This window comes from Phocaeicola faecicola (assembly GCF_013618865.1).
Classification (GTDB): Bacteria; Bacteroidota; Bacteroidia; order Bacteroidales; family Bacteroidaceae; genus Phocaeicola; species Phocaeicola faecicola.
Window position 1 is genome coordinate 1 of sequence record NZ_JABSOE010000016.1, and the last position, 57671, is coordinate 57671.

Consider the following 57671-nt stretch of genomic DNA (forward strand, 5'->3'; position numbering starts at 1 on the left):
ACTCGAGCATGCCTACTGGAAGGAAAAGGCTCAACAACTCTAAAGGACTAACGGGGATTTTCTCTTTTTGCTTCATGACGCAAAATTAAGGTTTTTAACCTAACCCCCCAAATTTTCAAACTGAGCCAAAGGAAGCGTATTATCTTTCCATGAGATTAGGATTGATTTATCATCAGTGCAGACATAAGGATATAGCCTTGACAAGGCTTGTCAGGTGGTATGACGAGGTGGATAAATCAGGATTCCTTGTATTTGGAAGAGTAGCAAGGTCAATACAGACGTATTATATTGAAATAATAAATATTTTGAGCGACGTTTTACGAACGCAGCTTCTGGGTTCTTTAATGCTAAAATAAAGAACTTTCGCTCACAGTTCAGGGGGAGTGAAGGATAGAGCTTTCTTTCTGTTTAGGCTCTCGAAAATTTATGCGTAATATGAGAATCCCTCAGTTTTTTACGTTGATCCAATAATTTGGGTAACACCTAACTACATTATTGATATGTTAAAAGAAAAAGTGTAAATCTCGCAAATGCTTGATTTACACCTTTTCAGCGGAGAGACAGGTTCCAGAACCTACGCTTTCAGAAAACATCATAAAATTGCAAATCACTGATAATCACATATTATCTACAATGCAGAGTAAATCTAAATCTTTCTAAATGCCTTTTGCTATTTCAATTTTTGGGTGTATATTGGGGTGTAGAATTTCAAACGCACCCAATTATGAATATCAAACGCAACATCATTTTTGCATTGGAGAGCCGGAAAAAGAACGGTGTGCCAATCGTAGAGAACGTACCCATCCGTATGCGTGTCATATACGCAAGCCAACGCATCGAGTTTACAACGGGCTACCGGATTGACGTAGCCAAATGGGATGCCGACAAACAACGGGTAAAGAACGGATGCACCAACAAGCTAAAGCAAAGCGCATCCGAAATCAATGCGGACTTGCTGAAATACTATGCAGAAATGCAAAACGTGTTCAAGGAATTTGAGGTACAGGAAACCATGCCTACCACGCAACAGTTAAAAGATGCGTTCAACTTACGGATGAAAAATACAAGTGAAGAACAGACGGAAGAAGCCCCTATCAGCTTTTGGGAAGTGTTCGATGAGTTTGTAAAGGAGTGTGGCAATCAGAATAATTGGACGGCATCCACATACGAAAAATTTGCAGCAGTGAAAAATCACCTCAAAGAGTTCAAAGAAGATGTAACCTTTGAATACTTCAATGAGTTCGGATTGAACGAATATGTCAATTTCTTGCGTGACAAGAAAGACATGAGAAACAGCACCATCGGCAAACAAATGGGATTCCTCAAATGGTTTCTGCGCTGGAGTTTCAAGAAAGGACACCATCAGAACATTGCATACGATACATTCAAACCCAAATTGAAAACCACTTCTAAAAAGGTGATATTCCTGACGTGGGAAGAACTGAACAAACTGAAAGATTACCAGATACCGCATGACAAGCAGTATTTGGAACGTGTCAGGGATGTTTTCTTGTTCTGCTGTTTTACGAGTTTGCGATATTCGGATGTTCGCAATCTGAAAAGAAGCGATGTGAAACCCGACCACATTGAAGTTACCACGGTCAAGACAGCGGACAGCCTGATAATCGAACTGAACGACCACAGCAAAGCCATACTGGACAAATACAAGGACATCCATTTCGAGAATCACATGGCATTGCCCGTCATCAGCAATCAGAAGATGAATGATTATCTGAAAGAACTGGGTGAGCTGGCGGAAATCAACGAGCCTGTACGGGAAACCTACTACAAGGGGAATGAACGTATAGATGAAGTCACACCCAAGTACGCTTTGTTAAGCACCCATGCCGGAAGAAGGACATTCATCTGCAATGCGCTGGCTCTTGGAATCCCGGCACATGTGGTCATGAAATGGACGGGGCACAGCGACTACAAGGCTATGAAACCCTACATTGACATAGCGGATGATATTAAGGCGAACGCCATGAACAAGTTTAATCAACTATAAAAGTATCAAACAGTTTCATAGATAGTTACCAATGACTATATTTGTAGAAATTATCATCACAATATGAGCAACAAGGAATCCAACATAGAGAAAACGAATTTTGATGCATTCATACAAGCGGTCGGTTCGGAAATAGAACAGGCACAAGTAAGGCTGATTGTTGCAGCCAATGCACAAATGCTGTTCCATTACTGGAAGGTAGGCAATTACATCCTTTATCACCAGCAGCTGCACGGATGGGGAAGCAAAATCATCAAGCAGTTGGCAAAGACTATCCGACTGCATTACCCTGAAAAGAAAGGCTATTCGGAACGTAACCTCACCTATATGTGTCAGTTTGCAAAGGCATATCCTTTAAGAGCGTTGCAAAGTTTCATAGAAACGGATGCAAGACTGATAGCACCAAACGTGAAGAAAATTGAGGATGAAGTACACTTCTTAAACGATTTTCAATTTACGCAAGAGCCTCTTGCGCAAATTCAATCTGCTGATAACAAAGAAATGATAATCACGCAAGAACCTCTTGCACAAATCCACAATGTTACCAAAACTGTATCTGATATTTACCAAATGGAAATTAAGGATATAGAAAGCGTATTCATGACATCACCTGTTGCAAGAACTAATTGGGCAAGCCATGTGATTATGCTTAACAGTTCACTTCCATTGGGTCTAAGCTACTGGTACATGAAGCAGTCTGTAGAAATGGGATGGAGTAGCAATGTATTGAAAATGCAAATTGACAGTGATTTGTATAGCCGACAAATCAGCAACAACAAGGTTAACAATTTCACAACCACACTTCCGGCTCCACAAAGCGACCTTGCCAATTACCTACTCAAAGACCCGTACATCTTTGATTTGGCAGGAGCCAAAGAAAAAGCAGACGAAAGGGATATTGAAGAACAACTGGTGAAACATGTTACCCGCTACCTGTTGGAAATGGGCAACGGTTTTGCCTTCGTTGCCCGGCAGAAGCACTTCCAAGTAGGAAACAGCGATTTCTTTGCCGACCTGATTCTATATTCTATTCCGTTGCACGCATATATTGTCATAGAATTGAAAGCCACTCCTTTCAAACCGGAATATGCCGGACAACTCAACTTTTACATCAATGTGGTGGATGATAAACTGAGGGGAGAGAATGACAACAAGACTATCGGGTTGTTGCTGTGCAAGGGAAAAGACGAAGTTGTAGCGCAATACGCATTGACAGGCTACGACCAGCCGATAGGCATCAGCGATTACCAGTTGAGCAAGGCTATACCTGAAAACTTAAAATCAGCTCTGCCAAGTATAGAAGAAGTAGAGGAAGAACTGACTTCCTTTCTTGATAAAGATAAGAATCCATAAACCAAGTGTATATGGCAGTAGAAATACAGATTATGATTCCCCAATATGGCGAACTTAACCGAATATACAGCGATTTTATAATCAGTCATACTTTCTCTTTTGACAGGCAGAAATTCATCACGGACTTCTATAAGCAATACAATGACACAACAGCTTTTGAAGCCGCTATCCTTGAACTGGTGCTTGACAAACATAAAGAACAATATACTCTGATTCTCAACAGCCTGAGAACCGAGATAGAGAAAAACATACTGATTTACGAAAAACATCCATTGTTTGATGATGAGATAATTTCTCGTGTATGCTACAACTTTGCTGGCAGATATAACACTGATATAGAAGCACATTTGAGGGTTACACAAAAATTAAGCAAGCCCTTGAATGAAGCATATAACAGATATGATTCCATTGGCTACAGGGAACATACGGCAGAAGAAGAGAAGCAAGCCGAGAAGGAGTATGAACGCTGCAAGGCTGAATATGAGAAGGAAAAAGAAGAACTGAACAGGCTTTATGAATTGCAAAGGCAAGCAAAAAAGGAGGCTTTCCAATATATTGAGAACTGTTGCGGAGATGTTTATAAACTGAGTTTTCATTTTATGGAAATATTGGCAAAATATATTCCCGTAGCAAAAGATAAGCCGGATGAACCGAGCAAGCAAGAGAAACAACAGGATATACCAAAGGAACAACCCGAATATTTCAATACAGAATTACTTTCGCTTATTCATAAAATCTGTGTGGGGGAACAGTTTGAATATATTGCAACGCAGGACTTCTATGCCAACATGAATCTGTACCCTGGTAAAAAGGAATTAAAAATCAAGGCAAGGGAAAAGATACGAGTGTGTTACCTGATATTCCTGATGAGTGAAAGACTGCCCAAACAAGACAGGGATAAATGGAAGAATACAATCCTGAAACAGCTGGATATTGATGAGAATTACTACAAGTCAAAATACAAAGAGCCTGTTTCCGATTTCCCCAGTGACAGCAACCGGAAGTTTGCCAAAGAAATGGACGGCATATTCCGATAATCCGTGATATTTCAAGACTTTTTACGAGATTGCCACTTTTACCACTCAAATTAATTTTTGAGTGGTATTTTTATTCTCTGATATTCAAATAAATAACAAGATATTCCATTTATACCAACCACATCCTTACCACTCATAACCCTACCTAATTTTGCATCGTTCGAGAACAGAAATAACAGCCAGTGCGCAGGGCTGATTGTTTAACGGCTAAATAGATTGGACGATGACAAATCTTCAAGAATTATTATTAAAACCCGTCTGGCAGATGACAGGCGAAGACTTCATATTCCTAAGCAAACACGCTTCCAACCAAACGGAAGCGCAACCGCAACCCGTCACGGACACAGAAAGAAAGTATGTGTACGGAATACTTGGCATTGCCAAATTATTCGGGTGCAGTCTGCCCACCGCCAACCGTATAAAGAAAAGCGGAAAGATAGACAAAGCCATTACGCAAATAGGGCGCAAGATTATCGTGGATGCAGAACTTGCTCTTGAACTGGCTGGAAAGAAAACCGGAGGACGAAAATAACGGGAGGGGTACTTATGGACTATATGAAAGATATAAAGGAAATATCAACCGAAGAAGCGGTAATCCTTTGGCAAGCCTCACGTTTGAGCCTGTCGAAATGTTATGAAAAAGCACCTGAGATTCTCAAAGTACATGGTTCCGTCATAGGGACATTGGGGAATTTCAGCGCATCCATCGGTAAAGCCAAGAGCAAAAAGACTTTCAATGTGTCGGCTATCGTAGCCGCCGCATTGAAAAACGGTACGGCATTGCGATATGTGGCGGAACTTCCGGAAGACAAACGGAAAATCCTTTATGTGGACACGGAACAAAGCCCTTATCATTGTCTGAAAGTAATGAAACGTATTTTGCGGATGGCTGACTTGCCTGATGATAGGGACAATGAGAGCCTCGAATTTCTCGCTTTGAGGAAATACACGCCCGGACAACGTATCAGGATTGTAGAGCAGGCTATCTATAATACACCCGACATTGGTCTTGTAATCATAGACGGCATCCGTGATATGGTATATGACATTAACAGTCCGAGCGAATCCACACATATCATTTCAAAACTGATGCAATGGACAGATGAAAGGCAGATACACATCCATACGATACTTCATCAGAACAAAGGCGATGAGAATGCAAGGGGGCATATCGGCACGGAACTGAACAACAAGGCTGAGACTATCTTACTTGTGGAAAAGGACAAGAACAACGGGGATATAAGCAATGTTTCAGCCATGCACATACGGGCAATGGACTTCGAGCCTTTTGCATTCCGTATCAACGACAATGCCCTGCCCGAACTAATGGAGGGTTACAAGCCCGAAGCCAAGAAGCCGGGAAGACCGGAAGAAGAAAAGTTTGACCCTTACAGGCACATCACAGAGCAGCAGCACCGCATCGCATTGGAAGCTGTTTTCGGACTGAAAGAGGAATACGGTTACAAGGAACTGGAAGATGCCTTAATCAAAACCTATGCGTCAGTAGGTGTAAAACTGAACCATCAAAAGGCGGTACCGCTCATCACCATGCTTCGGAATAAACGGATGATAGTGCAGCAGAAAGGCAGAAAATACACATTCATGCCCGACTTCCACTATTAGCCTGACACCTGCAATCGCTTCACTTTATTCGGTGTGTCTATATATTAAGGATTAAGCGAAGTGATTGCAAGGAATGGATAAATCGCTTCACTTTATTACCGTACTCTATATATACGAAAATAAAGTGAAGTGATTATAAAGACCGTACTTCATAAAGAGGTACGGGCGAAAAGAGAAATAAACCAATTCAATTATCATTAAACCTATCATTTTATGGATATACAAACAGCAAAACAAATCAAGATAGCGGATTATCTGCACAGTTTGGGTTATTCACCAGTAAAACAACAGGGAATAAACCTTTGGTACAAATCTCCGTTTCGGGAAGAGACTGAAGCATCGTTCAAAGTGAATACCGAACGTGAACAATGGTATGACTTCGGTTTGGGTAAAGGTGGCGGCATCATTGAACTGGCTGCACACTTATATGCTACCTACCATATACCTTATATATTGGAACGCATAGCGGAACAGGCACCACATATCCGTCCTGTTTCTTTCTCTTTTGGCAAGCAGTCATCTTCCGAGCCACGTTTTCAACAACTGGAGATTGTACCGCTTTCTTCTCCTGCCCTGCTCTCATATTTGCAGGAAAGGAGAATAAACACGGAACTGGCGAAAAGAGAATGTAGTGAAGCACGTTTCACCCACAACGGCAAGCGGTACTTTGCCATCGCCTTTCCTAATAGTTCGGGTGGATTTGAGGTTCGCAATCGCTATTTCAAGGGTTGCATCGCCCCAAAGGAAATCTCCCACATCAGACAGTCGGGTAAAACAAGAAATACCTGTTATGTGCTCGAGGGATTTATGGACTACCTCTCCTTTCTGACATTGAGACAGGAAAGCTGCCCGAATTATCCGGAGCTGGACGGACAGGACTACATCGTATTGAATTCCGTATCGAATGTGAACAAGGCTCTCTATCCGTTGGGCAACTACGAGCGCATCCATTGTTTCTTTGACAATGACCGTGCAGGGATGGAAGCACTCCAACAAATCCGTATGGAATACGGCAGGGACTTATACATCCGTGACGCTTCGCAGACCTACAGCGGATGCAAGGACTTGAACGAATACTTACAGGAACAGACTGAAAGAAAAAGGCAAGTCCAATCTGTAAAAGGGACGCGCAGCCAACCACCGAAAAAGAAAAACGGCTTTCGGTTATAGCCCACTATAACTACACGCTCCGCTTTCGTAGTTGTGGGCTCTCCCGAGGGGATTAGGGCTTTGCCCTAATAACCCACTCAAGGCGTTTCACCCCTGAGACCCTCGAGCAAAGAGTGACCCTCTCTTTGCAATCTCCGCTTATGGGTTACCCCTAAGAACCCCTCTGCGAAAGCGAGCAAAATAATCAATTACAAACAAAGGAAGAAGCTATGGCAACAAAATCAAGCATACATATCAAGCCTTGCAACATCGCATCGAGCGAGGCGCACAACCGAAGGACTGCCGAGTATATGCGTAATATCGGGGAATCCAGAATCTATATCGTTCCCGAACTTTCCACCGACAACGAGCAGTGGATAAATCCCGACTTCGGCACTCCCGAACTGCGAACTCATTATGACAACATCAAGCAAATGGTCAAGGAAAAGACCGGACGTGCCATGCAGGAAAAGGAAAGGGAACGCAAGGGAAAGAATGGAAAAATTATCAAGGTGGCGGGATGTTCACCCATCCGTGAAGGAGTGCTGCTTGTCAGGTCGGACACCACACTGGCAGACGTGCGTAAATTCGGTGAAGAGTGTCAAAGACGCTGGGGAATCACACCGCTGCAAATCTTCCTGCACAAGGACGAAGGGCATTGGCTGAACGGCCAGCCGGAAGCGGAAGACAGGGAAAGTTTTCAGGTCGGGGACAGATGGTTCAAGCCGAACTATCATGCCCATATCGTTTTCGACTGGATGAACCATGATACAGGCAAGAGCCGCAAGCTCAATGACGAGGATATGACGGAAATGCAGAATCTGGCATCCAATATTCTCCTGATGGAGCGTGGGCAGTCAAAGGCTGTTACTGGCAAGGTGCATCTGGAGCGTAACGATTTCATTATTGAGAAGCAGAAAGCCGAACTGCAACGCATGGATGCTGCAAAACGTCACAAAGAAGAACAAATAGATCTTGCTGAACAAGAACTCAGACAAGTAAAATCGGAAATACGCACCGACAAACTCAAAAGCGCAGCCACTGATGCAGCTACTGCCATAGCAAGCGGTGTCGGTTCTCTTTTCGGCAGTGGGAAATTGAAAGATTTGGAACAAGCCAATGAAAAATTGCGTCAGGAAGTTGCCAAGCGTGATAAAGGCATTGATGAATTAAAAGTCAGGATGCAACAAATGCAGGAACAGCACGGAAAACAGATACGCAATCTTCAAGGAATACACAATCAAGAGCTTGAAGCCAAAGACAGGGAAATTTCCCGGCTTAACACCTTGCTTGAAAAGGCATTCAAGTGGTTCCCGATGCTTAAAGAGATGCTGAGAATGGAAAAATTGTGTGCTACCATCGGATTTTCCAAAGAAATGATAGAGAGCCTCTTGACAAAGAAAGAAGCCATACAATGTAGTGGCAAAATTTATTCCGAAGAACACAGACGAAAGTTTGACATCAGAAGCGATATTTTCAAGGTTGAGAAACATCCGATGGATAGTAGTAAACTCGTATTGACCATAAACAGGCAACCGATTGGAGAATGGTTCAAGGAACAATGGGAAAAGTTAAGACGAGGTTTGCGACAGTCAGAAGAAGAGCCAAGAAAAAGTAGAGGGTTCAAAATATAACACTCATTTTAGGTACATAATAAATAGAGCAGCTTTTTATTTTAACTGCTCTATTTATTGTATAACAAAATTGGATTATAATTCAAAATAGGTTTTTAATGACTCTATATATTCTTCCAGTGCTCTTTTCCCTGTTTCTGTTAATCTGCACGAAGTTCGAGGTTTCCTTCCGACAAAATCCTTGGTAAGTCGAATATACCCAGCGTTGTTCAACTTGTCCAGTTGGACGCTCAGATTTCCGGAAGTAGCATTTGTCTTTTCCTTCAGATAAGTAAAATCCGCCTCCTCTACAGATAACAGTAGAGTCATTATTGCTAACCTTAACTGGGAATGTATGAGCGGATTCAGTTCCTTGAACATTGCTTTATGGATTTTCTATTTATAACATGCCCCGGAATGATCATCATTAATACAGATGCTATTCCAAAGTACAGATGCCAGTATGTTGTGTCTGCATTATGTATACTCAAAGCCAACAACATATATATGGCAATGAGGAAACTCAAAAGAGGCGTATAGACAAGTACCTTTTCATTCATGATAATTCCAGTAATCGATGTTCCGATGCCGGCATAGATTAAACTCAAAGGAAGCATAAGGGTAAAATTTATCAATCCCACGCAAAGTCCTAATACGATTATGGCAACAACGGTCAAAGAGAAAAGAGCACCAATGACAAGCCATGTGTTCGCTATTGCCTTATCCATATAAGTCACCACGTGTGGTTTGTCTTTTTTGTCCTTTACACAGATAATCACACTTGGGACAAACATCAGGAACCACAAAGCTGCCCATACATTATTTGCTGTAAAGTAGACGAATCCGAATACAATCAATGAAATGAAGAATGCGGAATAGCCGTAATAAAGGAATATATTGCCACTTCCTACTCCAAGATTATCTTTCGTCTGTTTCAGCATTTGAGAAATCAGTTCCAAACTGTCTTTCTCAGAAAAATTGTTTTCTTTCATGATTTAAATGATGTTTAAACTTCATTAAATTGGTTTATAAAATAAACTATGCTATCAAAATTAAAGAGAGACATTTTTCTCTCCATCTTGAATTTATTGCAAATATAAATAAGATTATATTATAAACCAAATATTCTATCAACAATTTGAAGATTATCCTAAAAAAGAAAACACCCGACTTTACATTATTGGGTGTAAAATCGGGTGTTAATCTTATAAATCATTGAAAAACAATGTTTATTGCGGAGAGGGAGGGATTCGAACCCCCGGTACCTCGCAGTACAACGGTTTTCAAGACCGCCGCAATCGACCACTCTGCCACCTCTCCAAAACTCTTTTGGAGTTGCTTTGTTTCTCAAAAGCGATGCAAAGGTACGCATTATTTTTGAATATGCAAATGTTTTTCGAAAAAAATAGAAAAAAAATTAGCAGAACGCAGTTTTTACAATAAATGAGTATCTTTGCGGAAGTGATTCCGGATGCCGGTTGGGAAAGGATAAATTCCTGTTTGACAGCCTCTGCCCTTGATTAAAGCTCATCGGAAGAGGGGATACAGGGACAAATTCCTGAATTTTGCTGCCGATTGAAAAAAATGTGCGGTAAACCGGAATCTGGAGAGATACAATTGTTAAACAGATAGTCTTAACTCCTTATATAAATAAATTGATGGTTGATTTTTTGGACGAATTGAATGAAAGTCAGCGTGCCGCCGTGTTGTACAACGAAGGACCTTCGCTGGTGATAGCGGGAGCCGGTTCGGGAAAGACCCGTGTGCTGACCTATAAGATTGCCTATTTGCTGGAACAGGGGTACGAGCCTTGGAACATTCTGGCTCTTACGTTTACTAATAAGGCTGCTCGGGAAATGAAAGCCCGTATTGCCCGTCAGGTAGGGGAGAAACGTGCCCGATACCTGTGGATGGGTACTTTTCATTCTATCTTTTCACGGATTTTGCGTACCGAGGCTGAGGCTATCGGTTTCCCGGCTCATTTTACCATTTACGATTCGGATGATTCGAAAAGTCTGATAAAGGCAATCATCAAGGAAATGAAGCTGGATGACAAGACGTATAAGCCGGGGACTGTATTGGGTAGAATCAGCAATGCGAAGAACCATCTGATACTGCCGGAGGCCTATGCGGCCAATGCGGAAATTTTTGAGAGTGACCGTGCTGCCAAGATGCCGGCCATACGGGATATTTATCTGCGTTACTGGGAACGCTGCCGGCAAGGGGGAGTAATGGACTTCGATGACTTGCTGGTGAATACTTATCTGCTGTTCGAGAAGCATCCGGAGGTTTGTGAACGCTATGCCTCGCAATTCCACTATGTGCTGGTTGATGAGTATCAGGATACCAACTTTGTACAGCACCGTATCGTGTGGCAGCTGACGGAGAAGTACCAGCGTGTCTGTGTGGTGGGAGATGATGCGCAGAGCATTTACTCCTTCCGCGGAGCGAATATTGACAATATATTGAACTTTACGAAGTCGTATAAGGATGCGCGCCTGTTCAAGCTGGAACAGAATTACCGTTCTACGCAGGCCATCGTGAAGGCTGCCAACAGTCTGATTGCCAAGAACCGTGAGCAGATCCGAAAAGAGGTATTCTCGGAAAAGGATCCGGGTGAACCGATTACGGTGCTCTCTGCCTATAGTGACGTGGAAGAAGGGGAAATCGTGGCCAACAGAATCGTACAGATGCATCTGCGTCAGGGATATACCTACGATGACTTCGCTATTCTATACCGTACGAATGCGCAGAGCCGTATCTTTGAGGAGGCCTTGCGTAAGCGTGCGCTGCCTTACCGTATTTACGGGGGACTGTCGTTCTATCAGCGTAAGGAGATAAAGGATGTGCTTGCCTATTTCCGTCTGGCGGTGAATCCTCATGATGAGGAGGCGCTGAAACGGGTCATCAATTATCCGGCCCGTGGGATCGGGGCTACGACGTTGGGCAAGATTACGGAGGCGGCAACCCGTTGCCGGGTGAGTCTGTGGACGGTGCTGGAAGAGCCGCTTACATACGGAGTGGAACTGAACAAGGGAACTTCGGCGAAGTTGCAGGGATTCCGTTCGTTGGTGGCTTCCTTTATTGAGATGGCCGTTACGGAAGATGCTTATGAAATCGGAGGAGCCATCGTGCGCCAGTCTGGAATAATGAGGGACATTTGTCAGGACCGCTCTCCTGAGAATCTGAGCCGGCAGGAAAATATAGAGGAGTTGGTGAATGGTATGCATGATTTCTGTGCGACTTGCCGGGAGGAAGGTAACTCGCATGTGTTGTTGAGCGACTATCTTTCGGAAATTGCCCTGCTGACTGATCAGGACGAAAGCGTGGAAGAGGAAGCTCCGAAGATTACCCTGATGACGGTTCATTCTGCCAAAGGACTGGAATTCAAGAATGTGTTCGTAGTGGGTATGGAAGAAAATCTTTTCCCCAGTGCGATGAGCATGGATTCGTACCGTCAGCTGGAGGAGGAGCGCCGGTTGTTTTATGTGGCCATTACCCGTGCCGAAGAACATTGTTTCCTGTCGTATGCCAAATCCCGCTATAAATATGGAACCATGGAGCTGGGACGGCCGAGCCGTTTCCTGAAAGACATTGAAGAGCGTTACCTGAACTGGCCGCAGGAAGCTACCGTAGCCCGTAAGGTGGATGAAAGGGCAGCTCGCTTCCGCAGGGAATGGAGAGAGGAAAGAGAGGAGCGTTCGTATCGCGAGGAAGGTCCTTCCATGTTTGATGGAGGTCCGATGCCGGAAGAGCCTGTGAAGTTTGTCAAACCGGCTCCGCCGCGTAAGCTTCGGAAAATTGTACCGGCTGAGGAGTCGGGACTGGCTGCGTCTCCGTCTGCTGCAGGAGGGCAGGATGGTTTGTCGGTCGGTGCCCAGATTGAGCATGAGCGCTTTGGAGTGGGAGAGATTCTCCGTCTGGAGGGAACGGGTGACAACCGGAAAGCTACGGTCCGTTTCCGTAATGCCGGAGAGAAACAACTGCTCCTGAAGTTTGCCCGTTTTAAAGTGATTGGTTAAATGGATTTACGGAGTGGAATGTCACGTTTGGATGAATAATGTGGCAGCCGGAGTGCCTGAATCATTCCGGAAGCTTCGCTCTGTACTGATAATGAGTAAAATAAAGTAAATAATTGAATATGTTGGATTTGTCTAAAATCCCTTCTCCCTGTTATGTGATGGAGGAGGAACTGCTCAGAAAGAATCTGAGCCTGATCAAGCACGTGGCAGATACAGCCGGTGTGGAGATTATTCTGGCGTTTAAAGCCTTTGCCATGTGGAAGTCGTTCCCGATTTTCCGTGAATACATTTGTCACACTACAGCCAGCTCGGAGTATGAGGCCCGTCTGGCTTTCGAGGAGTTCGGCAGCAAGGCGCATGCGTATTCGCCGGCGTACACTGCGCAGAATTTTCCGGCGTTTCTGAAATATTGCAGTCACATTACCTTTAACTCGCTTTCTCAGTTCGAGCGTTTTTATCCGCAGGCAAAGGCCTGGAACGAGCCGGTGTCGTGTGGATTGCGCATCAATCCGGAGTATTCGGAAGTGGAAGTGGAACTGTACAATCCGTGTGCACCGGGAACGCGTTTCGGGGTAACGGCCGATTTGCTCCCGGAGGTACTTCCCGAAGGAATCGAAGGATTCCACTGTCATTGTCATTGTGAGTCCAGCTCTTACGAACTGGAGCGTACGTTGCAGAATATCGAGAACAAGTTCTCACGCTGGTTCTCTCAGATTAAATGGCTGAATCTGGGAGGAGGTCATCTGATGACCCGCAAGGATTATGACGTGGAGCATCTGATCGGCTTGCTGAAGGGACTTAGAGCGCGTTATCCTCACTTGCAGATTATTCTGGAGCCGGGATCGGCATTTACCTGGCAGACCGGTCCGCTGGTGGCTTCTGTGGTGGACATCGTGGAAAGCCGCGGCATCCGTACGGCGATTCTGGATGTAAGTTTTACTTGTCATATGCCCGATTGCCTGGAGATGCCTTACCAGCCTCGCGTGCGTAATGCGGAATCACTTCCGGCGGATGCGGTGAAGGAGGCTACTCCTGACATGCACGTATATCGCCTGGGTGGAAACAGTTGCCTGAGCGGAGACTATATGGGAAGCTGGCGCTTCGATCATGAACTGCAGGTGGGTGAGAGGATCATATTTGAGGATATGATACATTATACGATGGTTAAGACCAATATGTTTAATGGTATTCATCATCCGTCGGTGGCCTTGTCTCACATGAACGGGGAATTAGAAATCTATAAGAATTTCACCTACGAGGATTATCGAGACAGAATGTGCTAAGAGGAAAAATGAGATAATATATGCCGGTTGCAGGGGAATTGCAGCCGGCAGATTGAAAAAAACAGTGTTGTTGCGGAAAATTTTGAGGATTTGGCCATATTGCTCATGGTTTGCGGCTTATATGTTTGATAATAAATATTTTAATTGATGATTTCTTGTCGTTTTTAAGGTAAAAACGAGGACTGAAAGAGAGGGAAAAATCAATTTTTTGAAAAAAAATATTGCAAAAAGTGCTCTCAGATTTTGGGAGTTTCAGAAAATGTATTACCTTTGCACTCGCAATCGGGAAAACGGTTGTAAGATATGCGGAAATAGCTCAGTTGGTAGAGCATAACCTTGCCAAGGTTAGGGTCGCGAGTTCGAGTCTCGTTTTCCGCTCTCTTTTGAAATAAAACTTTGCCCAGGTGGCGGAATGGTAGACGCGTACGTTTCAGGTGCGTATGTCGAGAGGCGTGCAGGTTCGAGTCCTGTTCTGGGCACAAGTAGTAATTGGTTTTGGAGGGATGGCGGAATTGGTAGACGCGCCACTTTGAGGGGGTGGTGACAGTTATGTCGTGTGAGTTCGAGTCTCATTCCCTTCACTCCAAAGGCAAATGCGGAAATAGCTCAGTTGGTAGAGCATAACCTTGCCAAGGTTAGGGTCGCGAGTTCGAGTCTCGTTTTCCGCTCTCTTTTTGAAATAAACTTTGCCCAGGTGGCGGAATGGTAGACGCGTACGTTTCAGGTGCGTATGTCGAGAGGCGTGCAGGTTCGAGTCCTGTTCTGGGCACAGTAGTTGCGGAAATAGCTCAGTTGGTAGAGCATAACCTTGCCAAGGTTAGGGTCGCGAGTTCGAGTCTCGTTTTCCGCTCTTCAGGAGAAATCGGAATCATTCGGTTTCTCTTTTTTTATGTATTTCTTTATCCGTTATTCTGGACTTTGATATATATTTGCGCTTGCAAAACAGAAAGTATAGAATGGAAATGAAAACTTATGATATTTATTTTACAGACGGTGAATCTACTGATCATAAAGGTTTTTTTCTGAAAACAGAGGATAAGGCTATCCATATGGCGGAAGACATGTTGAAAAAGGGAAACAGCTATACGGAAGAGTATGCCGGAGGAACGATTTCGGTGGTCGACTCGGAAGGAAATGTGGTATGGAGTCATCCGATACCGGAAGCGAAATCATTGAATCATTAATTATATAAAATAATAAAATACAGTAATATGTTCTCGGGAATAGTAGAAGAATACGCGGAAGTAGTAAAGGTCGTAAAGGAACAGGAAAATCTGCATTTGACGCTGAAATGCTCGTTTGTGGATGAACTGAAGATTGACCAGAGTGTTTCACACAATGGGGTTTGCCTGACTGTGGTAAGCATTCAGGACGGTACGTACACGGTGACTGCCATGAAGGAGACAATCGAACGTTCGAATATCGGCTTGCTGAAAGTGGGCGATAAGGTGAACGTGGAACGCAGCATGATGATGAACGGACGGCTGGACGGACATATCGTACAGGGACATGTGGACCAGACGGCTACCTGTGTCGCAATAGAGGATGCACAGGGAAGCCATTATTTCACGTTCAAGTATGAGTTTAATCCGGAAATGGCCAAGAGAGGATATTTTACGGTCGACAAGGGTTCGGTAACTGTGAACGGCGTGAGTCTGACGGTATGCAATCCTACTCAGGACACGTTCCAGGTAGCTATTATTCCTTATACTTATGAGCATACTAATTTCCATACGTTTACCGTAGGTAGTGTGGTCAACCTGGAGTTTGATATTATCGGCAAGTATCTGAGCCGTATGATGCAGCTTTCTTGCTGACCGGCTTTTCATGAATAGAAGAACCGCCCTGTCATCGTGCCTGGAATGGCGTGGATGACAGGGCGGTTTGTTTTTACAGGTCCTTTAACAGGACTTCGCTGTTTTTGTAGATATATTCGTTGCGGCTCTTTACCAGGATATCCCATGATTGCATGTGCTGCTTGAAGTTGACCTTGAATTTTTCCGATCCGGCAGCATCCAGTCTGTTCAGAAGTACTCCTACACTCAACTGATTGATGTCCATTCCCGGGAGGTAGGCGGTATCTTCCTTGTCGTCGTTGATGGTCTCGTAAATCAGACTGATGTCCTGCAGCTCGTATAATATCTTTTTGGTCAACCGGATGGGTATCTGCAGTTCCCGGCTCAGTTCCTTGGAGGTATATGGTTTCTGGTCTTGCTGGAAACGCTTGCAGATGGCGGACAGTATGATGGTGCAGAAAAAGTCGTGGTAGCGCCGGCTGATGTGGGCGGTTTCCTTCCGGAAATCAAAAGAGTCCAGGTTCTGGCTGGCGTAGCTCATTTCGGCTCCAAAGAGGCAGATGGTCCAGGATATCTGTGTCCACAGCAGGAACATGGGGATGGCTGCAAAGCTTCCGTAGATGGCATTGTAGTTTGAAATCCATATCTGGCTGTTGACGTAGAAGTACTGGAATGCCTGGAAGGCCGTTCCTGCCAGGATGCCCGGGATGCAGGCGTGTCTCAGCTGGACTTTCGTATTGGGAATGAAAATGAAAAGTCCGATGAACATTCCCCATGTGAGTGCGTAGGGAATGAGGCTGACCAGGAACTGCATGATGGGAGCCAGCAACAGGAAGTTTTCCATGTCTTTTATATAGGTGGTCATGAATATCGTCAGTCCGCTGGAGATTACAATCAGCAGGGGAAGCAGAAGAATCATGGAAAAGTAGTCGGTGATTTTCCGGAATACGGAACGCGGGCGCTTGATCTGCCAGATGGCATTGAAGCTCCGTTCGATGTTGTCGGTCAGGATCAGGATACTCCACATCAACATGATCAGACCGATGCCGATGAAGATTCCGCTTTGGGCATGCTTGAGGTACGACTTAATCCAGGTGAGGATGAGTTCGCTCTGCTGGTCGGTCATTCCCTGGCGCAACTGTTCTTCGATGATGGTATCGAAGCCGAAGCCCCGGGCTATGGCGAAGAGGATGGCCAGTATCGGGATGATGGAAAGCAGGGTGCTGTAGGTGAGCGCCGATGCACGTACCTGGATACGGTCTTCTTCGTAGCGGCTGATGGACAGCATGATTACTTTCAGGTAAGAATATAACCGGAAGCGGAGAGGGGATACCTCATCGGGAGTGACTCTCCATATCTCGTCGGTGAGGAAATGAATGTAACGCTTGATGGTGTGGTTCATAGGTGTGAGTTTTGATGAAAAAAAGCAGTCGGTCTATAAGCCGGGTTCTGTACTCTGGGTTACAGAGTGTCTGTCATTTATCTACGCCTGCCGTCACCGACAGGCTCTAGCGGTCTACCCTCCGACGTGGGGCGAGCAACCCTCGTTGATGCCGGTTTACATGACCTTACAACTCCTAAGATGTACAGCCTGCCTGTCACCAGGCAGCTGGTAGGCTCTTACCCTACCTTCTCACCCTTGCCGCCGCTCCTTGCGGAGGGGGCGGTTATTTTCTTCTACATTACTCTACCCTCGCGGATAGCTTTCTGTTAGGAAGTAGGATGCTCTGCGTTGCCCGGACTTTCCTCTTGTATATACTACCAGCGACAGACCGACCAACTGCTTTTGCCGCAAAGGTACATAAATAAACTGAAAGTCGGATAAGGTTTTCGGAAATATATCTGACAGGTTTGGCAAAGTGACTGGTAATGAATGTAAAATTGTCAGTCTGTGCCGTTAATGGCGGTTAATGCTTCTTGTTCCATTGTTAAAAGAGGGAAAAAAGCATATGTGTGGAGTACAACCGTATGGAATTTGTTATACTTTAGCAAATGAAATGTTAAACAAAACGTGAAATTAACAAATTAAACCATATAGGCTTATGAAAAAGATAACTAAATTGGCAGTGGGTACCGCAGCGGTTATCGCTGTTAGCGCAGGAGTGGCAGGAGTTACTACATATGCTCTGATGCAGCCGGAACAAGATAAGGCTACTTCATTCTACGATGAATTTCAGGCGGCTTCACCGGCACGGTTCGCTGCACTGGATGCATCCAGCATGCAACCGGTCGATTTGACCAAGGCTGCAGAGAGTTCGTTGAATTCTGTGGTGCATATCATGGCAGTTCAGCGCAGCAAGGTGCAGACGATTCAGACGCAGCCGGATATATTTGACTTTTTCTTCGGAGATGGCCGTGGCCGCAGACAGCAGGTGCAGACTCCTGAGCAGAGAGGTTTTGGTTCGGGTGTGATTATTTCGAAAGACGGATATATTGTAACCAATAATCATGTGATTGACGGAGCGGATGAGATTTCCGTGAAATTGCATGACAGCCGTGAGATGAAGGGACGTGTGATTGGTACTGACCCTACTACCGACTTGGCACTGGTGAAGATTGAAGGAGATGATTTTCCGGCAATTCCGGTGGGCGACTCAGAGCGCCTGAAGGTAGGTGAATGGGTATTGGCGGTAGGTAATCCGTTTAACCTGGGATCTACTGTTACGGCAGGTATCGTCAGTGCGAAGTCTCGTGGACTGGGTGCTAACGGAGTAGAATCGTTCATTCAGACAGATGCGGCCATCAATCAGGGTAACAGTGGAGGTGCCTTGGTAAATGCAAGAGGTGAACTGGTAGGTATCAACGCCATGCTGGTGTCTCCTACAGGAGCATATTCGGGATACGGATTTGCAATTCCGACCAATATCATGACGAAGGTGATTACCGACTTGAAACAATATGGTACGGTACAGCGTGCATTGCTGGGCATTGCCGGACGTGATATGGGTAATGAGACTTATCCGGATGAAATCCGTAAGGAACAGCGTGAACTGGGCGTGAATGAAGGTGTACAGGTAGTAGAAGTTACCGAAGGTGGTTCTGCTGACGGAACACTGAAAGAAAATGACGTCATCATGGAAATCAACGGCAAGAAGGTGAAGACGATGGCTGAATTGCAAGGATCGTTGGCTAAGTTCCGTCCGGGCGACAAGATTACGCTGAAGGTATGGCGTGACAAGAGTGAGAAGAAGTTTACTATCACACTGAAAAATGCTCAGGGAAATACCAAGATTGTAAAGAATGCCGACATGCAGTTGCTGGGTGCTGCTTTCCGTGAGGTGCCTAAGGAACTGAAAGAGCAGTTGAACCTGGGATACGGTGTACAGGTTACGGGAGTTACGGAAGGTCGTATGGCCGACAGCGGTATCCGTAAGGGATTCATCATTCTGAAAGCCAATAACAAACAGTTGAAATCCGTACAGGATCTGGAAGATGTGATGAAGGCTGCTTCTCAGTCACCTGATCAGGTACTGTTCATGACAGGTATCTATCCTTCTGGCAAACGTGCGAACTATGCTGTTGATTTGTCACAGAATTAATGGTAAGATAGAAATAGAAGGTAGTAGTTTTTTGTAAAAGATTGTTTATGGGCAGACGACATGCATAATGTCTGCCCACTGATATAAAAAACGGCTCTCCAAGTGGTATGGTACAAACATATGCTTGGAGAGTTTTTTTTATGTGGTAAGGTAGCTCTCATGCGCTGCATTCTGGTATAGTATCTGGCCTATCGGTATAGATGCGTTTTTTTGTAAAAACAGTCAATGCCCTGGAATAGCGAAGTTTTTCGCTATTCCAGGGCATTGATGTTGTTGAATGGACCAGCCATTCAGAGAAATTGCTCCGGTTATCGGGATCTTGAAATTATTTTCTCGTTACTGGAACGTATGTCGTTTTCTAATTGTTTGGCTATCAGGTTGAACTTGACTTTCCATTCGGTCTTTTCTTCAATCAGCTTCTCTATTTTCTCATCCTTCTCACGTAAATATTTTATAAGTTCAGTTAATTGTTGTAAATCATCCGGATTTGCGACGGATTCTGCCTTTTCCATCTCTCCTTTTCCGGTAATCAGCCATTCCGCGTTGAGCCAATCAAATGTTTGAAGTATCTTCACCAGCATATCAAAGCCCGGTTTGTTTCTTTTTTGTACTACAATACCTCTAACTGTTTGGTCTACAACTCCAATTTTTCTGGCGAAAGCAGGTATGCTAAGTTGTTCGTGTTCAATTATTTTTTGTAGTCTTTCAATTATATCCATATAAAAACTAGAAAAAAATCAATTAAATATTTTGTTATTTCAAATAAATGCTTGATATTTGCATCGTTTTTTAATCATTCATGTAGCTAAGTTATAAAAAAACAATGAAAGGGTATATTATGATTGAAGGATTCAGAAGTATTAGTAGTTGGTATCATTCTTTAAGATTTAAGGATTAATACCTGTCTTGAGGATGAAAGATCTCGGCTTGATTATATTGAAGGCCTTTCCTTTTCGCAATGAATATCCTGTCTTGTTTACAGAATACTATTAAACAATTGATTGATGTATAGTATGCTAAATGAGATATTATTTGCCCTGAAATGTAATCGGATAGGTTTGTAAAAACCTTAACAGCAAGTTTTCGGAGATGATGTAAGGTGGGGAGGGTACATTGCTCTATTGCACAATGATATCCGATGATGTGCCCTGCTTTTTACAGGAGAAAATTGAGGAAATAACAAATTAATTAGTGGAAATTATTTAACAAATGAATCACGATGAAGTCTGTTTATTGTTGGTTCGCATTATTTATAAATTTATAAATTAAATGTTTATGAACAAAAAGTTTACGAACTCACTCCTTTTTAGTGCAGCGCTGCTTTCTTCTGGAGTGATGTCATCATGTAAGGATTATGATGACGACATTAATTCTTTGAACGACCGGGTTGCAGCGGTTGAAGCATCTATTGCCGATTTGCAAAAGAAAATTGCAGAAGGCAAATGGATTGTCAGCTTCGACCAGAATCAGGCAAAGGACGGTTACATTCTGAAATTGTCAGACGGTAGCACTTTGGAAATCAAGAACGGTGCCAATGGTAAAGATGGTATCGACGGAACAAATGGTGCCGATGGTAAGAACGGAGCTACTTGGGTAATCGATGAAGAAACCAAAGAATGGGTGATGATTGATGCGGATGGTCAGAAACATCCTAGTGGTGTAATTGCTGAAGGCAAGCCGGGAGCAGACGGTAATGACGGTGCTCAAGGTCCTCAAGGTCCTCAAGGTCCTGTTGGTCCTGCCGGTGAACCGGGTAAATCTCCACAGATCAATGAAGAAGGTATCTGGGAAGTTTGGGACATCAACGAGAAAAAGTATGTGTCAACAGGTATTTCAGCTACAGGTACTGCTTCTTACGTAGTAGAATTCCAGGCTTACTGGGAATTGCATATGGTAGTTGCTGATGAAAACGGCAAACCGAAACCGGGCGAATTTGCTACAATCATCCTTCCTAAGACTGCACAGATTTCTTCTTTGGATGTGTATAGCCTCGATGGAAACAGACTGGATGCACCTGAAGTAACCATTTATTACGGTTCAGTTGAAGGTTCTCAACCAGTAGAATTCAACGGCGTAACTCATCAGCCGGGAGAAATTCTGATGTCTAAATCAGCCAGCCTGGTTGCACAGGTAAATCCGCTGAGTGCAGACGCCAGCTTGTATAAATTCAAACTTGCCAACTCTAAAGGTCAGGAAATCTTTACTGCTACCGCTACTGGCAAAAACAAAACGGATGGTGCGCTGACTCGTGCAGCAAGCGAAAACCAGGGATTCTGGGATTTGCAGTTGGATGTAAACGGTACACAGGTTCCTGTATACGATCCGAATACTGCTTTTGCTTTGCAGACTACAGTTTGTGGTCCTGAAAAAGACAATTCTCCATTGGTATCTTCTGCCTTCAATATCAAAGTGAAGATGACTGCAGAACGGACTAATGTTCCTGCTCATGAATCAACTGTAACTGTAAAAGTCGGAGAAAATATTTCTTGGGAAGCTTTGAAAGATTTGCTCTTCGGTGCACAGGCAGAAAATCTGAAAGTGGCAGATTTCAACTTCTTTGCTACAGGAGATGACCAGGCTCAGTTAAATAGAGACGGTGTAGTTATCGAAAAAGATTTTGTAAGATTTACAAAAGCCAGCGGAACTCAATATATTACTTCTGTATCATTTGGCTATCTGGGATTGGACGGAGCCATCGGTACTCCTATTCGGATGAATATCATAGCTGAGGCTTCTTCAGAAATCTCAATTCCGGCATTCAACCATAAGATGAACGACGGTGGCGTACATAGAGTTACTGTTGACTTCCCTGATCAGGCTGAATATCTTGATATTTTGAAGGACTTCCAGGTTACTTCTGTAGAATACAAGTTTAAGAACAGCAATGTAACTGTCGATGGTCAGCCAGTAGGTAATGTAAACCTGAACGCTATCTTGGGTACTCCATTGTTGAGCAAGACTACTGTACAGGGATATGAGAAGTATTCTCTGTCAATGGACTTCGATAACAGCAAGTTGTTTGCAGAACCGATTGAAGCTACCGTTAAGTGCATTAACATGACTGGAACTGCTGAAGTGAAGTATATCAAGTTTGATATCTTGATTACTGGACCGGATGCTTATACATTCAACCGTGTGGACGGTTACTTCGAAGGAGATGCAGTTAAAGCATATCCGACGGTAACAGGTGCTACTAAGACATATGATTTGAGCGAATTGCACACTATTGATCCGGCAGATCTGACATATGTTTCTTACGCTGCTGAAAATGCTAACTGGTTCCAGACTCCTGGCAACAAGAGCAAGGTTACCTTTACCAATGCAGATGTCAACAAGCCACGTAACGTTGAGGTTTCTTACAGACCGTTCAACAATACGAACCTGAACAAGACAACTGATAAGTTTACAGTTGAATTCCGTTCTCAGATTGAAGACGGTAACATTACTCTTGCTGAGGAAGGCTTCAGCCTGACTGTTGACAAAGACAATAAGGCTACTCTGAAAGCAACAGACCTTAAGTTTACTGACTACAACAATAAGGCATACGAATTGGATGATGCACGTATTGCAAGTCATAAACTGGAATTGGTAGGTGAGGATGTAAGTGAATACATCAAGTTTACTGGAGATGCAGATAGATTCATAAATGGAACTATCAGTATTGAGCGTGTAAATCAGACTGTAATTCCGGAAGCAAAGACATTCCAGGTTAAACTTACTGTTACAGATAAACTGAACCGTACTAAGGTTGCTACAGTTAACGTAACTGTGAAGTAATTTTGTCTTATACTTTTATACTCATTCAAGTGGGGGCTTGTCCCCCGCTTGAACTTTAACTTTATATTTCCCGTTTCCGTTACAGGATAATCAAGCATTGGCTTTTGAACTGAAACGGAAAATATAACCGTTTAAAGTCAATAGTTGAAACATAAGAAAGAAATTACTGCTGAAATATAATACTTTCATTTGAATAAGTTGAAGATTCCTTGAATGAGTAGCCTTAAGCGTAAGGCTCACTCTTTGTTTTAATAGTATTCTTTTTATTGTTGATCAATTAAAGAATAGCGATGGAGACACCTTTGTGAAAAGCCGGCTTTGTCGTATTATTTTATAGTATTTTTGTTATTGATCAAATTAAAACTCCTGTGAGGCTGTCTTAGTGATAAGGTGGCCTCATTTTTTATTCTTATCCTCCTTATTCTCCTTTTCTTCCTTATTCTCCTTGGCCTTTTTATGCAGTTGCATAGCGGTATAACGGTATAAACTGTATAGCCTATAGACAGCATAAACGTTCCTGGGCGGTATCAGAATATGTACTGTAATCCTAGAGACAAAGACTGTCAAATACAGCCATTGCTCCGGGGATAAAGCAGAAAGGCATGTGACTAAGCTTCTTTCGCTTATTTCACATGCCTTTCTTTATGTTTGATATTTTCCGGGATATTGTTTTGATATCTTCCGGGATGTCTTCTTTAAATTCTTTTTTTCTCAAACTTCCCGTAAGACGGATATTCCTTGTATATCCCTTCTTCCCTTCTTTGTCAACCTGTTACAGCTTGATTTTCTTCTTTACCGCCTTCGATTCATTATGCAGGCGGTCGAGCGCTGTAATTACGTAAGTATATTTGGTCTTTCCGTCCTCATACGGCAATTTGTAGAATGTATTGCGTGTGATTTCCACAATGTGCGACGGATCATCCAGATTCACCTTTTCTTTCCGGTCAAAACGGTATACTACATACTGAACCGCCTTATCCATTTCCTTGTTGGCCTTAGGAGCCGTCCAGAACAAGATATATCCATCTTCCGTCCATATCGGCTTCACCTTTTTCACCTTATCCGGTGCCTTGTCGTCGATAAACGGAGAAGTCGGAATCAGGGCCGGATACTTATGATAGACATTAGTCAGCACATCCCGGTAGTTACCCTTGTTTTCCACCACAGCAGCCGCATACCACTGGCAACTGCCCTGTACGGTAGGAAGCGAACGCTGCAGGTTCAGTTTGGCCGGAATCTGACTTTGTGCCGGATTCTGCAAATCGGCCTTTGTCACTGTCCGCACCACATCCTGTCCGATAAAGAGCGGGCGTGCAGCCGAATTCTTGGCCCACCAGCGGATCAGCTTCTCATAATCAGCTGCCGGATGTCCTATCTCCCAGTATATCTGCGGAATGTTATAGTCCACCCATCCGTTGTTTACCCATAACAGTACGTCGGCATATAAATCATCGTAATTCTGCAATCCGTTGGTATCACTGCCGTTCGGGTCCGATTTGCGGTTACGGTAAATACCGAAAGGAGAAACCCCGAACTTCACCCAAGGCTTGCATTCATGAATGGTTTCATGCAGCTCCTTGATCAGTACGTTCACATTATCCCGTCGCCAGTCGGCCTTCTGTCTGAATCCCCTGCCATATCCCGCAAAACTGAGCTGGTCCGGAAATTCCTCTCCCGGATTCGGATACGGATAGAAATAATCGTCCATATGTATGGCATCCACATCATAGCGCGATACGATGTCGCGTACTATCTTGCAGATATACTTGCGCGATTCCGGATATCCCGGATCGAAATACAACTGCCCGTTGTAGCGCACAAACAGTTCCGGATGCGCATTATACGGATGCTTGGGCGATAACGCCGTCGTACCCTTTGTCTGTGCCCGGTACGGATTGATCCAGGCATGCAGTTCCATATTCCGCTTATGACATTCCTCGATCATGAACTGCAGCGGGTCCCACATCGGACTCGGAGCCTTACCCTGAACCCCTGTGAGAAAACGGCTCCAGGGCTCATAGCTCGAAACATAAAGCGCATCACATTCGGCACGGACCTGGAAGATGATGGCATTGATTCCCGCTTTTTCCAATGCATCGAGCTGACTGATGAGCATGTTCTTCATCTGTTGTACCGGCATTCCCTGAAACTGTCCGTTTACACATTGGATCCACGCTCCCCGGAATTCACGTTTGGGTGAAGCCGCCTGCATTGCCGGAAGTACCAGCAACTGAAGCAGCATGAGCAATACAAGTAATTTTCTTGTTTTCATTGTTGTTCTGAATAATGATAAATCTTATGATTCATGGAAGGCCGCTTCCGTATTTGCCTGCGGTCTGCTCCCTTCCTCTGTTAACCAATCGTTCTCTTTGTTAAGTTGTTAACCAATCGTTCCGCCGTTAAAACTGATATCCGAATCCCAGGTTGAGATAGATAGGGTACATGGCAAATGTAACGGTATTGAAGTCCTTTCTGAAGATATCGTTCAGCCCCCATGTCAGGTCGGCATGCACCGTCAGATGCTTGTAAGCCCTCCATTCTCCTCCGGCCTGAATGCCCCACTGAAAACTGCGGAGTTCGTCCGAGAAGTCATAGGTTGCCTGATTGTCACCGGTGAAATCGATACGGCTTCCCGTTGCATCAGGAGTACGCAGATGTCCTTCGTATACACTTCCGGAGAACTCTCCCTCCAGCATATACGACATATAAGGTCCGGCCGAGAGCTGCCAGCGGTCATTGATCTTGTAATTAACCAGCACCGGTACGGTCAGATACGACATTTTCACCTGAGTCTTTACACTTCCGGTCCAAAGTCCTTCTACCTTTCCGCCCGTATCATTCAATATAGCCATTCCGTAATTCTTAACCCGGGCTTCCGTATTCATGTCTTTGCTGTCCAGACGCAGTCCTACGGATACACCCCATTTTTTCTGTACATCCACCCATTTGGTAATGTTTCCTTCCAGTGTAATGGCCAGTCCCGGCGAATAACTGTCGAGCGAACGTATTTCCTTCGGAAGCGGAAGGGGAGAGGTACCTCCGATGTTAAGACCTGCCTTGAACGAATAGTCCAGTCCGTGCAGGGCCGACCAGATCAATCCTTTGTGTGCTTCCTGTTGCTGTGCGTAGACACCTTCTCCGGCCAGAAGCAATCCTGCGAGTAAGGCGATAATATACTTTTTCATACAGAATCGTTTTTATTTGCAAATAATTTCCACTTCATCTATCCACAAGGTACTGCCGATGGCTCCTTTGAAATAAGCCCCTTCGGCACTCGATGAAAAGACCACTGCCAGCTTGTATTTTCCAGCCGCCAGGTCCTCCTGTACAATCGACTTCCCGTTTTGTGCCACAAACGGCAGGTCAAAAGCTGTCCATTCATCCGTTTCCACGATATCCTCCGGATTGATCTGGGCCTTCAATACAATGCTCTTGTCATTCAGCGAATTTCCTCCGTCCAGGAAGAAATCACTTTGAGATGCTTCATACAGTACGGCATAGATATCACACTTGTCTTTCCCACTGAGATTCACCGGTTGCGATCCGGCCTTGAACTTGTAGTAACCTGTCAGCCGTTCCGGCTCTCTGGTAAACGGAAATCCGAAATGAGTCGCTTCCAGCGGATGGTTGATGGCATTCTGCACGTCAAAAGAACCGATGAACAGGTTACCCGCAGCAATAGGCATATTGACCATTTCCCCGAAACTTCCCGTTGTTTTCGTTTCCAGTTTCACGCAGTTGCCCACTTTTCCGCTTCCGGCCTGTGCAGTAGGATAGTCCAGTCCGTTGCTTCCCATTCCAGTCAGTTTGAATCCGGGATTTCCACTGGCCCATTGCAGTCTTCCGTCGATGTCTGTCAGGTAGAAAATATGATAAGGATCTTTTTCTGCCAGATTCTCAAACGAATACTTCAGCGGTAACTTCATGACATACAGGTTGATGGAATAACTTACCTGCTGACTGCCATCCTCCGAAGTCACCGTAAATTTCCGCTGAGCCTGCTGACTGAAGTCATACAAGGGAGGCACATCGGTAGCCAACGGTTCGGCTGCCGCTATCGTAGCTCCGTCGGGCAACTGAAAAATCAGTTCCTGTGCAGCTGTATTGGCTCCGTCCAGTACATATACATCAATTTCTTTCCGGATATCATTGAAAGTAAGGAGTTGGATATTTGCACCGCTGCATCCATCAATGGCGGCTTCCACATTGAGTGCTTCGTCCTTTATGCAACTTGTAAAGCATAGGGCCATACATGCACCGATAAATAAATTGCTTAATTTCATTTTGTGTCAAAAAATTGAAAGTTAGATGGCGCAAAGGTAATGAAAATAATTGGCTTACGGTGGATTTTATCCGGCTCTTTACAAAATGTAGCCGCACTTTCGGAACAGCCCCGTTCTCATGGTTTCCCGAATAGAAAAATCCCCGGTGCAAGAAACCCTCAGCCTGCTTGCGGAGATAAGTTCAGTTATCCCTTCCCGGCAGTCAGTATGGCTTTTTGCATCGGGGAAAATCACTTCAGATTCTCAGTCCCAGATGAAGGAAAGACTCAGACAATCAGCATTGCAATCATCTGTATGAACAGAATCAGGAAGACCATTGCAATCGGATATACCGTCGCATAAGCCACTCCCGGAATATTGCTGTCCACCATCGAGTCGGCAGCAGCCAGACCCGGAGTACTCGTCATACCTCCGGTAATGGTTCCCAGCAGGTCAAGTATGCTGATTTTAAATACAAGTCGTCCGATAATTGTAGCCAGCAGCATCGGCACCAGCGTGATGGCTGCCCCTACGCCAAACAGCATGAATCCACTTTCCTGGAACGTAGCCACCAGCGTCTTTCCCGCCGACGTACCCACTTCGGCCAGGAAGAGCAGCAGTCCCAGCTGGCGCAGCAACTGGTTGGCATGTCCGGTCATCGACCACAGTATCGGTCCGGTCTTGCCTATTGCACTCAGTACCAGTGCCATCATCAGAATACCACCGGTCAGTCCGGGAGAGAAAGACAGTCCCCCGCCGAAGGAAATATTCAGTTTGCCGAACAGCACTCCCAGCACAATACCCATTGCGATAGGGAAGAAGTCCGTATCCGACAACTTTTTCGCATCGTTTCCAATCAGTGCGGCAACTCCCTGTAAGCCCTCTTTCTCACCGACCACCATCAGCTTGTCGCCCAATTTCAGTTCCAGGTTGGCCGAAGGCGAAAGGTCGATACCGCTTCGCCGTACACGCGTCACCGTACAGCCGAAGTTGCGCTGCAGGTTCAGGTCGCAGAGCTGTTTTCCGATCATATCCTTTTTGGTGAGCAGCAGCGACTCAATGCTCTGCGTATTGCTTAACGGCAACTCTCCCTCCTCGCGCGAACCGAGCATCAGCGCAAGGTTGTTCAGCGACTCCTCACTTCCCACCGCCTGTATACAGTCATCCTTTTCGATGACAGTATGCGCCTTCGGGATAATGATTTCCTGTCCCCGCTGCAGTCTGGAGATGATAGCCCCCGTCATCGACCGCACGTTCAGCTGCATGAGCGTCCGTCCGAACACCGTCGGGTTGCTCACCCTGAACAGACAAGTCTTGAGTTCCGGAAACTGGCTGCGCCGTTCCCTTTCCAGCCGCTTGGCCTCCTCCTCCAGGTCGATTCTCAACAACTTGGGCAACAGCTTCACGAACAGAATCACCCCGATGACCCCAAACGGGTAGGCGATACCATAAGCAATGGAAGCCAGCGGCGACTGCGTACTGTCGATGGCCACCGCCAATCCCGGCGTACTGGTCAGCGCTCCGGCAATCAGCCCCACCAGACTGGGCGTATCGATGTCAAAGAAATATTTCAGTCCCACTCCGGTCAGACAGGCCGAAGCCACAATCAGCAAAGTAATCAGAATCAGTGTCTTTCCCTTGCTCCGGAACGAACTGAAAAAACCCGGTCCCGCCTGGATACCGATGGTAAAGATAAACAATACCAGTCCGAAATTTCCCAGTTCCTTGGGAATCGACACTCCCCAATGGCCAAATGCCAGTGCGATGAAAATGACGGCCGACACATCGAGCGAAAGTCCCGCTATTTTGATACGTCCCAGCATAAAGCCTAAAGCCACAATCAGAAAAATAGAAAAATAAGAAGATTGCAGTAAATCGAGTAACATAACAATAATTTAAAGTAATAAAGGGTTATAAAAATCCGAAGACAAAGATAATGCTTTAGGTCTATATTTGCAAATCCTTGATTTACTGCACGCTGAAACGCAATATTTTTTAGTTGAAATGTAAGTGGAAAATACCGGAACGGAACTGAAGGACGGACTTCCGCACGGAACTGCGGATGCCGGTATCCGAAGACCGCTGTCAGTCGGGTACCGGCACCCGTGGTTCCGGTTTATTCATGCAACTGTCCGATGTACTGATACAACTTCCGGTAAAAGGCATGGCGGGTCAGGGTAGAAGCATCCCCCAGAATAATCAGTTTCATACGTGCCCGGGTAATGGCCACATTCATGCGCCGCAGGTCGTTCAGAAAACCGATCTGTCCCTCCTCGTTGGCACGCACCAGACTGATAATCACAATGTCTCGTTCCTGTCCCTGGAAACCGTCGACCGTATTGACCGTAATCGCACTCCGGAAAGGCTTGAAAAACGGATCCCGTTTCAGCAGCTGGCGCAGGTACTGCACCTGAGCCTTGTACGGCGAAATCAGTCCCACATCAATCCGTTCATCCAGAAACCGTTCTTTCCCTATCTTCCCGATATACGCCTTCAGCTGTTCCACCGACAGTTCCGCCTCCTCCTTGTTGATGCGTCCGTAACTGTCGCCTACAAACTCCTCGTTGCACTCCAGCTCTTCGGTATTGATCCATTCAATCGGCGTATCAAAATCGAGGATGCTCCGGTACTTCACCTCAGGCGCCGACTGCAGCATCCCCCCATAAAACCATTCGGAAGAGAAACGCATGATCTCATCGTTCATCCGGTACTGCATCCGCAGCAGCGACACACAGTCGGGCTTGTTCTTGACGATACACTGCATCAGCGTATGCCCCAGTCCCTCTCTTGCCGCCTCCGGATTCTTTACCGTAGGAGGAAGCTGGCAGTGGTCGCCCGCCAGTATCACGCGGTCGGCCTTCCGGATAGCTATCCAGCAGGCAGCCTCCAGTGCCTGAGCCGCTTCATCGATGAAGAGCGTTCCGAAGCGGTATCCTGCCAGCAGCCGGTTGGCACTTCCTGTCAGCGTACAGGCGATGACACGTGCCTCGCCGAACAGCGCTTCATTGATCCGTATCTCCAGCTCATTGGCCCGGTCCTTCAGCGAATTGATCTTCTGTCGCACCGCCTCCCGGTTCGCACTCTTTCTCACCTGCGTATACAGCTCCCTGATTGCCTTGCGGATGCTCCACAGTTGCGGATAATCAGGATGAGACTCAAAGCGGCGTTCGTACGTAAACGACAACATCTTGTCGTTCACCCGACTGGGATTCCCGATCCGCAAAACCTTCACCCCACGGTCCACCAGCTTCTCGCTGATCCAGTCGACCGCCATGTTGCTCTGCGCACACACCAGCACCTGATTCTCCCGGTGCAGCGTCTCGTAAATCGCCTCTACCAGCGTCGTTGTCTTTCCCGTTCCCGGAGGTCCGTGTACGATGGCTACGTCCTTGGCATGCAACACCTTGTTGACCGCCTCCTCCTGCGTCCGGTTCAGCCACGGGAAACGTACCGGAAGAAAAGCAAACGTAGCGAGCGGCAGCGTACCGTGGAAGATATCCCTCAGGTCCGCAAGCCGGTTGTTCTTGGCCGCAATCACCTGCTTCAGTGCCTCAAACATCAGCCGGTAGCTGGTCTCGTCGAAATAAAGCTGCACCCCTGCCACCTCCCTCGACAGCAGTTGCGCCAGTGCCTCTGCATGCGGCAGAATCACCACCATCCGGTCCTCCTCCACATAATTCACCGTAGCCGTGAAATTCAGATAAGTCAGTTTGCCGCTTGCATCCTGCGTAAAGAAACAGACCGGCCGTCCATATTCAAACTGATGTTCAATCTCCTTATCCTCACAGCGCTCAATCTCAATCACCAGCTGGTTCAGCGCATTATAATAACTTCTCCCCATGCGGATCGGATACCAGCACATCCCCCGCTTGATTTTCCGTCCTATCCCCATAGCCTCCGTCTGCTGCTCAAACTGCCTTTTCTCGTAGTCGTATTCCTCCTTCAGCAGTTCATATTGCTTTTGCAGATAAAGCACGGGCGACGGTATGACACGTGATTCCTGTTTCATGATTCCTTGGTTTTTTCAGCCTTTTCGGCCAGCATTTGTGCCCTTGATTTACTTTGCGTAACGAGGTAAACCCCTGCGAAAATCAGCAAGGTAGCAGCCGCCTTTCCCCATCCGAAAACACCCATTCCCAATATCACCGAAACCAGCGTGCTGACAATGGGCTGCACATAGTTGTACATGCTCACCACCGTAGGCCGCAGCGCCTTCTGTCCCACCAGCATCAGGATATACGCACAGTACGTACCGAACAGCACCACATATCCCACCTCCAGCCATACCTCTGTGGCAAAGTGAGTATTCATCATCTCCGATACATCGCGGTAAGAAAAAGGCAGGAAACAGATGGAAGCATACGTAAACATCCATTTCATCAGGGTAAACACACTGTACTTGGCAATCAGTTTCTTAAAGATAGTCAGGTAGCAGGCAAAACTGAACTGTGCCGTCAGGCAGAGCAGGTCTCCCCACAGGTTGCTGTCCTTAGCCGCACCGCCCTGGCTTCCCACCACCAGCATCAGTGCCCCTATCGAGCCCAGGAAGATACCTCCCACCTTCATCGGGGTAACCGGCTCTTTCAGGAAAAGCGCAGCCAGCACCATGGTGATGAGCGGCATCGTAGTCGTAATGATTGAAGCATCGATGGGCGAAGTCAGCGACAGCCCGAAAGTAAAGCACCCCTGATTGAATACGATGCTCAACAACGCCGCGAAAAACAACATCAGCAGGTCCCTGGGCGGCACCTTCTCATCGCGGACAAAAAAAGAAGTTATCCAGAAACACACCGCCCCTCCCGTCATGCGCAGGGTAGCCAGCGAGAGTCCGGATACTCCCGCTTCCATGGCAGCCTTTCCCATGGGCGACATCAGTCCCCACATGGAAGCCGCCCCCAGCAGCGCCAGATGCGCCTTGATTGTTTTACTGTTCATTATTCCTCCAGTTTTACGGATATTCCGGGGTGCAAAGGTACAAGGATTCCGAAAAAAGAAGTCAGAATTATATTGATTAATTCAGAGGAAACCATTAATTTTGTTAGTACGATCATAAACCGCAGGCAAATTATGAAAAAACAAGCCGACTATATTAAGCGCATTGAAATCATCGGACTCTGGGGACGGAAGAACATTTCGTGGAACCTGCGGGCCGATGTGAATATCCTGAGTGGAATCAACGGAATCGGAAAGAGCACCATATTGAACAACTCCGTAAGCCGGCTGTACGCCCTCGAAGGCGGCTCCCTTTCGAACGGGGTCAATGCGGGAGTCTCTTTCGTCTTTTCTCCCGAAGATGCCACTTACATCCATTTCGATGTCATCCGCAGCTTCGACCGTCCGCTCATCAACAGCGCCCTGCTCGAAAAGATAGGCAACCAGCACGTGAAGACAGAGCTCGACTGGCAGCTGTACCAGTTGCAGAGACGCTATCTCGACTATCAGGTGAACATCGGCAACCGCATCATCGAAATGCTCACCAGCGGTGTGATTGAAGAGCAGGCCCGTGCAGCCGAAGTCTCCAAGCCCAAGACCCGTTTCCAGGACCTGATAGACGACCTCTTCAGTGAGACCGGGAAGAAAATCATCCGCAAGAGCAACGAAATCCAGTTTGAGCAAGACGGAGACATTCTCACTCCCTACCAGTTGTCTTCGGGCGAAAAGCAGATGCTGGTCATACTGCTCACCGTACTGGTACAGGACAACCAGCCTTGCACCCTTTTCATGGATGAGCCCGAAATCTCCCTGCACGTAGAATGGCAGCAGCGGCTGATTTCGCTGATCCGCAGCCTGAATCCGAACGTGCAGATCATTCTGACCACCCACTCTCCGGCCGTCATCATGAACGGATGGATGGATGCAGTGACCGAGGTCAGTGACATTACCATGCACTAAGCCTGCACAAGGTTAACCGATAAAATGAGACCGCTATGGGAAAACGACTGACAGAAAACCTTTCTTCGCTTTATATCGGGGCCGCCAACAGCCTGAAGCCGAAACGTGCCAGAAAAAAAATCGTGGCTTATGTGGAAAGTTACGACGACATTTCTTTCTGGCGGGCACTGCTGACCGAATTTGAGGATGAAACCCGCTATTTCGAAGTGATGCTGCCCTCGAGCAGCTCGCTGGCAAAAGGCAAGAAAACGGTACTCATGAATCAGTTGGGCCCACAGCTGGGGCAGAACATGATAGCCTGCGTAGACAGCGACTACGACTACCTGCTGCAGGGGCGTACACAGACCTCCCGCTACATCATCGAAAGTCCGTATGTCCTGCAGACCTACGCCTATGCCATCGAAAACTACCATTGCTATGCCGAAGGCCTCCATGAAATCTGTGTGATGGCCACCCTGAACGACCACATGCTCATCGATTTTCCCGCCTTCATGAAACTCTATTCCGAGATTGCCTACCCGCTGTTTATCTGGTCGGTCTGGTTCTACCGGAAACACATCCTCTCGGAATTCTCTCTGCTCGATTTCTGTTCATACGTCAAGCTCGACCAGGTGAGCACCCGTCATCCCGAGAAAAGCCTTGAAGTCATGTCAAAGAAAGTCAACCGCAAGTTGCGCGACCTGGAGCACAGGCATGCAGACGCAGTGGGTGAGATAGAGAAAATGAAAAAAGAATTCCTGCATCTGGGCGTAACCCCCGAGAACACCTACATGTTCATTCAGGGACACCACATCATGGACAATGTCGTCATGCGCCTGCTGATACCGGTCTGCACAGTGTTGAGGCGCGAACGGGAGCAGCAGATCCACGACCTTGCCCTGCACGACCTGCAGTTGCATAACGAACTGACCAATTACCAGCGGAGCATCGTCGGCGTGGAGACCGTCATCTACAAGAATACCAACTACAAAGACTCTCCGCTTTACCAGCGTATCCGCGAAGACGTAAAAAAACTGATACACTCCATCGATTCCGGCCGGCGCGAGTAATCTTTCCTGCCGGATTTTGACACTCCGTTTTTATTTGCTTATTTTGCCGTCTGAATCAGTTAAATCATTTGTATTGTTATGAAACAGACCTTTGCACCTTTTGCCAAGCCGCTATATGTCATGACCAAGCCTGTAGGGGCCGTATGCAACCTGGCTTGCGACTATTGTTATTATCTCGAAAAGCTGAATTTATATAAAGACAGTTCCAAGTACGTGATGAGCGATGAACTCCTGGAACGTTTCATCCGCGAATACATCAATTCCCAGACCATGCCCCAGGTGCTGTTCACCTGGCACGGAGGAGAAACCTTGATGCGGCCGCTTTCGTTCTACAAGCGCGTGGTGGAACTGCAGCGTCAGTATGCCAACGGACGTACCATCGACAACTGTATCCAGACCAACGGTACCCTGCTGACAGGCGAGTGGTGCGAATTCTTCCGCCAGCACAACTGGCTGGTAGGAGTGTCCATCGACGGACCTCAGGAATTTCACGATGAATACCGCCGTAACCGTCAGGGACGTCCCTCGTTCGCTAAAGTCATGCAAGGCATCAACCTCCTGAAGAAGCACGGAGTAGAATGGAACGGCATGGCGGTAGTAAACGATTACAATGCCGACTATCCGCTGGAATTCTACCATTTCTTCAAGGAAATCGGATGCCGTTACATTCAGTTTGCTCCCATTGTCGAACGCCTCTCTCCCCATCAGGACGGACGCCATCTGGCTTCCCCGCTGCAGCAGGACGAGAAGCTCGCCGATTTCTCCGTTTCTCCGGAACAATGGGGCAACTTCCTTTGTACCCTTTTCGATGAATGGGTACGCAACGATGTCGGTCAGTACTTCATTCAGATCTTCGATGCCACCCTGGCCAATTGGGTAGGAGAGCAGCCCGGAGTCTGTTCCATGGCAAAGACCTGCGGCCATGCAGGCGTGATGGAATTCAACGGCGACGTATACTCCTGCGACCACTTTGTCTTTCCCGAGTTCAAGTTGGGCAACATCTATGAGAAAACTTTGGTAGAGATGATGTACAGCGAGCGCCAGCAGCAGTTCGGACTCGACAAGCAGCGTACCCTGCCTTCACAGTGCAAGGAGTGCGAATTCCTGTTTGCCTGCAACGGAGAATGTCCGAAAAACCGTTTTGCAAAAACCGCTTCCGGCGAGCCCGGCCTGAACTACCTTTGCAAGGGCTACTTCCAGTTCTTCAAACACGTGGCTCCCTATATGGATTTTATGAAAAAAGAACTCCTGGCCGAGCGTGCTCCCGCCAATATTATGGAGTATTTAAAGAGCCATGACCTGTAATTGTAGTAGAAAAAGGAGACGTGATGTATAAAAAATGCATGATATTTTAGGAAAAAAAAGGGAAAATAGAGACTGAAAAAATGTTAGAATAGTTGCCTGTTTTGACCATTTAGATAATATTTTTAACAAAACGCCCTCTTTTCTCCCTTTAGAATGTTTTGATTTTAAAAAATAAATACATAACTTTGTTAGTGTTAAAACAAACGAAGTGAGCCTTTGGATATAGCAAAGACGGCCCTTTCACTTTAGTTTTTGTCTTGAATAAAAATAAGTAAGTCTATAGGGGGCGGGACTATAACTAAAATGTATATCATTATGAAAAAGTTTTTATTGACAGCAGTATTAGGCATGTTCGCATTGGCTGGATTCTCTCAGATGACATGGAATGCAAAAGTAGGTATGAGCATGACTAACTTGAGCAACACTGATGCTGATATGAAAGTTGGCTATACAGTAGGTGTTGGCTTGGACTATCAGTTTACTGATATGTGGTATTTGCAGTCAGGTCTGAATATCACCGGTAAGGGTGCGAAAGCCGGAGATTTGAAAATCAAAACTCACTACCTGGAAATTCCGGTATTGGCAGCTGCGAAGTTCGATGTATCTGACAACATGAAGTTTGTAGTTAACGCTGGTCCTTATCTGGCATTCGGTATGGGCGGTAAATTGGAAGAAGGAGATGCAAGCATGAAGGTATTCTCTAAGGAAGACGGAATGGAAGAAGCTCTGATGAAACGCTTCGACCTGGGTCTGCAGTATGGTGTAGGTCTGGAACTGAGCGACAAATACCTGATTAACCTGACTGGCCAGTACGGCTTTATCGATCCGTTCAAGGGCGACGGTGGTGAATCTTCACACAACATTGCATTCATGATTGGTGTAGGTTACAGATTCTAATCAGTTGAACCCGTTAAAAAATTTCAATATCTTTTATTTTCCGGTCCGCATTTGCGGGCCGGTTTTTTTATGCCCTTACGGTTCCTTCATACGAAACGGGGAGAAGACTCACTCTGTCCTCTCCCCGTTTCCTCCGGCCGCTCCATCACCTGATAAGCGCCCTGCCGGTTGTCATAAATAATGATTTCCCGTCAGAAGTAAATAAATCCAACTTTCTTTTACCGGATATTCTTCCGTATCTTCTCCAGGAACCCCTTCATCCGTACCGCATCTTTCTGCTGGATGATATCAAGCAGCTCATTCAGTTCGGTACGTATTCCCTCCACCTGCTCCGGTGTATGCGGATTGAACAGGATTTCCTGCAGCAGATAGTCATCCTCGTTCAGTACCCCTTTGGCAATGGCCATGTGCCGCTTGAAAGTCGTACCCGGCGCATCCTGATGCTTCATGACAGCCGCAAAGGCAAACGTCGAGACAAAAGGAATGGAGAGCGAATAAGCCACCGTCTCGTCATGTCCGTCGAAAGTATACTCAAAAATATTCAGTCCCAGCCGCTGATACAGATCCTTGAAGAAAATCTTACCCAGATGATCTCCCTCCTTGATGATGATCGCATTCTCCGTACTCAGCTTATCCAAATTCGCAAAAGTAGGTCCGAACATAGGATGCGTAGACACAAAGCGGAAGCCGCAGGTCTCATAAAACTCCTTCAGTCCGGTCTTTACCGAAGCAATGTCACTGATGATACAATCCTTCGGCAACACAGGAAGCACCTGTCTGAACGCATCCAGCGTATACTTTACCGTAGCCGCATTCACCACCAGTTCAGGGCGGAATTCCCCGATTTCCTCCAGCGTCGTAAACCGGCAGCAGTTGTACATGAAGCGCAGCCTTCTGGCATCCACGTCGAAAACCGCTACCTCATGGTCAAAGCTCAGCACATCCGTGAAGAAAGAGCCCATTTTGCCGGCACCCAAAATCAGAATCCTCATGCCGCCCCCTTATTTATTGATGATTTCCATCTGCTGCCGTACACTTTCCTCATGGATAGCCTCGAACACCAGTTTCACAAAATCCGCATCCATGCCGCACAGTGTACCCTGAGCCCCACGCTTATCCAGGATCTCATTATACCGTCCCGTCTGCAGAATCGTCATGTTATGCTCCTTCTTGAACGTACCGATTTCGCGGCAGACCCTCATGCGCTTGGCCAGGATATCCATCAGCTCATTGTCGCACTCATCAATCTGGCTGCGCAGTTCGTTCAGGTTTTCCGTACTCTGATGTTCCTTACGGATAACCAGCAGATTCAGGATGTAATTCAGGATATCCGGAGTCACCTGCTGCGAAGCATCACTCCAGGCACAGTCCGGACAGCAATGCGATTCCACAATCAGTCCGTCGAATCCCAGGTCCATAGCCTGCTGGCAGAGCGGAGCCACCAGTTCGCGTTTGCCTCCGATGTGGCTCGGGTCGCAGAGAATCGGCAAGTTCGGAATACGGCGGCGCAACTCAATAGGAATGTGCCACTGCGGCAAGTTGCGGTATATCTTCTTGTCGTAAGACGAAAAGCCGCGATGAATGACTCCCAGCCGTTTCAGTCCCGCATTGTTGATACGCTCCAATGCCCCGATCCACAGTTCCAGGTCAGGGTTCACCGGATTCTTTACCAGCACCGGAATATCCACCCCCTTCAGTGCATCCGCAATCTCCTGCACCGCAAACGGGTTGGCCGTAGTACGCGCCCCGATCCACAGGATATCGATACCCGCCTTCAGTGCCTCAAACACATGCTTTGCCGTAGCCACTTCCGTAGCCACATACATGCCCGTTTCCTGTTTGACACGTTTCAGCCATGCCAGTCCTTCCACGCCGATGCCCTCGAATCCTCCCGGTTTGGTACGCGGCTTCCAGATACCCGCACGAAATATTTTCACACCCTTGTTGGCCAGCTGTGTCGCTGTATTCATCACTTGTTCTTCTGTTTCGGCACTACACGGTCCCGCAATCACCAAAGGACGTTCCTTCGAAACTCCCTCCAGTTCGATAGGTTGCAAATTCAGTTCCATATATTAAAGCTTTTAATTTCGGTTAAAACATAAAATCATTGTTCAGCAAATAAACAAACTCACCCCCGTTTCGGTTCATCCCTCCATGTCACGGATGCGCTGCAGCGCCTCCGCCAGTTTCTCTTCCTTGGCACAGAGAGAAATGCGGATATACCGCTTTCCGTTGCTTCCGAAGATAAATCCCGGAGTGATGAACACCCTGGCCCGGTGCAGCACCTTTTCAGTCAGCTCCTCCACATCGTTGTACGAGTCCGGGATACGTCCCCAGAGGAACATCCCCACCTGCTCCGGATTAAAGGTACATCCCAGTGTCCGCATGATTTCCTCTGCCAGCTTTCTGCGACGGCTATACACGTTGAAGTTTGCCTCCTCGTGCCATTCCGGAGTATTCCGATAAGCCTGCGCCGCCGCCAGCTGCAGCGGACGGAAAGTACCCGAGTCGATGTTGCTCTTGACCTTCAGTATCCACTGTACGAAAGTCGCATTCGTAGCCAGCATACCCACACGCCATCCCGGCATATTATGACTCTTGCTCATCGAGTTGAACTCAATGCAGCACTCCTTAGCTCCCGGCACATTCAGAATACTGATGGGCTTGCGGTTCAGGATAAAGCTGTACGGATTGTCATTGACGATGACCAGCTGATGTCGGCGGGCAAAATCCACCAGTCTCTCATACAGTCCGAGCGTTGCATTAGCCCCGGTAGGCATGTTCGGATAATTCGTCCACATAATCTTCACCCGGCTCAGGTCCATCGCTTCCAGTTCCTCGAAGTCAGGTTCCCAGTTGCGGTCCTCACGCAGGTTATAGTTGACAATCTCACTGCCCAGAATCCGGTTCAGCGACGTATAAGTAGGATATCCCGGATTCGGAACCAGCACCTGGTCTCCCGGGTTCACCAGCGCCAGCGTCACATGCAGGATTCCCTCCTTCGAGCCGATGAGCGGCTGTATCTCCGTAGCCGGATCGAGCTCTACGCCATACCACCGTTTATACCAGTCGGCCATAGCCTGTCTCAGTTCCGGAATACCCACCGTAGGCTGGTATCCGTGCGTATCCGGCCGTTGCGCCTGTTCGCACAATACCCTGATGGTTTCTTCCGACGGAGGCATGTCCGGACTGCCGATTCCCAGGCTGATCACATCCTTGCCCTCCGCATTCATTTTTGCCACCTCTTTCAGCTTTCTGCTGAAATAATATTCACTCACATTCGCCAGTCTGTCGGCCGGCTGTATCTTATAAGGTTGATTCTCCTTCTGCATATTCTCCTAAAATTTTAAGTGCTTTGGTCAGCGGTGAAACCGCATCTATTGATTGCCGGTATCTCAGGTAGTCGTTGAATATCACATCCACATAAAACAGATATTCCCATTCGCGTCCGATGATAGGCAACGACTGAATTTTGGTCAGGTTAATGTTATAGAACGAGAAGATAGACAAGACCTTCGACAAACTTCCCTCATTGTGCGGCAACGAAAAAACGATGTTTGCCTTGTTCACCTTCGAATGATCCTTCCATTCATCCGCCTTCCACGGGTCGCACACTATCAGGAACCGGGTAAAGTTATGCTTGTTGGTCTCAATTCCCTCCTGCAGAATCTTCATGCCATACAGCTCGGCGGCATACTTGGAACAGATAGCCGCATGTCCTTTCAGCTTTTTCTTGCTGATTATCTCCGCACTTCCTGCCGTATCGTCCATTTCCACCACCTTCAGCTGCGGATGCTGCTGCAGGAACTCCCGGCATTGGGCGAGGGCCACCGGATGCGAGTTTACCTCTGTCAGGTCCTTCCAGTCCTCATCGGGCAGACACATGATACTGTGACTGATACGCAGCTTATGTTCCCCCAGAATGGTAGTCCCGCTTTCACGGAGCAACTCATAATTGTGCAGCAAACTGCCTGCGATGGTATTCTCTATGGCAACCGCCCCTATCACACCACTGTCTTTCCGGATCTGCTCGAATACCTCTTCGAACGTATTGCAGCATATCAGCTCAATTTCTTCCTCTTTGAAAAACCGGTGTGCAGCAATGTCGTGATAGGATCCCGGAACTCCCTGTATGGCTATTCTTTTCATTTCTCGTTCTCGATTAGTTATTAAAATAAAAAATCCTGCCGTCACTCAGTGAAGCAGGATTTCGTTATCAGAATGGTTTAATTAACTCTCTTATACATATGCGAACTCCCGCTTCACTTCATTGCTAAAGTAAAAGTAATAGAAGAAAAAGAAGAAATATGTCGCAAATGTTCTCATAACTTGTTTTGTTATTTTGTTACTGTTATGCCGCAAATGTAATGTTTTTCTTGGAAAAACAAGAATAATATGAACTTTTTTTACTAATATTTTTCGGGAAGTAAGAAATAAGTTACATTTGTGCTTGCCCGTGAAAGGGGAATGAAAAGCATATACATTATTAAAAAACAGAAACAATATAAAAAGAATAGAAACGATGAAATACTGTTTTGACGAATTGATAGACCGTAAGGGAACTGCTTCGGTGAAAGTAGACGGAATGGCAGAAATATGGGGACGGACCGACCTGATACCCATGTGGGTGGCCGATATGGACTTTGCCACTCCTCCCTTTGTACTCGATGCCGTGCGTCATCGCTGCGACCATCCGGTGCTGGGCTATACTTCCAAGCCCGAATCTTACTTCCGTTCCATTGTCAACTGGGTAAAGAAACGCTACGATATGGAAGTGAGCCCCGACCAGATTACCTTCGTACCGGGAGTAGTCGCCGGACTGGGCATGGCCATTCATGCCTTTACTTCACCGGGTGACAAAATCATGATCATGACTCCGGTATATCCGCCTTTTTCCTGGCTGGTAACCCGCAACGGACGCCGCCTGGTAGAGTGTCCGCTGATACTGGAGAACGGACACTACCGTATGGACCTGGAGCGGATGCGCCGTGAAATCAAAGGAGTGAAGGTATTGATACTCTGCAACCCTCATAATCCGGGTGGGGTAGTATGGACCCGCGAAGAGCTGCAGGCAGTGGCCGATCTCTGTGCGGAAGACAATGTACTGGTATTCTCCGACGAGATACATGCCGACCTTACTCTGCCCCCGCACCGTCACACTCCGTTTGCCATGATTTCCGAGCGTGCCCGCCAGAATTCCGTTACCTTCATGGCTCCGAGCAAGACCTTTAATATGCCGGGAGTCGCAGCCTCTCATGCCATTATCTATAACGATGCTGTCCGCAGACGGCTGACCGATTATCTGGTAAGTTCAGAGCTGGGAGCCGGCCATGTCTTTGCCTGGCCTGCCGTAGAAGCCGCCTATACCCACGGGGAAGAATGGCTCGAACAATGCCTGTCTTATCTGCAGTCGAACATCGGCTATGCCTTGGAGTTCTTCGAAGCCCATATTCCGCTCATCCGTCCGCTCCGTCCGATGGCCTCTTACCTGCTTTGGCTGGACTGCCGTCCGATGCACCTGTCACAGGAAGAACTGAAAGCTTTCTTTGCCGACGAGGCAGGTCTGGCATTGAATGACGGAGCCACCTTCGGCAAGGAAGGAGTCGGATTCATGCGCATGAATGTAGCCTGTCCGAGAGCCGTGCTGGAAAAAGCCCTGAATCAGCTGAAGGCAGCTTTTGACCGGCGTTTTCCCGGATAGCCATTTCGCGGCAGCTCACAGTTGTCATTTCATTATCAGCATGTCTTCCCTGTAAACCCTTGCCTTTCCGGCTTTCCGGTTTCAGGTACTCCGCCTCGCATACGGAGGTTGCACAACCCCGCATGCAAGGTTCTCCGACCCGCGTACGGAAGTTCTTCGACCTCCGTACGCGGGTCGGAGAATATCTGGTAATTCCCTTTCAAATACTCCCTTATAAACTGCAGAATTTGTGCAGTAAATTCAGTGAATTTTTTTAAGTTTGCAGCATTAACCAACAACCGTTTTAACATCATGGGTCTATTATCGTTCCTTTTTGGAGAAAATACGTCTGCCGAAAAACAACAGGCAGCACAGGAGAAGAAAAATTTTGAAATATTGAAATACGATGGCATCCGCGCCAGAAACATGCGCCAGTTGCCCTATGCCATTAAATGTTTTGAACAGGCCGTAGCGCTGGAAGAAGATCCGGAAACCCTGCAGCTGCTGGCCAATGCCTATATGGAGTCCGACCGTCTGCCGGAAGTACGCACCACGCTGGAACGTCTGTCCGGAAAGACTCCGGACGATATCAAAGTCTGGCTTTCGCTGGCACATTTGTGCTATATGCAAGCCGACTATTCTGCCATGGACAGTTACAGTCAGAAAGCCATCCAGCTGGACGACAAGCATGCAGCTGCTTACTATCTGGCAGGAAAGGCTGCCTATGCCCTTCATAACGAACTGCAGGCCATTGTAATGCTTACCAAGTCTATCTTATTCGATGAAAACGAACTTTCGGCCTATTTGCTGCGTGCAGAAGTACTCTGGAGTATGCGTCAGGCAAAAGATGCACTGGAAGATATTGAAAAAATACTTGCACAGGCTCCCGAGCAGGAGGATGCACTGCTGCTGAAGGCTCAGATTGAGCTGGCTACAGGAAACGCCACAGAGGCTGTCGCCTCGCTGAAACGGGTAGTAGAAGCCAATCCCTTCCAGGAAAAAGCCTACCTGCTTCAGGCTGAAGCTTATGTACAGCAGAACCAGCTGGATGAGGCTGTCAACTTGCTGGGCGAAGCACTGGAAGTCATGCCTCAGAGCGCCTTGCTTTATCAGGAGCGAGGAAGAATCTACCTGTTGAAGGGTGAAAAGGAAAAGTCGGTGGAAGACGTAAAGAAAGCCATTGAACTGAATCCCGAAGGCGAGAAGCAAATCAGCGGAAACTATGACAATTTCAGCGAACAGACACAAGGACCTGGAATCTATTGATCGTTGAGAATGTTCCAGTTTCGACTTTCGTAAAACGAATAATCAGGTTGAGCAGAGTCACCCTGTTTATTCGTTTTTTCTTTCTTTGAAGGGAATACACTTATCTTTTCCGGGGTATCTGCATCCAATCTACATTCCTTTCAGTTTTCATTCTCACATCATGTTTTTTCTAATTGAAAATTTGACAATTCCCATAGCCTGTATATTCTCAATAGGTAAATCCATCGGCTGATGATGAGGATTGTAGCTCACCAGCAGAATGCATCCCGGATGCTCTGACTGGTTGACATACTTCACCACCAGGTAGTCATTACCGTCCAGACAGAATGATATCAGATACATTTCTCCGTATATAAGATGTTGAAAATCATTAATTTCTTTAAAACCAATGATGTCTCCTGATTTCAGCAGAGGATACATGCTATCCCCACTTACATACACCGCTCCGTCGCACGAAGACATATTGGGAATAACAATCTTTCCCACTACATACTGGTTGCGGTTCATCAGCATCGTACGTAGGTTGGCGGCTGCCGACACATCATACAGTTTCACACACCGGTCGTACTTTGTTTCCGGTGTTTTTGGAATGTAAATTGTTTCCACCTCTCCTGTATGTCTTCCTAACTGACAGAACTGTTTATCGCGATGAGGAGCCCCCTTTCCTACCAGTAGCCAGTTGTAGTCTACTTCTTTCATCTTTTCCAGCAGTAGTGGAAAGTCGATGCTATTTCTTGAACACCAATTGCTTAGTGTGGATCTGGATATCCCTAGATAGTTAGCTAATTCTACATCTGTCTTGAAGTTCAGTACCTCTTTGGCACGCTTCACTATTTCAGTTACATTGAGCAGTGTATTCATTTTTTGGGGTTAAACTATAATTTGGTTTGTTTTATATATGAAAAGATTATTATATTTGCCTCAACAAATATAGCTTATTGTTTTAATAAATCAAATTGTTTTTAGGAAATAATCAATCTACAGCCATGAAATTTACAAATTTTACTACTCGTATTTGTGCGTGCTGCAAGCGTGAGCTTCCTTTGGAGGAATTCTACCGTAACCATCGTTCACAAACCTTCGACAAATATTGCAAGGAGTGCCGCAAGAAACGAAGCAGGCAATATAGAAAAGAATGCAGGCATAAGGAAAAAAGAAAAAAACACCTTGTAATCACTGAGATAGAAGACTCTTTCTTGCGCATGGAACTTATTCTCCGCGCATTGGGGGAGATACGTGCCAGTATCCTTCGAAAGCGGAAAAAGATACAGGAATCCGAATTCCGTGACTTCGACAAGAACAATTTTTCCGTTTAAAAACGGGAATAGGTTTAACGGCTTTATAAATTGTGTATACAAAATTAAAACAAACAATCTACCTTTGCACTGTCATCAAGCTTGAAACGACAAAACGAACACATTTATTCACCATTTAAAGAAAGGAGCAAATTATGGCAATGAAGAAAGGTGTATGGGACACCATTTTGAAAGTAATCATCGCAGTAGCATCTGCCGTGTTAGGCGCATTGGGCGGAAGTGCGATGTAAACGAACAAGAAGATTGAGTAAAAACAACTGCTATGCTATCGCTTCCTTCGGGAAGCATGGCATAGCCAATCAGTTTAAGTAAAAGAAAATAAAATATGAGAAAAACAATACTATCACTTATACTAGTCTTATCGGGGCTTTCTGTTTTTGCACAAGTGGATGTCAAAAGCCCCACAGCTACAGAGTTTGTCAAGTATCAGCGTATTCCGGTCAGTTATTTTAACGGATTGCCCTCAATCAATATTCCTCTTTATACAGCTCAGATAAAAGATTTGGAGCTACCTCTTTCGCTAAACTATTATGCATCAGGTGTCAAGGTTAATCAATATCCTACTTATGTTGGGCTGGGATGGAATTTAAATGCAGGTGGCTGTATTACGAGAGTTATTAATGGGAGAGCAGACGAGACTATCAACCAAGATCAAAAAGATATTACAGGAATTGGTATGTCTGGAGGAGATCTGGATCCAGGATATTATTATTCATCCTGTTATTTAGATCAGGATAACTGGGCATCCGAACAACGTTTAATAGATTATATTAATGCCGAGACTTTTGTAACTTATGACTGGGAACCTGATGAATTTATAGTTAACGCTTATGGTATAAACGGTAGTTTCTATTTTTATCGTGACAGGGACAAAAAAATGCATGTAAGAATAAAAAGCTGTAACGGTGAAAAGTTTACGGTTTCTACTCCGATTATAAAGAACGATCCGGAGCCCATCAAATTTCATTCGCTACATGCCGAAAAAGACCTGCAGTCATATCGTATTTACCGTTTGTTTTATGAATTTACGATTACGAAACAAGACGGCACCAAACTCATTTTTGGAGGTGACAATGACTGTATTGAGTTTGCCACAGAGAAACGTATGCAAGCCTATAACTCAAGTGAACTTCATCCTTTCTTCAAGACTCTACCTACTTCATGGATGTTGCGGGAGGTGATTTCTCCAAAAGGCAATAAGATAAGTTTCTCTTATCAGCGAAACGGTAATCCAATTATACTTAATGATGTAATCAATGACCTGTGGGTATACTCTTACAATGGAGGTCAAGGCTTTTATCCATCTCAGGATAAAGAAAGAGGGAAAAGTTTCCAAGTACTACATCCGGTTTATCCTAAAAGCATTGTATTCGACGACGATTTAAAAATAGAGTTTAGTATATCCCGAAATGAAGACCTGAGTACCGTTCGTACAGATGACCTTCATTTTTTAAAGTACGATGGCTTCAGTGATCACTTTGCAGACGGGGTTTGCTACGAAGAGAATGGTGGATCTAAAATACCCTATGCTCCGCATAACTATTTCTGTCATTTGAACAGTATTACTATCAGTCACCATACAGAGTTGTTGTCTGCCTATGTTTTCACCTATACCCGAAATAAGGCAGAACGTCTCAAACTGCAATCATTCGAACATAGAAGTGCCCTTTTTGAACCAGAATTATATCAATTCACTTACAATCCCCTTTGCCTGCCGGACTACAACGCCACAGAAACAGATAATTGGGGTTTTTATAACGGGAAGAACTATCGGGACATTTCCATCGAAGATGGACTGTACGAATATCGGACAGCTAATGATTTCTTTGCGCAAGCCGAAATACTGACATCCATCTCATATCCTGCTGGTGGTAAAGCTGATTTTACATATGAGTCAAATGACTATTCACAAATAGCCACTCAAGTACCAGACTTTAAACTGGAAAAGAAATCTGGACAAGCAGGGGGATTGCGTATTAAGCAACTTACTTATACAGATCCTCATTCCCACTCGGAGTTGGTGCATTATTTTGAGTATGTAAATGAAGATGGTACCTCTTCTGGTATTCTTTCTGGTATACCTCGTTATATTACAGACGGACATAATCATGCAAGTTATAATTATTCTTATTGGGATGGTTTGGTTCATTTTAGACTTAAAGGAGATATTGATCAGAGATATATCATGCTGTCGGAACGGTATATCAACGTACTCGGCTCCACCAACGGAAATCATGTAACCTACAGTCGCGTAGTAGAAAAAATCGGTAAAGAACAGCCATTGAAGAAAGTCTACTACTATTCGAACCACGACACCTACCCAGATGTTGCAGACTATCAGATGTATACCAATATTGATGAAGTAGACTTGGACAATAAGTTTACCTCAAAAGCCCTGATGCGAGGCCTGCTGATGAAAGAAGTATGGTATAACGGAGATACAAAGGTAAAAGAAATTGTAAACCGCTACAAAGAACAGGCAGCTGATACCAATGACTTTATGCGTTGCATTGACCGTTTTAAAATCCCCGGAGTGTACGGCTATACTATTTCTGTTCCCTTTGTCAGATTTACTCCTTACAAAATATGGACTTACTATCCTTTCTTAGAAGAGCGAGCTGAAACTCTTTATGATTCTTCGGGTAAGACTGTTATTCAGGCTAAGCATGAGCAATTTACTTATAATGAAGATTTGCTGATGACCGTTCACGAGTCGCAAGACTCTAAGGGAAAAACAGTGCGCCATACTTACACCTATCCGGGCGATGTAGCTTCTGGCGTCAATGTCTACTCCAAGATGGTGAACAAAGGAATGAAAGGGCTTCCGGTGGAACAACTGGAATACCGCGATGGCAAATTATGTGCTGGAGAACTGACTGTATACAATGAATTTAATACCGGACTCCTTCTTCCACAAAAAAACATGAAATTAGGACTGACCGAACCGATAGAAGCCAGTTCATTCTCTCCTTATAATGGTATAGAGTATGACTCCCGCTACCAGCCGGAATACGAAATACTGCAGACCGACAGATACGGAAATCCCACAGCTATCAGTGGGGCAGATGGTGTGGTGACCTCCTACCAATGGGGATCAAACTACAGATATCCGGTGATACAAATCAGAAATTCGCAAAACTCTTATAAGGCAACTACCGTTTACGAACCGGTACGCAAGACAGAATATGTCAAGCTGTCTGCACAGAACTCCTATCCGAATGAAAAGACCTATACTATCCGTACTTCACGTGCCGGAACGGTAGAAATCAACCTTTCAGGTATGATAGGCTATGACTGGTATGTATCCGGACGCTTCGACGGAAAGCCCTTCAGTCTTGTGCAATGCCGTTCCGACTACAGTGATGACCTGCCTTGGAGAGACTACAAAAATGCCTATACTTACAGAGTGGAATTTGCATCCGTAGCCGAAGGAGAACATACAATACAGATAACCTCTACCCTTTGCGATGATATCAACGCCGACCTGCCGGGAGAACTGAATTATAGCTATTGGGGAAGCAAGTCGCATGTGGAAACTACAGGACATGATGAATGGCTGTACGAAGATTTTGAAGGTTATTCGGGAGAAGAGTCATTGCCTTTCGGATTTTACAGCAGCGGAAGTCATCTCGGAACCTATGAAATCCGGTTGTCCGGAGCATACAATCAACCGCTTTTTGTAGATTACCAAGTGTACAAAAACGGAAAGTGGAACTATGTGCGCAAGGAAATGAACGACCGTAATTTCATTATCGATGAAGGAATGAATCCCATTGATGAGGTACGCGTATATCCTCAGCATGCCCAAGTAACATCGTACGGTTACCTGCCTTTTGTCGGCATGAGCCGCATGACCGACGGACGAGGTCTGACCGAATCGTACGCCTATGATGAATTCCAGCGTCTTAGAAGTATTTCCGACTACGAAGGTAACATACGGAAAACCTACGACTACCACTATCAGAATCAGTCGGAAGAGGAAGACTACCGTCCGCCTTATTATAGCGAAGCTATCAGCCGCACCTTCTACAGCAGTCTTTGCGATTCGACCAAAGGTCAGCATCCGGCTGCCATCGTCTATGAAGTGCCTGCCGGTAAATACAGCTCTTCAGTCTCACAGGAAGAAGCCAACCGGATGGCGGTAGACGACCTGCTGCAGAACGGACAACGTTACGCCGACGAGAACGGTGAATGCGTCAACGATATCCTTGTCTCTGTCATCAATCCATTGGACAAGACCTGTATCGTGGATTACTTCTGGGGAATACAGGGCAATCTGCAACATACCTATTATGCCATTCCTCCCAGCGAACGCATCGGTGAGACAGGAGATCCTCAGAAAGACTATAAACCGACTGTCATCTCTGTAGCAAGAAAGTACTACCGCGACATCACAATGTACTTGCAGGAAGACAACAGCATACGGGTGGATTTCGATATGCTCTCCGATCCGGAAGACTACCACTTCAACGTGAACTATACGGAAGAAGGATATCCTGATTTCCGGGATACTTACATTATCAAACCATTAAACAATTGACAACACCATGAAACCTATTTATCTATTGATATTATCACTGCTTCCTGCTGCCGGTTTACAGGCCCAGCAGGGAAGTAAAGACCGTAACTACCGTACCGAAACAGTGGTACGGCAGGCGGGAATAACAGACGCACGCAAGGCAGATTCTCTTTCCATCACGGAGTGTATGCGCAAGTTCTCCTATTACGACGGTTTCGGTTACCCCCTGCAGGAAGTATCGGTAGGAGCAGCCAAAGGGATGAAAGACCTCGTACAGCACAAATACTATGATGCCTACCGCAGGGAAAGCCGTTCATACCTGCCTTATGCAGACTTCGGAGTAGCCGGAGGACAGTTCCGCACCGAAGCTGAAGCAGGAACCAGAGCCTACTATGCAGACTCACTTCGCTCCGGGATGACGCCCACCGACTTCCCCTATGCCGAGACGGTATTCGAACAAAGCCAGCTCGACAGGATACTCGAACAGGGAGCGCCGGGAGAGATATGGCAGCCCGCAGAAGAAAGAAACCATACAACCGGACGTACCGTACGCACCGATTATGGTACCTGCACATTATCGGAACAGGATGCCGTAAAACTCTTCGTCCTGACTGCAGAAGGTATTACTTATCAGTCCGACTTCCCTGCCGGAAGTCTGATGAAAACCGTGTTGAAAGGCGAGAACTGGACTTCCGGAACAGACGGAACGGTGGAAACCTATACCGACAACGAAGGAAGAACCGTGCTGGAGCGGAGAATACACACCGATATGAAGGGAACGGAACACCTCGACACCTACTACGTGTACGATGACCTGAACAGACTGCGCTACGTGCTGCCCCCGCAGGCAGAAGAAATATTCCGGCAGGCAGGAGAAACCCGCTCCGAGAGTGATAAAGGGATAGCAGACTACGCATACGTATACCGGTACGACGGAAACGGAAACTGCATCAGCAAAAAGATGCCCGGAAGCGAAGCAGTGGAAATGGTATACGACAAGACAAGAAAAAGGGTGCTGAGCAGAGACGGGAAATGTCGTAACGAAGGGAAGTGGATGTTCTGGCTATACGATGAGACCGGAAGACAGGTCGTGCAGGGAATCTGCACAAACCCCGATGTGGAAGCCATGAAAAACGACACCGTGATGACCCGAAGGACACACAGGGGCACACTGGCGGGATACGAGGCACCCGGGGCGTTGGGACAGGACATACAGCTCCTGAAAGCGGACTATTACGACAACTATGCATTTCTCGATGACGAAGAACTCCTGCCGGAAGACAGGCAGGAGTACGGAAAAGTATATCCTGACACACAGAAGCCGGATGCGGCGGGACTGAAGACAGGTACGGCGAGTTATGCGGCGGACGGAAGCGGAACACTCACCGGAATGGAAGTGCTGTACTACGACAGCTTCGGAAGATGCGTACAGAAAAGACTGAAGAACCATCTGGGAGAGACCGATGAAGAATATACGGCATATACCTTCACCGGACTGCCCCGGCTGGTGATGAGAGTCCACCGTTCACCCGATCAGGAAGAGCGGAAAGAAATGCTGCGCTACGAGTACGACACGATGGAACGGCTCCTCAAGGTGTACCACCGCCTGGACGACAAGGAAGAGGAGCTGGTATGCGACAATGTATATGACGACCTGGGAAGAATCGTGACCGACCGGAGAAACGGAACGGACAGCCTGAAAACCGGATATGTTTACAACATCCGGAACTGGATAACCTCCATCGAAAGCCCGCTCTTCAAGGAGGAGCTGCACTATACTGACGGAACCGGAACTCCCTGCTACAACGGAAACATCAGCAGCATCAGCTGGAAGGCAGGAGAGGAACAGACCACAAGAGGATACAGGTTTACCTACGACGGACTGGACCGCATGAAAATGGCGGAATACGGAGAGGGGGAACGGCTTGCAGTTAACCCTAACCGCTTCAATGAAGAGGTTACCGCCTACGACAAAACGGGAAATATTCTCGGAATCAGACGCATGGGACAGACCGGAGCGCAGGAATACGGACTGGTGGACAACCTCGCACTGACCTACAGTGGAAACCAGCTGACAAAAGTTACCGACAATGCAGCAAGTTCCGCATACAACAACGGCTTTGAATTCAAGGATGGGGCGGACAGGGAAACGGAATATACCTACGATGAAAACGGAAATCTTACTCAAGATTTGAACCGGAATATCAAGGATATTCAATATAATTTCCTAAATTTGCCACAACGCATTGAGTTCGAAGACGGAAGTACGACCGAATACCTTTATGACGCCGAAGGAAGAAAGCTCCGCACGGTACACAGGGCAGACGGAAAGACGACTACCACCGACTATGCAGGGAATTTGATCTATGAAAACGGGAACCCCATCAGACTGATTACCGGATACGGATATGTATCCCTGCCCGACGGAATGTACCACTACTACCTGCAAGACCATCAGGGAAACAACCGCGTGGTGGCAGACCGGAACGGAAAGGTGGAGGAAGTGAACCATTACTACCCCTTCGGAGGTATGTTCGCCCACAACGGAAACGTACAGCCCTACAAGTACAACGGAAAGGAACTCGACACACGAAAGGGACTTAACTGGTACGACTATGAGGCAAGGCATTATGATGCAACGCTGGGAAGATTCACAGTAGTAGATTCATTAGCTGAAAAACACTACTATGCCTCTCCGTATATATATTGTAACAATCTTCCCATGAGGTATATTGATCCCGATGGAAATGATTGGAAAGATGCATATCCACATTTGGAGAATGCGATATCAGCCAATGTCTCTATAGGTTGGAGATTGAGTGCTAACTTTCAAGTTTGGGGTGCTAAAGTTGGAATAGATGCTGATGCTGGAAGTGTAAAAATAGGAAATGATGGAATGCGAGCAACTAAAGGAGCATCAATAGATTTGGGAATTGGAGGAGCTGGAATCTATCAAGAAGCATATAAAATAAATGATAAATATTCGGCCTTAGAAGAAGGAACATCTTGAAATTTCCTTATGCTTAAAGAAACAACAAATAAAACCACTATATATGACTCAACAGGAAAATATTTTAAAGAAGTACATCATAAAGAAGAAAAGAAAGAAGAAATAACTGCAGGAGGTTCTGCTGCAATAGGTATTGGTTGGGAAGTATCTATTAACCTTAAAGAAATATATAATTTTTTTACCGATTTATTTAAATAATTTCAACATGGATTATACCAAACGTTTTTTATCATTCCTCATTGATGAAATCATTTTTTCAGTTATGGCAATAGTTCTAATGCTTATATTATCTCATATAGGAATATTAAAAGAAAACTTTAACTTTTCTATTATAGGGCCAATTATTTTTTGGAGTCTCTTCATCTTTAAAGATCTAAAAGGTAAAAGTTTTGGAAAAAGTATATTTAAGTTGCAAATTGTGGATTGCCAAACAAAAAAAACAGCATCTCCACTAAAATGCGTCTTACGCAATTTATTTTACATATTAGGCATATTTGATTTAATATTTATGTGTTATCATTCTCAAGGAAGAAGGTTAGGAGATTATATAGTAGGTACTAAAGTCATCAAGTTGTAATTCAATTTAATAATTGAGTAGGAGGAAAATGGAAGTTTTCTTCCTACTTTCATTTTCTGACCTCACACCACCGTATGTGCCATTCGGTATACAGTGCTTCTCTTAGCTGCGATTCAATTGAGTATATAACTGATATAGAGAATTTGGAAAAAGCAAACATTTTTACCCAAATCCTTCAGTGAAGTTCCGATATGGTACACCTCTGTTCCGTCGATAATCAGGAGCTTGTTGTGTCCGTTCCAGTAGCTTCGCACGTCGATGGGGGACTGGTCATTATGTTTGTCAAGGTCAAGCTGAAGTTGTGCCGTTATCTTTTGTGTATAGATGATGGCTACGACAAAACGGGAAACATTCTCGGAATCAGACGCATGGGACAGACCGGAGCGCAGGAATACGGACTGGTGGACAACCTCGCACTGACCTACAGCGGAAACCAGCTGACGAAAGTTACCGACAATGCAGCAAGTTCCGCATACAGCAACGGCTTTGAATTCAAGGACGGTGCAGATAAAGAAATGGAATATACCTACGATGAAAACGGAAATCTTACTCAAGATTTGAACCGGAACATCAAGGATATTCAATATAATTTCCTAAATTTGCCACAACGCATTGAGTTCGGGGACGGAAGTACGACCGAATACCTTTATGACGCCGAAGGAAGAAAGCTCCGCACGGTACACAGGGCAGACGGAAAGACGACTACCACCGACTATGCAGGGAATTTGATCTATGAAAACGGGAAACCCTTCAGATTGGTTACGGAATGCGGATATGTATCCCTGCCCGACGGTATGTACCACTACTACCTGCAGGACCATCAGGGAAACAACCGCGTAGTGGCAGACCGGAACGGAAAGGTGGAGGAAGTGAACCATTACTACCCCTTCGGAGGTATGTTCGCCAACACCGGAAACGTACAGCCCTACAAGTACAACGGAAAGGAACTTGATACACGGAAGGGACTTAACTGGTACGATTACGGGGCAAGACATTATGATCCGGCTGTGGGAAGATGGCATGTGCAGGATCCGATGGCAGAAAAATATTGTTCATGGAGTCTTTATATATATTGTTTGAATAATCCTGCAAATTTTGTAGATATGAAAGGAAAAGATGTGTGGGTTAAAAACCTACCAAATGGAACTTATCAAATAGTAGGAGGAACTATAAACCAAGATTTAAACATTTACCTTGTAGATGAAAATGAAAATAAGTCAAATAATGTAGTAGGAAGTACTTTAACACCTTATTCATTTTTTGGGGAGATAATGGAAAAGTTATAAAAGGAGCAATCATTAATCCTCAAGATTATAGTGGTCAGAGATTTATTGATAAAAAAATTATAGCTGATAATCCTAGTATTTTATATTATATGCCCAATGCAGTTGGAGGAAAAAAGTATGACTTCAAAACCAGAGGAATGAATAATAACCTTAATATCATTGAAAAAGAACAATATAAATATCGTGGTATGCCTTTTAAAGATGCACAAGGTAAAATAGTTTTTGCTTCTGCCCGTAATATTGGGAACTATGGGGCAGGATATATAGCTGGTAAATTTGGAATGGACTGGAAAACTGCTCGTATAGGCTTTGATGGATTGCAAAGTATCCAAGAAGGACGTTTATCGCATGAAGGTATGACCACCCAAAAAGCAGAACGCTTAGGATATGAAGCTGGTACTGCCAATAGCTGGTTAAACCAAATAAATAAATGGTTAAACCAAATACTTAACAGACCTACCGAGCCACCATTTTAAAAAGTATATCGAATATGTGGAAACTTTTTTTAAAAGCTTTAGCCATGAAAATGGCTAAAGCTTCTATAGTAGTTATTACTTTAATATTTATATTTCTACAATACAGGCATTTTTATCAAATAAATGCGATTACATTCACTGTATGGAAAAAATGGGGAGGAAAGTGTTATATAACACCATATCCTTATTTAGGTTTCTATACACCACAACAAAATTATATACAAATGTCCAACCTTGGTGAAATAGATATTTTTATTGATTACGATTCTACTTTACTCATTTTTAATGAAGAGTGGGGGGAAGGAGCTCTTAATAATGTGAAATGTTATTTCCCTAATTATAAACACAAGCATTTTTATTTGGATTCCCTATCAACAAAAGAAGAAACTAAGACATTTCTAATTGAAAGAGCCCAATATAGAAAAACTTTACCTTCCATTTTTATTAGTGCTAAAAGTATGTGGGTAGAAACTCAAAATACAAGTCAACCATAACTTATATATACTCTACGAATACAAGTTCAGTTACCGTTAATACAGCATCTGCCAGCCCTACAGGGAGGAGACCGTAATGCTGTTCAAGATGACGGACTGGCATATCAGAATAACTACCCGGTAGGGAGTCTGACAAAAAAACTACAGAAAGACGAGAACTGGACTTTCGGAGCAGACGGGACAGTGGAAACCTATACCGACAACGAAGGAAGAACCGTGCTGAAGCGAAGAATACACACCGGCACAAACGGAACACCTCGACACCTACTATGTGTACGATGACCTGAACAGACTGCGCTACGTGTTGCCCCCGCAAATATTCCGGCAGGCAGGAGAAACCCGCTCCGGGAGTGATAAAGGGATAGCAGACTACGCATATGCATACCGGTACAACGGAAACCTGCTGACGAAAGTTACCGACAATGCAGCAAGTTCCGCATACAACAACGGCTTTGAATTCAAGGATGGGGCGGACAGGGAAACGGAATATACCTACGATGAAAACGGAAATCTTACCCAAGATTTGAACCGGAACATCAAGGATATTCAATATAATTTCCTAAATTTGCCACAACGCATGGAGTTCGAAGACGGAAGTACGACCGAATACCTCTATGATGCTGATGGAAGAAAATTCCGTACTTGATTATATGATATATAATATGAAACCTGAAAATCATGAAATATACGAACGGAAAAAGAAGAACATTTTGGGGTAAGGTCAATTTCAACCGGCATACTTGCAACAGCGTATATGTGGGCTTTATATCAGATTTGAGTTGTTGAGGAAATAATTTTAAATAACATCTTTGTATCAACCTTTTATATCATAATTATGAAATATCTGTTTTTGAAGATTTTTTTGCTTCTTCCTGCCTTTCTTTGGGCACAGGAAGCACGCTTTCGTTCGGGATATATTGTTACGCTGGATAATGATACCATCCGGGGAGAAATTATGTTGCGCACAGATGAGCAGAACAGCAGGCTTTGTATTTTCAGGGAAGGTTCTCAAGGGGCGGAGCGTCGTTTTTCTCCGACAGAACTTCGTTCGTATCATTTTGTGAATGGAAAGCACTATTTTTCTCAGTTGGTTACCATTGAGCAGGAGCCTGAGCAGCTTTTTCTGGAATGTCTCGTAAAGGGAGGGCTTACTCTATATTATTATACTACTCCTTTCGTACAATATTATTTCTTTTATGATGAGAAAGATGGAACGCTGATAGCGGTTGACAATAAAAAGAGGGAGGTTAGTGACGGTCATTCTGATTACCAGGGGGTTGACCTCCGGTACAGGGGAGTTTCGCGTTATGTGATGCGAAAGTGGAATGAAGCCGAGAAACGAAGCAAGCATCTGGGGTTCAATCATGAGGATATGATTGGTACTGTAGTAGACTATAACAATGCCGTATGTACTGATCAGGATTGTGTGGTTTATGAAGTAAATGATCCTACACCGTCACACTGGCAGTGGGGAGTCTTTGGAGGATATGCTGGAAATATTGCGCATGATTATCAAAAGTCGCTTAGTGGATATGAGATCGGTGTGCAGTTTTCTTTCATTTCTCCCCGTTTTTCTCCTTCGCTTGCTTTTCTGGCAGAGGTGACCTATGCGGGTTCCGGACAGTCGTATGCTGCTGACCCGAATGTGCTTACCTACGGTGAATTCAAGGCTCAGTGTCTTGCTTTCAAGGTGGGAGGACGGTACATCTTTGGAAAGAGTGCCTTGCGTCCTTTTGTTCAGGCCGATGGACAGTTTGCATTCGAGATTGGAGAGGCCGATGATACAGGGGTGTCTGCGCTGGCAGGAGCCGGACTGCTCTATCGTGTATTCAAGAAACACGATATCTTTGTGCAAGGCTACTGGAATGTATGTCATACACAACGGTGGGGACTGCGTGCGGGCTTTTTGTTCTGATGTTATCCGGAAGTCTCCGTTGCGGTTGTTGCCTTTTCGGGGTACACGGCCTGTATCGGGAGGCTAAGAACCGGATGGCATGAACTTGGGTTGGCAAAATGGCTGGAGTTAGAAGCGCTCGTCGTTGGGGCGTTCGTTTATAGATTCCGGCTGTTTTTCTATCTTGAGTTTTGCACCGCAATATTTGCAATATAGGGCTTCGAAATCGTGTCCTTCCCGGTCGCAGCGAGGACATCTCCGTTTCTTGAGCTTATTGTGCTCGCTGACCATTGTGGCTGATACAATTCCTGTGGGGACGGCTATTATGGTATAGCCTATCAGCATGATTACTGCCGAAATAAAGCGTCCGAACGGGGTAACGGGGGTGATGTCGCCATATCCTACTGTGGTCATGGTTACGATTGCCCAATATATGCTGTTGGGGATGTTGTTGAAACCTGAATCGGGTACATTGCCTTCTATCATGTACATTATGGTTCCCATTGATGTAACCAGTATCAGTACGAAGAAAAAGAATATGAGAATCT

At 45.6% G+C, this 57671-nt stretch carries 45 protein-coding genes, 7 tRNA genes, 1 other RNA gene and 3 pseudogenes (1 of these 56 running past the window's edge); 37 read left to right on the forward strand and 19 right to left on the reverse strand.

Features of this window, described 5'->3' with window-relative positions:
- Positions 1-131: 131 nt before the first annotated feature.
- From H3001_RS06175 to H3001_RS06210, 8 genes and pseudogenes are all read left to right on the forward strand, one after another.
- Positions 132-356 (forward strand): annotated as a pseudogene (locus H3001_RS06175) (hypothetical protein); the annotation flags it as partial.
- Positions 357-724: 368 nt separating this feature from the next.
- The gene (locus H3001_RS06180) at positions 725-2008 is read left to right on the forward strand and encodes a site-specific integrase (protein WP_181214414.1); all 1284 of its coding nucleotides are present in this window, start codon (positions 725-727) and stop codon (positions 2006-2008) included.
- A 63-nt stretch (positions 2009-2071) separates the two neighbouring features.
- Positions 2072-3361 (forward strand): PDDEXK nuclease domain-containing protein, encoded by a 1290-nt coding sequence (locus H3001_RS06185; RefSeq protein WP_181214415.1) that lies wholly within the window; start codon positions 2072-2074, stop codon positions 3359-3361.
- Positions 3362-3372: 11 nt separating this feature from the next.
- Positions 3373-4398 carry a hypothetical protein gene (locus H3001_RS06190; RefSeq protein WP_181214416.1) on the forward strand — a complete coding sequence of 342 codons (1026 nt, stop codon included), beginning with the start codon at positions 3373-3375 and terminating at the stop codon, positions 4396-4398.
- Between the two features lie 223 nt (positions 4399-4621).
- Complete coding sequence (locus H3001_RS06195; protein WP_181214417.1) at positions 4622-4930, forward strand: DUF3853 family protein; 309 nt, start codon at positions 4622-4624, stop codon at positions 4928-4930.
- Positions 4931-4944: 14 nt separating this feature from the next.
- Positions 4945-6021, forward strand: a complete 1077-nt coding sequence (locus H3001_RS06200) for an AAA family ATPase (RefSeq protein ID WP_122146708.1) — start codon at positions 4945-4947, stop codon at positions 6019-6021.
- Between the two features lie 213 nt (positions 6022-6234).
- Complete coding sequence (locus H3001_RS06205) at positions 6235-7191, forward strand: toprim domain-containing protein (protein WP_181214418.1); 957 nt, start codon at positions 6235-6237, stop codon at positions 7189-7191.
- Positions 7192-7400: 209 nt separating this feature from the next.
- Positions 7401-8804, forward strand: coding sequence for a mobilization protein (locus tag H3001_RS06210; protein WP_181214419.1), 1404 nt, complete (start codon positions 7401-7403; stop codon positions 8802-8804).
- 75 nt (positions 8805-8879) lie between these two features.
- Here the strand turns inward: H3001_RS06210 and H3001_RS06215 are convergent, their stop codons facing one another.
- The 3 genes from H3001_RS06215 to H3001_RS06225 all read right to left on the reverse strand — a co-directional run bounded on the left by H3001_RS06215 (position 8880) and on the right by H3001_RS06225 (position 10103).
- A complete protein-coding gene (locus H3001_RS06215; protein WP_122146705.1) occupies positions 8880-9164 on the reverse strand; it encodes a winged helix-turn-helix domain-containing protein in 285 nt (94 codons plus the stop codon).
- Complete coding sequence (locus H3001_RS06220; RefSeq protein WP_181214420.1) at positions 9149-9775, reverse strand: hypothetical protein; 627 nt, start codon at positions 9773-9775, stop codon at positions 9149-9151. The genes H3001_RS06215 and H3001_RS06220 overlap by 16 nt, the downstream gene beginning before the upstream one ends.
- 243 nt (positions 9776-10018) lie before the next feature.
- Positions 10019-10103 (reverse strand) — tRNA-Ser (locus tag H3001_RS06225).
- A gap of 338 nt (positions 10104-10441) precedes the next feature.
- Here H3001_RS06225 and H3001_RS06230 point away from each other — a divergent pair.
- The 10 genes from H3001_RS06230 (at position 10442) to H3001_RS06275 (ending at position 15905) form a co-directional block, all read left to right on the forward strand.
- Positions 10442-12805: an ATP-dependent helicase gene (locus tag H3001_RS06230; protein ID WP_181214421.1), complete on the forward strand. Its 2364-nt coding sequence runs from the start codon at positions 10442-10444 to the stop codon at positions 12803-12805.
- 119 nt (positions 12806-12924) lie between these two features.
- Positions 12925-14088 carry a carboxynorspermidine decarboxylase gene (gene nspC / locus H3001_RS06235; RefSeq protein WP_181214422.1) on the forward strand — a complete coding sequence of 388 codons (1164 nt, stop codon included), beginning with the start codon at positions 12925-12927 and terminating at the stop codon, positions 14086-14088.
- A 305-nt stretch (positions 14089-14393) separates the two neighbouring features.
- Positions 14394-14466, forward strand: a tRNA-Gly gene (locus H3001_RS06240).
- A gap of 20 nt (positions 14467-14486) precedes the next feature.
- Positions 14487-14567: transfer RNA gene (locus H3001_RS06245), tRNA-Leu, on the forward strand.
- Between the two features lie 18 nt (positions 14568-14585).
- A tRNA-Leu gene (locus H3001_RS06250) sits at positions 14586-14669 on the forward strand.
- A gap of 14 nt (positions 14670-14683) precedes the next feature.
- Positions 14684-14756: transfer RNA gene (locus tag H3001_RS06255), tRNA-Gly, on the forward strand.
- A gap of 20 nt (positions 14757-14776) precedes the next feature.
- Positions 14777-14857, forward strand: a tRNA-Leu gene (locus H3001_RS06260).
- 8 nt (positions 14858-14865) lie between these two features.
- Positions 14866-14938 (forward strand) — tRNA-Gly (locus tag H3001_RS06265).
- Between the two features lie 106 nt (positions 14939-15044).
- Entirely contained in the window at positions 15045-15272 is a 228-nt protein-coding gene (locus tag H3001_RS06270; RefSeq protein ID WP_394367796.1) for a hypothetical protein, read from the forward strand.
- A 27-nt stretch (positions 15273-15299) separates the two neighbouring features.
- Entirely contained in the window at positions 15300-15905 is a 606-nt protein-coding gene (locus H3001_RS06275; protein WP_178244379.1) for a riboflavin synthase, read from the forward strand.
- Between the two features lie 73 nt (positions 15906-15978).
- On the opposite strand, the gene H3001_RS06280 is transcribed toward H3001_RS06275, so the two are convergent.
- A complete protein-coding gene (locus tag H3001_RS06280) occupies positions 15979-17286 on the reverse strand; it encodes a YihY/virulence factor BrkB family protein (protein WP_181214423.1) in 1308 nt (435 codons plus the stop codon).
- 20 nt (positions 17287-17306) lie between these two features.
- Positions 17307-17668, reverse strand: an RNA gene (gene rnpB, locus H3001_RS06285) — RNase P RNA component class A.
- A gap of 258 nt (positions 17669-17926) precedes the next feature.
- Between rnpB and H3001_RS06290 the strand changes: the two genes are divergently transcribed.
- Positions 17927-19423, forward strand: a complete 1497-nt coding sequence (locus tag H3001_RS06290) for a Do family serine endopeptidase (RefSeq protein ID WP_181214424.1) — start codon at positions 17927-17929, stop codon at positions 19421-19423.
- A gap of 308 nt (positions 19424-19731) precedes the next feature.
- Here H3001_RS06290 and H3001_RS06295 read toward each other — a convergent pair whose 3' ends face one another.
- Entirely contained in the window at positions 19732-20142 is a 411-nt protein-coding gene (locus tag H3001_RS06295) for a hypothetical protein (RefSeq protein ID WP_178244376.1), read from the reverse strand.
- Between the two features lie 556 nt (positions 20143-20698).
- Here H3001_RS06295 and H3001_RS06300 point away from each other — a divergent pair.
- On the forward strand, positions 20699-23200 hold the full coding sequence (locus H3001_RS06300; protein WP_181214425.1) for a collagen-like triple helix repeat-containing protein: 2502 nt from the start codon (positions 20699-20701) through the stop codon (positions 23198-23200).
- Positions 23201-23972: 772 nt separating this feature from the next.
- On the opposite strand, the gene H3001_RS06305 is transcribed toward H3001_RS06300, so the two are convergent.
- The 6 genes from H3001_RS06305 to H3001_RS06330 all read right to left on the reverse strand — a co-directional run bounded on the left by H3001_RS06305 (position 23973) and on the right by H3001_RS06330 (position 32397).
- A complete protein-coding gene (locus tag H3001_RS06305; protein WP_394367797.1) occupies positions 23973-25442 on the reverse strand; it encodes a glycoside hydrolase family 10 protein in 1470 nt (489 codons plus the stop codon).
- A gap of 157 nt (positions 25443-25599) precedes the next feature.
- A complete protein-coding gene (locus tag H3001_RS06310; protein WP_178244373.1) occupies positions 25600-26385 on the reverse strand; it encodes a porin family protein in 786 nt (261 codons plus the stop codon).
- Between the two features lie 12 nt (positions 26386-26397).
- Positions 26398-27483: a PCMD domain-containing protein gene (locus tag H3001_RS06315; RefSeq protein WP_178244372.1), complete on the reverse strand. Its 1086-nt coding sequence runs from the start codon at positions 27481-27483 to the stop codon at positions 26398-26400.
- Positions 27484-27749: 266 nt separating this feature from the next.
- Entirely contained in the window at positions 27750-29348 is a 1599-nt protein-coding gene (locus tag H3001_RS06320) for an aspartate:alanine exchanger family transporter (RefSeq protein WP_181214427.1), read from the reverse strand.
- 230 nt (positions 29349-29578) lie between these two features.
- Positions 29579-31471 (reverse strand): AAA domain-containing protein, encoded by a 1893-nt coding sequence (locus H3001_RS06325; RefSeq protein ID WP_181214428.1) that lies wholly within the window; start codon positions 31469-31471, stop codon positions 29579-29581.
- The gene (locus H3001_RS06330) at positions 31468-32397 is read right to left on the reverse strand and encodes a DMT family transporter (protein ID WP_181214429.1); all 930 of its coding nucleotides are present in this window, start codon (positions 32395-32397) and stop codon (positions 31468-31470) included. The genes H3001_RS06325 and H3001_RS06330 overlap by 4 nt, the downstream gene beginning before the upstream one ends.
- 132 nt (positions 32398-32529) lie before the next feature.
- On the opposite strand from H3001_RS06330, the gene H3001_RS06335 reads away from it, so the two are divergent.
- The 4 genes from H3001_RS06335 to H3001_RS06350 all read left to right on the forward strand — a co-directional run bounded on the left by H3001_RS06335 (position 32530) and on the right by H3001_RS06350 (position 36605).
- Entirely contained in the window at positions 32530-33354 is an 825-nt protein-coding gene (locus H3001_RS06335) for an AAA family ATPase (protein WP_178244368.1), read from the forward strand.
- 35 nt (positions 33355-33389) lie between these two features.
- Positions 33390-34403, forward strand: a complete 1014-nt coding sequence (locus H3001_RS06340; protein WP_178244367.1) for a DUF4435 domain-containing protein — start codon at positions 33390-33392, stop codon at positions 34401-34403.
- A gap of 78 nt (positions 34404-34481) precedes the next feature.
- The gene (locus H3001_RS06345) at positions 34482-35708 is read left to right on the forward strand and encodes an anaerobic sulfatase-maturation protein (RefSeq protein ID WP_181214430.1); all 1227 of its coding nucleotides are present in this window, start codon (positions 34482-34484) and stop codon (positions 35706-35708) included.
- Positions 35709-36023: 315 nt separating this feature from the next.
- A complete protein-coding gene (locus H3001_RS06350; protein WP_178244365.1) occupies positions 36024-36605 on the forward strand; it encodes a porin family protein in 582 nt (193 codons plus the stop codon).
- A 218-nt stretch (positions 36606-36823) separates the two neighbouring features.
- Here H3001_RS06350 and H3001_RS06355 read toward each other — a convergent pair whose 3' ends face one another.
- From H3001_RS06355 to H3001_RS06370, 4 genes are all read right to left on the reverse strand, one after another.
- Positions 36824-37597, reverse strand: coding sequence for a prephenate dehydrogenase (locus H3001_RS06355; protein WP_178244364.1), 774 nt, complete (start codon positions 37595-37597; stop codon positions 36824-36826).
- Positions 37598-37606: 9 nt separating this feature from the next.
- Entirely contained in the window at positions 37607-38674 is a 1068-nt protein-coding gene (locus H3001_RS06360) for a bifunctional 3-deoxy-7-phosphoheptulonate synthase/chorismate mutase type II (protein ID WP_178244363.1), read from the reverse strand.
- Positions 38675-38749: 75 nt separating this feature from the next.
- Entirely contained in the window at positions 38750-39937 is a 1188-nt protein-coding gene (locus tag H3001_RS06365) for a pyridoxal phosphate-dependent aminotransferase (protein ID WP_181214431.1), read from the reverse strand.
- Positions 39912-40754 (reverse strand): prephenate dehydratase, encoded by an 843-nt coding sequence (locus tag H3001_RS06370; RefSeq protein ID WP_181214432.1) that lies wholly within the window; start codon positions 40752-40754, stop codon positions 39912-39914. The genes H3001_RS06365 and H3001_RS06370 overlap by 26 nt, the downstream gene beginning before the upstream one ends.
- Before the next feature lie 373 nt (positions 40755-41127).
- Here H3001_RS06370 and H3001_RS06375 point away from each other — a divergent pair, with 373 nt between their 5' ends.
- The gene (locus H3001_RS06375; protein WP_181214433.1) at positions 41128-42306 is read left to right on the forward strand and encodes a MalY/PatB family protein; all 1179 of its coding nucleotides are present in this window, start codon (positions 41128-41130) and stop codon (positions 42304-42306) included.
- 291 nt (positions 42307-42597) lie between these two features.
- The gene (locus H3001_RS06380) at positions 42598-43551 is read left to right on the forward strand and encodes a tetratricopeptide repeat protein (RefSeq protein ID WP_181214434.1); all 954 of its coding nucleotides are present in this window, start codon (positions 42598-42600) and stop codon (positions 43549-43551) included.
- Between the two features lie 153 nt (positions 43552-43704).
- Here the strand turns inward: H3001_RS06380 and H3001_RS06385 are convergent, their stop codons facing one another.
- Entirely contained in the window at positions 43705-44412 is a 708-nt protein-coding gene (locus H3001_RS06385) for a helix-turn-helix domain-containing protein (RefSeq protein ID WP_181214435.1), read from the reverse strand.
- A 125-nt stretch (positions 44413-44537) separates the two neighbouring features.
- On the opposite strand from H3001_RS06385, the gene H3001_RS06390 reads away from it, so the two are divergent.
- The 6 genes from H3001_RS06390 to H3001_RS06415 all read left to right on the forward strand — a co-directional run bounded on the left by H3001_RS06390 (position 44538) and on the right by H3001_RS06415 (position 52973).
- Positions 44538-44867, forward strand: a complete 330-nt coding sequence (locus H3001_RS06390) for a hypothetical protein (protein ID WP_181214436.1) — start codon at positions 44538-44540, stop codon at positions 44865-44867.
- Positions 44868-45007: 140 nt separating this feature from the next.
- Entirely contained in the window at positions 45008-45097 is a 90-nt protein-coding gene (locus tag H3001_RS06395; protein WP_178245220.1) for a smalltalk protein, read from the forward strand.
- Between the two features lie 647 nt (positions 45098-45744).
- Entirely contained in the window at positions 45745-49407 is a 3663-nt protein-coding gene (locus H3001_RS06400; RefSeq protein ID WP_181214437.1) for a DUF5977 domain-containing protein, read from the forward strand.
- Positions 49408-49414: 7 nt separating this feature from the next.
- The gene (locus H3001_RS19270; RefSeq protein ID WP_219915846.1) at positions 49415-52396 is read left to right on the forward strand and encodes a DUF6443 domain-containing protein; all 2982 of its coding nucleotides are present in this window, start codon (positions 49415-49417) and stop codon (positions 52394-52396) included.
- Between the two features lie 9 nt (positions 52397-52405).
- A complete protein-coding gene (locus H3001_RS06410; protein ID WP_181214438.1) occupies positions 52406-52594 on the forward strand; it encodes a hypothetical protein in 189 nt (62 codons plus the stop codon).
- Positions 52595-52601: 7 nt separating this feature from the next.
- Positions 52602-52973 carry an RDD family protein gene (locus tag H3001_RS06415; RefSeq protein WP_181214439.1) on the forward strand — a complete coding sequence of 124 codons (372 nt, stop codon included), beginning with the start codon at positions 52602-52604 and terminating at the stop codon, positions 52971-52973.
- Between the two features lie 49 nt (positions 52974-53022).
- Here H3001_RS06415 and H3001_RS19755 read toward each other — a convergent pair.
- Positions 53023-53311 (reverse strand): annotated as a pseudogene (locus H3001_RS19755) (hypothetical protein); the annotation flags it as partial.
- Between H3001_RS19755 and H3001_RS06420 the strand changes: the two are divergent.
- From H3001_RS06420 to H3001_RS06440, 5 genes and pseudogenes are all read left to right on the forward strand, one after another.
- Positions 53303-54106 (forward strand): annotated as a pseudogene (locus H3001_RS06420) (RHS repeat domain-containing protein); the annotation flags it as partial. The pseudogenes H3001_RS19755 and H3001_RS06420 sit on opposite strands and share 9 nt — an antisense overlap.
- Before the next feature lie 290 nt (positions 54107-54396).
- Positions 54397-54735 carry a hypothetical protein gene (locus tag H3001_RS06425; RefSeq protein ID WP_181214441.1) on the forward strand — a complete coding sequence of 113 codons (339 nt, stop codon included), beginning with the start codon at positions 54397-54399 and terminating at the stop codon, positions 54733-54735.
- A gap of 14 nt (positions 54736-54749) precedes the next feature.
- Positions 54750-55229, forward strand: a complete 480-nt coding sequence (locus tag H3001_RS06430; protein ID WP_181214442.1) for a hypothetical protein — start codon at positions 54750-54752, stop codon at positions 55227-55229.
- A 271-nt stretch (positions 55230-55500) separates the two neighbouring features.
- Positions 55501-55875, forward strand: coding sequence for a hypothetical protein (locus tag H3001_RS06435; RefSeq protein WP_181214443.1), 375 nt, complete (start codon positions 55501-55503; stop codon positions 55873-55875).
- 189 nt (positions 55876-56064) lie between these two features.
- The gene (locus tag H3001_RS06440; RefSeq protein ID WP_181214444.1) at positions 56065-57144 is read left to right on the forward strand and encodes an SPRY domain-containing protein; all 1080 of its coding nucleotides are present in this window, start codon (positions 56065-56067) and stop codon (positions 57142-57144) included.
- A gap of 108 nt (positions 57145-57252) precedes the next feature.
- Here H3001_RS06440 and H3001_RS06445 read toward each other — a convergent pair whose 3' ends face one another.
- A protein-coding gene (locus H3001_RS06445; protein ID WP_181214445.1) for an ion transporter crosses the window boundary here: on the reverse strand, positions 57253-57671 show its final stretch. The gene runs 487 nt beyond the window's last position; 419 of the gene's 906 nt are visible here — the last part of the coding sequence; the start codon falls outside the window, past its right edge; its stop codon occupies positions 57253-57255.

Bases quoted from the DNA above. Each gene is read 5' to 3' on its own strand.
- H3001_RS06415 (WP_181214439.1), top strand. From the start codon at position 52,602: ATGGATTATACCAAACGTTTTTTATCATTCCTCATTGATGAAATCATT.
- H3001_RS06430 (WP_181214442.1), top strand. From the start codon at position 54,750: ATGTGGAAACTTTTTTTAAAAGCTTTAGCCATGAAAATGGCTAAAGCT.
- H3001_RS06325 (WP_181214428.1), bottom strand. From the start codon at position 31,471: ATGAAACAGGAATCACGTGTCATACCGTCGCCCGTGCTTTATCTGCAA.
- H3001_RS06400 (WP_181214437.1), top strand. From the start codon at position 45,745: ATGCATGTAAGAATAAAAAGCTGTAACGGTGAAAAGTTTACGGTTTCT.
- H3001_RS06440 (WP_181214444.1), top strand. From the start codon at position 56,065: ATGAAATATCTGTTTTTGAAGATTTTTTTGCTTCTTCCTGCCTTTCTT.
- H3001_RS06360 (WP_178244363.1), bottom strand. From the start codon at position 38,674: ATGGAACTGAATTTGCAACCTATCGAACTGGAGGGAGTTTCGAAGGAA.
- H3001_RS06365 (WP_181214431.1), bottom strand. From the start codon at position 39,937: ATGCAGAAGGAGAATCAACCTTATAAGATACAGCCGGCCGACAGACTG.
- H3001_RS06205 (WP_181214418.1), top strand. From the start codon at position 6,235: ATGGATATACAAACAGCAAAACAAATCAAGATAGCGGATTATCTGCAC.
- H3001_RS06320 (WP_181214427.1), bottom strand. From the start codon at position 29,348: ATGTTACTCGATTTACTGCAATCTTCTTATTTTTCTATTTTTCTGATT.
- H3001_RS06340 (WP_178244367.1), top strand. From the start codon at position 33,390: ATGGGAAAACGACTGACAGAAAACCTTTCTTCGCTTTATATCGGGGCC.
- H3001_RS06215 (WP_122146705.1), bottom strand. From the start codon at position 9,164: ATGTTCAAGGAACTGAATCCGCTCATACATTCCCAGTTAAGGTTAGCA.
- H3001_RS06375 (WP_181214433.1), top strand. From the start codon at position 41,128: ATGAAATACTGTTTTGACGAATTGATAGACCGTAAGGGAACTGCTTCG.
- H3001_RS06295 (WP_178244376.1), bottom strand. From the start codon at position 20,142: ATGGATATAATTGAAAGACTACAAAAAATAATTGAACACGAACAACTT.
- H3001_RS06335 (WP_178244368.1), top strand. From the start codon at position 32,530: ATGAAAAAACAAGCCGACTATATTAAGCGCATTGAAATCATCGGACTC.
- H3001_RS06350 (WP_178244365.1), top strand. From the start codon at position 36,024: ATGAAAAAGTTTTTATTGACAGCAGTATTAGGCATGTTCGCATTGGCT.
- H3001_RS06270 (WP_394367796.1), top strand. From the start codon at position 15,045: ATGGAAATGAAAACTTATGATATTTATTTTACAGACGGTGAATCTACT.
- H3001_RS06310 (WP_178244373.1), bottom strand. From the start codon at position 26,385: ATGAAAAAGTATATTATCGCCTTACTCGCAGGATTGCTTCTGGCCGGA.
- H3001_RS19270 (WP_219915846.1), top strand. From the start codon at position 49,415: ATGAAACCTATTTATCTATTGATATTATCACTGCTTCCTGCTGCCGGT.
- H3001_RS06195 (WP_181214417.1), top strand. From the start codon at position 4,622: ATGACAAATCTTCAAGAATTATTATTAAAACCCGTCTGGCAGATGACA.
- H3001_RS06315 (WP_178244372.1), bottom strand. From the start codon at position 27,483: ATGAAATTAAGCAATTTATTTATCGGTGCATGTATGGCCCTATGCTTT.
- nspC (WP_181214422.1), top strand. From the start codon at position 12,925: ATGTTGGATTTGTCTAAAATCCCTTCTCCCTGTTATGTGATGGAGGAG.
- H3001_RS06185 (WP_181214415.1), top strand. From the start codon at position 2,072: ATGAGCAACAAGGAATCCAACATAGAGAAAACGAATTTTGATGCATTC.
- H3001_RS06300 (WP_181214425.1), top strand. From the start codon at position 20,699: ATGAACAAAAAGTTTACGAACTCACTCCTTTTTAGTGCAGCGCTGCTT.
- H3001_RS06220 (WP_181214420.1), bottom strand. From the start codon at position 9,775: ATGAAAGAAAACAATTTTTCTGAGAAAGACAGTTTGGAACTGATTTCT.
- H3001_RS06305 (WP_394367797.1), bottom strand. From the start codon at position 25,442: ATGCTGCTTCAGTTGCTGGTACTTCCGGCAATGCAGGCGGCTTCACCC.
- H3001_RS06275 (WP_178244379.1), top strand. From the start codon at position 15,300: ATGTTCTCGGGAATAGTAGAAGAATACGCGGAAGTAGTAAAGGTCGTA.
- H3001_RS06230 (WP_181214421.1), top strand. From the start codon at position 10,442: ATGGTTGATTTTTTGGACGAATTGAATGAAAGTCAGCGTGCCGCCGTG.
- H3001_RS06190 (WP_181214416.1), top strand. From the start codon at position 3,373: ATGGCAGTAGAAATACAGATTATGATTCCCCAATATGGCGAACTTAAC.
- H3001_RS06380 (WP_181214434.1), top strand. From the start codon at position 42,598: ATGGGTCTATTATCGTTCCTTTTTGGAGAAAATACGTCTGCCGAAAAA.
- H3001_RS06410 (WP_181214438.1), top strand. From the start codon at position 52,406: ATGCTTAAAGAAACAACAAATAAAACCACTATATATGACTCAACAGGA.
- H3001_RS06385 (WP_181214435.1), bottom strand. From the start codon at position 44,412: ATGAATACACTGCTCAATGTAACTGAAATAGTGAAGCGTGCCAAAGAG.
- H3001_RS06390 (WP_181214436.1), top strand. From the start codon at position 44,538: ATGAAATTTACAAATTTTACTACTCGTATTTGTGCGTGCTGCAAGCGT.
- H3001_RS06200 (WP_122146708.1), top strand. From the start codon at position 4,945: ATGGACTATATGAAAGATATAAAGGAAATATCAACCGAAGAAGCGGTA.
- H3001_RS06355 (WP_178244364.1), bottom strand. From the start codon at position 37,597: ATGAGGATTCTGATTTTGGGTGCCGGCAAAATGGGCTCTTTCTTCACG.
- H3001_RS06210 (WP_181214419.1), top strand. From the start codon at position 7,401: ATGGCAACAAAATCAAGCATACATATCAAGCCTTGCAACATCGCATCG.
- H3001_RS06370 (WP_181214432.1), bottom strand. From the start codon at position 40,754: ATGAAAAGAATAGCCATACAGGGAGTTCCGGGATCCTATCACGACATT.
- H3001_RS06425 (WP_181214441.1), top strand. From the start codon at position 54,397: ATGAATAATAACCTTAATATCATTGAAAAAGAACAATATAAATATCGT.
- H3001_RS06395 (WP_178245220.1), top strand. From the start codon at position 45,008: ATGAAGAAAGGTGTATGGGACACCATTTTGAAAGTAATCATCGCAGTA.
- H3001_RS06280 (WP_181214423.1), bottom strand. From the start codon at position 17,286: ATGAACCACACCATCAAGCGTTACATTCATTTCCTCACCGACGAGATA.
- H3001_RS06290 (WP_181214424.1), top strand. From the start codon at position 17,927: ATGAAAAAGATAACTAAATTGGCAGTGGGTACCGCAGCGGTTATCGCT.
- H3001_RS06180 (WP_181214414.1), top strand. From the start codon at position 725: ATGAATATCAAACGCAACATCATTTTTGCATTGGAGAGCCGGAAAAAG.
- H3001_RS06345 (WP_181214430.1), top strand. From the start codon at position 34,482: ATGAAACAGACCTTTGCACCTTTTGCCAAGCCGCTATATGTCATGACC.
- H3001_RS06330 (WP_181214429.1), bottom strand. From the start codon at position 32,397: ATGAACAGTAAAACAATCAAGGCGCATCTGGCGCTGCTGGGGGCGGCT.